The sequence below is a fragment of the Bacillus sp. GW823-FHT06B01 genome, from assembly GCF_058952315.1.
Window position 1 is genome coordinate 713406 of the sequence record NZ_JBXAHR010000001.1, and the last position, 49940, is coordinate 763345.

Annotated in this window: 44 protein-coding genes and 1 pseudogene (1 of these 45 only partly in view); 14 read left to right on the forward strand and 31 right to left on the reverse strand. The window is 32.2% G+C overall.

What is annotated here, in order from left to right:
• The 4 genes from AC1Q8N_RS03770 to AC1Q8N_RS03785 form a co-directional block, all read right to left on the reverse strand.
• Positions 1-688 carry the 5' portion of an alpha/beta fold hydrolase gene (locus tag AC1Q8N_RS03770; RefSeq protein WP_493521139.1) on the reverse strand. It extends 53 nt beyond the left edge of the window, so the window shows 688 of its 741 coding nt (coding positions 1-688); the start codon lies at positions 686-688; its stop codon lies beyond the left edge, outside the window.
• On the reverse strand, positions 681-1241 hold the full coding sequence (locus tag AC1Q8N_RS03775) for a nucleoside/nucleotide kinase family protein (protein ID WP_098642375.1): 561 nt from the start codon (positions 1239-1241) through the stop codon (positions 681-683). Before AC1Q8N_RS03775 ends, AC1Q8N_RS03770 begins: the two co-directional genes overlap by 8 nt.
• 51 nt (positions 1242-1292) lie before the next feature.
• On the reverse strand, positions 1293-1814 hold the full coding sequence (locus tag AC1Q8N_RS03780; RefSeq protein ID WP_098077144.1) for a GNAT family N-acetyltransferase: 522 nt from the start codon (positions 1812-1814) through the stop codon (positions 1293-1295).
• 118 nt (positions 1815-1932) lie between these two features.
• Positions 1933-2289, reverse strand: a complete 357-nt coding sequence (locus tag AC1Q8N_RS03785; protein ID WP_000535579.1) for a hypothetical protein — start codon at positions 2287-2289, stop codon at positions 1933-1935.
• A 798-nt stretch (positions 2290-3087) separates the two neighbouring features.
• Between AC1Q8N_RS03785 and AC1Q8N_RS03790 the strand changes: the two genes are divergently transcribed.
• The 3 genes from AC1Q8N_RS03790 to AC1Q8N_RS03800 all read left to right on the forward strand — a co-directional run bounded on the left by AC1Q8N_RS03790 (position 3088) and on the right by AC1Q8N_RS03800 (position 4644).
• On the forward strand, positions 3088-3456 hold the full coding sequence (locus tag AC1Q8N_RS03790; RefSeq protein ID WP_048546974.1) for an FtsB family cell division protein: 369 nt from the start codon (positions 3088-3090) through the stop codon (positions 3454-3456).
• Between the two features lie 198 nt (positions 3457-3654).
• Complete coding sequence (locus AC1Q8N_RS03795) at positions 3655-4146, forward strand: collagen-like triple helix repeat-containing protein (RefSeq protein WP_493521079.1); 492 nt, start codon at positions 3655-3657, stop codon at positions 4144-4146.
• 300 nt (positions 4147-4446) lie between these two features.
• Positions 4447-4644, forward strand: coding sequence for a hypothetical protein (locus tag AC1Q8N_RS03800; protein WP_098077132.1), 198 nt, complete (start codon positions 4447-4449; stop codon positions 4642-4644).
• A gap of 442 nt (positions 4645-5086) precedes the next feature.
• Here the strand turns inward: AC1Q8N_RS03800 and AC1Q8N_RS03805 are convergent, their stop codons facing one another.
• From AC1Q8N_RS03805 to AC1Q8N_RS03840, 8 genes are all read right to left on the reverse strand, one after another.
• A complete protein-coding gene (locus tag AC1Q8N_RS03805; protein ID WP_098642373.1) occupies positions 5087-7027 on the reverse strand; it encodes an AMP-binding protein in 1941 nt (646 codons plus the stop codon).
• Positions 7028-7075: 48 nt separating this feature from the next.
• On the reverse strand, positions 7076-8617 hold the full coding sequence (locus AC1Q8N_RS03810) for an acyl-CoA carboxylase subunit beta (RefSeq protein WP_075306983.1): 1542 nt from the start codon (positions 8615-8617) through the stop codon (positions 7076-7078).
• A gap of 2 nt (positions 8618-8619) precedes the next feature.
• Complete coding sequence (locus AC1Q8N_RS03815; RefSeq protein WP_098123816.1) at positions 8620-9408, reverse strand: enoyl-CoA hydratase; 789 nt, start codon at positions 9406-9408, stop codon at positions 8620-8622.
• A 4-nt stretch (positions 9409-9412) separates the two neighbouring features.
• Positions 9413-10324: a hydroxymethylglutaryl-CoA lyase gene (gene mvaB, locus AC1Q8N_RS03820; protein WP_048546963.1), complete on the reverse strand. Its 912-nt coding sequence runs from the start codon at positions 10322-10324 to the stop codon at positions 9413-9415.
• 21 nt (positions 10325-10345) lie between these two features.
• A complete protein-coding gene (locus tag AC1Q8N_RS03825; protein WP_001987345.1) occupies positions 10346-10561 on the reverse strand; it encodes an acetyl-CoA carboxylase biotin carboxyl carrier protein subunit in 216 nt (71 codons plus the stop codon).
• A gap of 26 nt (positions 10562-10587) precedes the next feature.
• Positions 10588-11925, reverse strand: coding sequence for an acetyl-CoA carboxylase biotin carboxylase subunit (locus AC1Q8N_RS03830; protein WP_098077126.1), 1338 nt, complete (start codon positions 11923-11925; stop codon positions 10588-10590).
• Positions 11926-11940: 15 nt separating this feature from the next.
• Positions 11941-13086, reverse strand: a complete 1146-nt coding sequence (locus AC1Q8N_RS03835; RefSeq protein WP_000397260.1) for an acyl-CoA dehydrogenase — start codon at positions 13084-13086, stop codon at positions 11941-11943.
• A gap of 216 nt (positions 13087-13302) precedes the next feature.
• On the reverse strand, positions 13303-14271 hold the full coding sequence (locus tag AC1Q8N_RS03840) for a YbgA family protein (protein ID WP_098077123.1): 969 nt from the start codon (positions 14269-14271) through the stop codon (positions 13303-13305).
• 465 nt (positions 14272-14736) lie between these two features.
• Between AC1Q8N_RS03840 and AC1Q8N_RS03845 the strand changes: the two genes are divergently transcribed.
• A complete protein-coding gene (locus AC1Q8N_RS03845) occupies positions 14737-15252 on the forward strand; it encodes a DUF3231 family protein (protein WP_087986148.1) in 516 nt (171 codons plus the stop codon).
• 172 nt (positions 15253-15424) lie between these two features.
• On the forward strand, positions 15425-15724 hold the full coding sequence (locus AC1Q8N_RS03850; protein WP_098077120.1) for a WGxxGxxG family protein: 300 nt from the start codon (positions 15425-15427) through the stop codon (positions 15722-15724).
• Between the two features lie 199 nt (positions 15725-15923).
• Here the strand turns inward: AC1Q8N_RS03850 and AC1Q8N_RS03855 are convergent, their stop codons facing one another.
• From AC1Q8N_RS03855 to AC1Q8N_RS03925, 15 genes and pseudogenes are all read right to left on the reverse strand, one after another.
• Entirely contained in the window at positions 15924-16577 is a 654-nt protein-coding gene (locus tag AC1Q8N_RS03855; protein WP_098077117.1) for a TetR/AcrR family transcriptional regulator, read from the reverse strand.
• A 24-nt stretch (positions 16578-16601) separates the two neighbouring features.
• Positions 16602-17621: an ABC transporter permease gene (locus AC1Q8N_RS03860; RefSeq protein ID WP_098077114.1), complete on the reverse strand. Its 1020-nt coding sequence runs from the start codon at positions 17619-17621 to the stop codon at positions 16602-16604.
• Entirely contained in the window at positions 17618-18343 is a 726-nt protein-coding gene (locus AC1Q8N_RS03865; RefSeq protein WP_098630524.1) for an ABC transporter ATP-binding protein, read from the reverse strand. The genes AC1Q8N_RS03860 and AC1Q8N_RS03865 overlap by 4 nt, the downstream gene beginning before the upstream one ends.
• Positions 18344-18520: 177 nt before the next feature.
• Positions 18521-18772 (reverse strand): hypothetical protein, encoded by a 252-nt coding sequence (locus AC1Q8N_RS03870; protein ID WP_000548621.1) that lies wholly within the window; start codon positions 18770-18772, stop codon positions 18521-18523.
• Positions 18773-18980: 208 nt separating this feature from the next.
• Positions 18981-19244: pseudogene (locus AC1Q8N_RS03875) on the reverse strand (metallophosphoesterase); the annotation flags it as partial.
• A gap of 115 nt (positions 19245-19359) precedes the next feature.
• The gene (locus AC1Q8N_RS03880; protein ID WP_098077108.1) at positions 19360-20796 is read right to left on the reverse strand and encodes an MBL fold metallo-hydrolase; all 1437 of its coding nucleotides are present in this window, start codon (positions 20794-20796) and stop codon (positions 19360-19362) included.
• Positions 20797-20862: 66 nt separating this feature from the next.
• Positions 20863-22062, reverse strand: coding sequence for an FAD/NAD(P)-binding oxidoreductase (locus AC1Q8N_RS03885; protein ID WP_098080749.1), 1200 nt, complete (start codon positions 22060-22062; stop codon positions 20863-20865).
• 554 nt (positions 22063-22616) lie between these two features.
• Entirely contained in the window at positions 22617-23261 is a 645-nt protein-coding gene (locus AC1Q8N_RS03890; RefSeq protein ID WP_098049438.1) for an HXXEE domain-containing protein, read from the reverse strand.
• Between the two features lie 8 nt (positions 23262-23269).
• Positions 23270-23857, reverse strand: a complete 588-nt coding sequence (locus tag AC1Q8N_RS03895; RefSeq protein ID WP_098067823.1) for a TetR/AcrR family transcriptional regulator — start codon at positions 23855-23857, stop codon at positions 23270-23272.
• A gap of 632 nt (positions 23858-24489) precedes the next feature.
• A complete protein-coding gene (locus tag AC1Q8N_RS03900) occupies positions 24490-26472 on the reverse strand; it encodes a serine hydrolase domain-containing protein (RefSeq protein WP_098077569.1) in 1983 nt (660 codons plus the stop codon).
• Positions 26473-26869: 397 nt separating this feature from the next.
• A complete protein-coding gene (locus AC1Q8N_RS03905; RefSeq protein ID WP_240514582.1) occupies positions 26870-27046 on the reverse strand; it encodes a DUF2164 family protein in 177 nt (58 codons plus the stop codon).
• A gap of 336 nt (positions 27047-27382) precedes the next feature.
• Positions 27383-28585, reverse strand: a complete 1203-nt coding sequence (locus AC1Q8N_RS03910) for an MFS transporter (protein WP_098077100.1) — start codon at positions 28583-28585, stop codon at positions 27383-27385.
• Positions 28586-28659: 74 nt separating this feature from the next.
• Positions 28660-29709, reverse strand: a complete 1050-nt coding sequence (locus tag AC1Q8N_RS03915) for a Gfo/Idh/MocA family protein (protein ID WP_060488893.1) — start codon at positions 29707-29709, stop codon at positions 28660-28662.
• 17 nt (positions 29710-29726) lie between these two features.
• Entirely contained in the window at positions 29727-30587 is an 861-nt protein-coding gene (locus AC1Q8N_RS03920) for an HAD-IIB family hydrolase (protein WP_098049434.1), read from the reverse strand.
• Entirely contained in the window at positions 30574-31899 is a 1326-nt protein-coding gene (locus AC1Q8N_RS03925; RefSeq protein WP_431098713.1) for a DegT/DnrJ/EryC1/StrS aminotransferase family protein, read from the reverse strand. Before AC1Q8N_RS03925 ends, AC1Q8N_RS03920 begins: the two co-directional genes overlap by 14 nt.
• A 98-nt stretch (positions 31900-31997) precedes the next feature.
• On the opposite strand from AC1Q8N_RS03925, the gene AC1Q8N_RS03930 reads away from it, so the two are divergent.
• The 3 genes from AC1Q8N_RS03930 (at position 31998) to AC1Q8N_RS03940 (ending at position 35919) form a co-directional block, all read left to right on the forward strand.
• Positions 31998-32987, forward strand: coding sequence for a LacI family DNA-binding transcriptional regulator (locus tag AC1Q8N_RS03930; RefSeq protein ID WP_098077094.1), 990 nt, complete (start codon positions 31998-32000; stop codon positions 32985-32987).
• A gap of 538 nt (positions 32988-33525) precedes the next feature.
• Positions 33526-34095 (forward strand): methyltransferase, encoded by a 570-nt coding sequence (locus AC1Q8N_RS03935; RefSeq protein WP_098077091.1) that lies wholly within the window; start codon positions 33526-33528, stop codon positions 34093-34095.
• A gap of 408 nt (positions 34096-34503) precedes the next feature.
• Positions 34504-35919, forward strand: coding sequence for a phosphatidylinositol-specific phospholipase C (locus AC1Q8N_RS03940; RefSeq protein WP_493521080.1), 1416 nt, complete (start codon positions 34504-34506; stop codon positions 35917-35919).
• Positions 35920-36094: 175 nt separating this feature from the next.
• On the opposite strand, the gene AC1Q8N_RS03945 is transcribed toward AC1Q8N_RS03940, so the two are convergent.
• Positions 36095-37471, reverse strand: a complete 1377-nt coding sequence (locus tag AC1Q8N_RS03945; RefSeq protein WP_493521081.1) for a lytic polysaccharide monooxygenase — start codon at positions 37469-37471, stop codon at positions 36095-36097.
• Positions 37472-38788: 1317 nt separating this feature from the next.
• Here AC1Q8N_RS03945 and AC1Q8N_RS03950 point away from each other — a divergent pair.
• From AC1Q8N_RS03950 to AC1Q8N_RS03965, 4 genes are all read left to right on the forward strand, one after another.
• A complete protein-coding gene (locus AC1Q8N_RS03950) occupies positions 38789-39832 on the forward strand; it encodes a Fic family protein (protein ID WP_098077083.1) in 1044 nt (347 codons plus the stop codon).
• 871 nt (positions 39833-40703) lie between these two features.
• A complete protein-coding gene (locus AC1Q8N_RS03955; RefSeq protein WP_431098709.1) occupies positions 40704-42212 on the forward strand; it encodes a spore germination protein in 1509 nt (502 codons plus the stop codon).
• Positions 42199-43302, forward strand: coding sequence for a GerAB/ArcD/ProY family transporter (locus AC1Q8N_RS03960; protein WP_098077077.1), 1104 nt, complete (start codon positions 42199-42201; stop codon positions 43300-43302). The genes AC1Q8N_RS03955 and AC1Q8N_RS03960 overlap by 14 nt, the downstream gene beginning before the upstream one ends.
• Positions 43299-44426: a Ger(x)C family spore germination protein gene (locus tag AC1Q8N_RS03965; RefSeq protein WP_098123808.1), complete on the forward strand. Its 1128-nt coding sequence runs from the start codon at positions 43299-43301 to the stop codon at positions 44424-44426. Before AC1Q8N_RS03960 ends, AC1Q8N_RS03965 begins: the two co-directional genes overlap by 4 nt.
• Positions 44427-44468: 42 nt before the next feature.
• Here the strand turns inward: AC1Q8N_RS03965 and AC1Q8N_RS03970 are convergent, their stop codons facing one another.
• Positions 44469-44735, reverse strand: a complete 267-nt coding sequence (locus tag AC1Q8N_RS03970; RefSeq protein ID WP_240519144.1) for a hypothetical protein — start codon at positions 44733-44735, stop codon at positions 44469-44471.
• A 1344-nt stretch (positions 44736-46079) separates the two neighbouring features.
• On the opposite strand from AC1Q8N_RS03970, the gene AC1Q8N_RS03975 reads away from it, so the two are divergent.
• The gene (locus AC1Q8N_RS03975) at positions 46080-46664 is read left to right on the forward strand and encodes a sigma-70 family RNA polymerase sigma factor (protein ID WP_000157852.1); all 585 of its coding nucleotides are present in this window, start codon (positions 46080-46082) and stop codon (positions 46662-46664) included.
• A complete protein-coding gene (locus AC1Q8N_RS03980; RefSeq protein ID WP_098077068.1) occupies positions 46648-47463 on the forward strand; it encodes a DUF4179 domain-containing protein in 816 nt (271 codons plus the stop codon). Before AC1Q8N_RS03975 ends, AC1Q8N_RS03980 begins: the two co-directional genes overlap by 17 nt.
• Before the next feature lie 758 nt (positions 47464-48221).
• Here the strand turns inward: AC1Q8N_RS03980 and AC1Q8N_RS03985 are convergent.
• Both AC1Q8N_RS03985 and AC1Q8N_RS03990 read right to left on the reverse strand, forming a co-directional pair.
• The gene (locus tag AC1Q8N_RS03985) at positions 48222-48770 is read right to left on the reverse strand and encodes a fascin domain-containing protein (protein ID WP_048546917.1); all 549 of its coding nucleotides are present in this window, start codon (positions 48768-48770) and stop codon (positions 48222-48224) included.
• A gap of 255 nt (positions 48771-49025) precedes the next feature.
• The coding region (locus AC1Q8N_RS03990; protein ID WP_493521082.1) for a putative mucin/carbohydrate-binding domain-containing protein at positions 49026-49940 on the reverse strand (915 nt) is incomplete at its 5' end.

A 49940-nucleotide genomic window follows, 5' to 3' on the forward strand; every position in this document is an offset into this window, starting at 1 on the left:
GCTCATCTTTTTGAATATAGTGACCGCTTTTTTCTGCAATTACAAATTTATGATTGTATGATAATCGTAATAATTCTTCTTGCAATTGTAACCATTTCATTTGTGCATCTGGCGAATAAAAAGCTTTTTTACCCGCAGCTAACACGACAAGTGGAATATCATTCATTGATTTACAATGTCTATCTACTTCACTTAAACTAAATGTAAACTCTTCATAAGAACTTTCATATACAAACTGTTTATAGTAAGCTTCTTGAAATTCTGGAGACATGATTGGCAGAAAATCTTCTTTATAATTTTCCGGTGTCGAATCAACCAAAACGATTCCCAGCAAATCTTTGGGATAAGAAGTCGCAAATAAACGTGCATTTATACCGCCAAAAGAATGTCCTACAAAAATATAAGGTGGTTTCAATTGTAGTTGCGCTAAGCAACTTCTTAAATCTTTTACCATTTCAGAACTAATACGTCGCTTGGAACTCTTCCCACTTTTTCCTAAGCCCGCTCGATCATATGTAAGTACCGTCCCATATTCCGTCAACTCTTCAGCGATATGATCCCATGTCTTTGAATAATCACCATAACCTGCCTCCATTATAATAACTGGCTGCAGCTTCTTTCCTTGGAACTTTTTCGTATACATTTTAAAATCGTCAACTTGTAAATATTCTTCTATACATTTAACCATTGACAATCAATTCTCTCAGGCCAAGTTCCTCTACAGCATGATTAATTATTTCACTTACAGATAAAGAGCCATCCAATATAATATCCGAATTCGGCTTAACAGTATGAATTGCCTCTAAATATGCTTTTCTCGCAAATGTCATGTAATGTTTCAAATCATTATGTATTTCATCTATTGTATCTTCTTTAAAATCTCGCAAAATTCTTCTAGCCATCGCAATATCTAAAGGTGTATCGATAAATATAGTTACATCAATAAACTCTCGCATTTCACTATTTAAGTATGCAAAAGGATAATCTAAAATAATATAATCTACATTAGCCTCTCGTATAAGATGCTGAATATCATGAATTAATGGCGTAAGTACCCATTCATCATAATTTGCTCCATCATCAATCCATTTACAAATATCAGCAGGACAATTATCAAAGTCATAGCTATCAAAATATAGTGCTTTTGAATTCATTAACTTGTGAGTTAAACTTTCTGTAACAGTAGTTTTACCTCCTCCTGAAACAGCTGCAACTGAAATTACTTTAGTATTTTTATTCATAACTTCCCACCATACCCCTTTTAATTGACATAACATAATTATAAAAAACTATTATTTTTTATCACTCCATTCATATTCTAACATACTCATTTCCCATAAATTCCAATATGTTTCTCCTACTTTTTTGGATTCTCTTAATAAACCTTCTTTTACAAATCCTATTTTTTCATAACATGAGATGGCCGACGTATTAAAATCATAAACACCAAGAGTTACTCTATGTAGTTTTAATTCTTTAAATGCAATTTGTAATACTGCTTTCATCATATGTTTCCCTATAGAACGCCCTCGCATTTTCGTATCACCAACTAACACTTTTCCAATTCTTGCAGATTTATTTATATTGTCAATTTGCCCAAGTGAAATATGACCAATTAATTTTCTAGTCTCTTCATCTATTACTTTAAATGCAAGCGTATTTTTGCTTTCAATATATTTTTCTAATTGTTGTTCATGTAAAGGGTATGTAAATACATTTCCCGACCATTGTATTAAAAATTCTTCGCAATCAATCCAATTTATTAATTGTTTGAAATCAGTTCTTGTAAATTGTTTCAGCTTAATCACTCTCATTCTCCTTTCCCACTACCTTTTATACACCTTCAAATTTATTTCTATATGAAAAATATATTCCCTTTTAAACAAAATAAAAAGCCATTCATAAGAATGGCTTAGCAACAATAAAGCATAATTACTCTTTATTTGCTACGTCAACACCGTTAAAATCAAACTCATCAGCAACAGTTGTAGCAGGTGGTAAAATCGCTTCAATTTTACAAAGAGATATAATTGCTGCAACTGAACCAGGAATAGCAGCCAGCTTAACAACATCGCAAGTTACAGAAGAAACAGTACCTATATAAGTACGTCCTTCAGTGTTAATTCGCACTGTTTTATTAATTAATTTTTTAAGTTCGTCTCTAATTCCTTGTACACAAGAGCTGTCACATTTCTCATGCTGTTCTTTTTTACACTCTTCAAAAACATCCCAACAATCATCATGTTTACACGTACATTTTTTTCTACAATTATTAAATCGAGAACCCAAAACCTCACCCCCTAATCCTTTCTATTAGTAAAGTATGTCCACAAGCTTAAAAGTGTAAGAGACAAACACATAGAAAGGAAAAAACAAACAATTGTATTAGACATTCTTTTCTTTATTAACTATAAAAACAGGCCTCTAACAATTTGAAGCTTGTTTAATGAGGGGAATTGGATTTAATTCTGCTGAATTTAAAGTTTAGACAACCTCTTATAAGTCAGCTCCTTTAAGAGTCCCCAGCTTTTCCTATTACTTCACATATACCATATACATAGGCTTTGTTTGCATTAATATAGTACCTTTGCTGTTGTGAAATATACATTCAGAAAAGCGTACTCCAAGATAAGATATTATTTAAAATCTTAACGTTTCCTTCAACAAGTGTTTGTTGATTAATATCATAACCAGTAGTTCTCTCAACTATCTCTTGAAAAATTGTCCCCTCTGTAATAAAATAATCACCTTGATACAATGTATACTCGCTTGTCCCATGGAATCATCATTATTCCCCTCCCTATTAAAATAGCGTTTTTGTTTCAAATAATGCTCTCATTAATTTGGACGCATTTACCAGTATATTTACCAAAAAATTCATGATATCGTTAACTAGTCGAGTACGTCATTACTTGACGATTACCCTTAGGAGCCCCGCAGACAATCGGGGTTCCTTTTATTTAAATAAGGATTTTGTTTAAACCTTACAAAACTCACTTATATTAAACTATCTTCTAAAATTCCCATTGAACATTTATAATACTTTTAAACAGTTTAAATTCTACAATCAGTAATGGAGGCATTTTAATGGGAAACATCCCAAAAATATCATCACAACAATCAAATCCTAATATACCCTCACAACAAGTGAACGCTAACACCAAACAAGGTAATAATAAAATAACAAGACGCCGTATTATAACTACTTTAGCTTTTATATTACCTATAATTTTTGTCCTTCAATATTCTCTTAATAACCAGCAAGAAATGATTAAAGAAAAACAAATCACGGTTAATACGGGGCAACAAAAATTATCTTCTTTAAAGAAGGATGGTCATACCCTTAAAAATGATGTTAAAGTTTTAACAGGTAGTGAAGAAGAAGTTTTAAAATTCGCAAGGAAACTGTATGGATTTTCCAAACCGAATGAAACTATATTTCAAATAACTGAATAAAATTACACTGCATTACCCAAAAAGGCGATTTGACGATAATCGCCTTTTTATATTTAATTTCTAAAATAAACATACTAATTTCTTTTTCTATCAAATAACTATTTTGTTTAATTTATTAAAATACAACCGCTTGTCCATTTCACTTTGCTCTATCATTACATTTACTATTAGTAATACGATTTTTAGAGGTGATAAATAATGGACAAGTTTTTATCTTTTGCTACACTTAATCCGGGTTCTATTGGACCTACACTTCCACCTGTTCAACCTTTTCAATTCCCTACTGGTCCCACCGGTTCTACAGGAGCTACGGGTTCAACCGGACCAACTGGATCAACTGGACCAACTGGACCAACTGGATTTAATCTTCCTGCTGGGCCTGCATCTATTACTTTGACTTCTAACGAAACCACGACATGTGTATCCACTCAAGGAAATAATACTTTATTTTTTTCGGGTCAAGTATTAGTAAACGGTAGTCCTACTCCAGGAGTAGTGGTCAGTTTTTCATTTAGTAATCCTTCTCTTGCTTTCATGGTTCCTCTTGCTGTCATTACAAATGCTTCAGGTAACTTTACCGCTGTATTTCTAGCCGCTAATGGGCCTGGAACAGTAACCGTTACTGCTTCACTTCTTGATTCTCCTGGAACAATGGCTAGCGTCACTATTACCATTGTGAATTGTCCGTAATGGTTTTATCTTTAAGTACTAAGCAATTTCTGATAAGATGAGCACTGATTTACAGTGCTCATCTTATCATTGGGATGTTCCTTTCAAATGAAATTTCGAAACACCCTACTAAAATAAAACCTTTATTAAGAACTAATGATCTTTATATTTCTTAAACTTGTCATCACAAGTGATTTTTATAATTAGTTAAATTCTCAATATAGTTTATGTATATAACTCCATTCAAAGATACATAATACCCACGTAACTATTTAAAAACACTTCGTTTTTATATCTAAGTTCAAAAAGGAGCTACATAACATGGATAAAAAAAATCTATTAAGTCAACAGCTTGATTATGTGTCATCGGATGCGCTGAATACCCCTAGTAAAGCCCAAGAGCAAATGCAAGAAACATCTCAGGAGGCACATGATTCAAACAAAAAGGACAGTACTCAAGCTTTACATGACGACGATTTACCAATTTCAGATGTATATAGAACAACGAACAAGCAGTAAATTTAAAAGGGAAAAACCTTAAGAACGAGTGAACTTAATTCTTTTCCCTTTTCCTATTTAATTAACACTTTTATATGAAACCCGTACACATTTTTGACACATCCACTATCACAATCTCCTGAAAATTCGTGATAATATTAATTTGTCGAATACGCCAAATTTCGACATTGAACGACAATGATATCTCCCTTATTGAATCCCTGTCCCCCAGGGATTTCTCCTTTTATTTCTTACTTTTTTCTTCACTAAATTTTCATTCTTAACAAAATTCAATCACTCCATTGAATAGACAGCCATAGTATCCTATTTTGATAAAAACTAAAAACAAACACATATACTTAACACTAATAGTAGATTTTTTAACTTCAAATTTACTTTTTCTCTCTTATCTTTTTGTAAACATTAAAAATGAGCTCTATTTACATAGAGCTCATTCGTAATTTTATAGTTTGCTAGACTGTAACCCCTGAATAAACGGAACTACTTCAGGATTTACAAGTGATGATAAATCCCCTAATTCTTTTCCTAAGTAAGCAGCTTTAATGACGCGTCGCATTACTTTAGAATTACGTGTTTTTGGTAAATCTTCTATAACGTGAATATCTTTTGGACACAATGCTTTTCCGATATGAGAGTTTACTAAACTCATTAATTCTTTCTTTAACTCTCCTGTGAATGTTACATTGTCCCTTAATACTACAAAACAATGACAAACTTCACCTTTTACATCATCAGGTACTCCAATCGCGGCAGCTTCTATGACATCATTATGCTTCACAAGAATAGATTCATATTCTGCAGGTCCAATACGTTTTCCAGCAATGTTTAACGTATCATCTGAGCGTCCTGTAATAATATATTGCTCACCATCATAAATCACCCAGTCACCATGAACCCATTTGTTTTCAAAACGTGACCAATACGTGTTCACATAACGCTCATCGTCTTCCCAAAAACTTTTCGTCATACCAACCCAAGGTTTCTCTAAACATAATTCTCCAACTTCATCACGAATTGGATTGCCTTGATCATCGAGCACAACCGCTGCCATTCCTGGTAAAGATGCGTTAAAACTAATCGGTGCAATCGGTTTAATAAGGACGTTTCCGAAAATCCCACCAGAAATTTCAGTTCCGCCTGAATAGTTACAAATTGGTACATTATTTTTTCCAACTGTTTCAAATAGCCACATCCAAGGATCTGGATTCCAAGGTTCACCTGTTGATGCGAATACTTCTAAACTCTTGAGCGAATGTTTATTTACATACCCATCACCCTTTGCCATTAACGCACGAATTAATGTTGGTGATATACCGAGATGTGTAATTTCATATTTATCAACGGTCTCCCATAAACGATCTGCTTCTGGGAAATCTGGAACACCTTCGTACATAACCATCGTTGCTCCATTAATGAGAGAGCCGAATAATAAAAACGGTCCCATCATCCAGCCCATATCAGTTACCCATAATACGCGGTCACCTTGTTTGATGTTCATTCCAAATCCTGCATCAAATGCAGATTTCAAAGGGAAACCAGCATGTGTATGTACTGTTCCTTTCGGTTTCCCAGTTGTACCTGATGTATAAATGAGCATTAACGGATCATCACTATTCATCTCTTCAGCATGTGTAAATGGTTTTTCTTTTTCTAGCGCACTCCATGAGAAATCATAATTATGTGGTGTAAAATCATTTCCTGCATGACGAACAATAACAACTTTTTCAACAGTTGGACAATGTTCGCAAGCTTTATCTACTTCGTCTTTTAATGAAACAACTTTACCCCGGCGTGAAAAACCATCTGCAGTAATGATCATTTTTGCCCCTGCCGCTTGTACACGAGTCATGACTGCATCAGACGCAAATCCTGAGAATATTGGTGAAATAATTGCTCCGATTTTCATAACAGCTAGCATTGCAACAACTGTTTCTGGAATCATCGGCATATAAATTGTTACACGGTCACCTTTTTCAATACCCGCATGTTTCAAACCGTTTGCAACGCGACTTACCCAGTTGTCAAGATCTTCATATGTAAATGATTTTGAAGTTCCATTCTCTCCCTCGTACTGTAGTGCTGGTTGCGTTCTTGTTTCATCATCTGCAAGCCAGCGTGATAAAACTGATTCTACAACGTTACATGTTCCGCCATTATACCACTGTGCAAACGGCGTACCATTTTCTAAATCTAGCACTTCTGTATAAGGCTTCATCCATTGATAGCCAACCGCTTTCTCAGCTTCTCCCCAAAACCAATCTGTTTCTTCAATAGATTTATTATAAAACGTTTCATAATCTTCATAGCCCAATGATTTCATCCAACCATATAAACGCGTTTTTTCTTTATATTCTTCTGTTGGAAACCAAACTGCTTGTTTCAATGTTTTCCCCTCCTTGACTTTTTGAGCAAGAAAGCCCTAAATAGGGCTTTAAACTGGATAAACAGGATGTTTACGATCTGTAAATACTTGATATTTACTCATATACATTTCGAATCGTCCTTTTAACTCTTCTCTTAAATTGTTTGGATGAACAATACCATCAATGACCATCTCTGATGCCAAATGGTAAATATCAATATCTTTCTTATACTCTTCGCGTTTTTCAGCAATGAAGCTATCACGCTCTTCTTCTGGTAAAGCTGCAATCTTATTTGCATATACAGCATTGACTGCCGCTTCTGGACCCATTACTGCAATAGAAGCTGTCGGTAATGCTAGGCAGCAATCTGGTTCAAAGGCTGGACCTGCCATTGCATATAAACCAGCACCGTATGCTTTACGAACAACGATAGAAATTTTCGGTACAGTTGCTTCACTCATTGCAGAAATCATCTTTGCACCATGACGAATAATACCAGCACGCTCTACTTTAGTACCAATCATAAATCCAGGTACATCTGCAAGGAATAACAATGGAATATGATATGCATCACATAAATTAATAAACTTCGCTGCTTTATCAGCTGAATCGTGGAATAATACGCCGCCTTTCATACGCGGTTGATTTGCAATAATACCAACTGGCTTACCATCAATACGTGCTAAGCCTGTAATTAGTTCTTGAGCAAATAATTTTTTCACTTCATAGAAAGAACCTTCATCAATAACTCTATTAATGAGATCTTTCATATTGAAAGGAGCATTTTGATTTTCTGGAATGATTTGTTCTAACGTTTTTTCGAATTGTTTCGGTTCTTGAGGTGTAACCAATGGAGTCTTCTCTAAGTAGTTGTTTGGAAAATATGAAATGTATTGTCTTGCTTGTGTAATCGCATCTTCTTCTGTTTTACATAAAACATCTCCGCATCCTGATACAGAGCAATGCATACGAGCTCCGCCCATCTCCTCTAAAGTTACCTTCTCGCCGATAACCATCTCCGCCATACGAGGAGAACCTAAGTACATAGATGCATTTCCTTCTACCATCATAACAATGTCACAAAAGGCTGGAATATATGCGCCACCAGCTGCCGAAGGTCCAAATAATAAGCATACTTGAGGAACTTTACCTGATAATTTCACTTGATTGTAGAAGATTCTTCCTGCACCGCGGCGCCCTGGGAACATTTCTACTTGATCTGTAATACGCGCTCCAGCAGAGTCAACTAAATAAAATAACGGAACACGTAATTTTTCTGCCGTTTCTTGAATACGTAAAATCTTTTCAACTGTACGTGCGCCCCATGATCCAGCCTTTACCGTTGAATCATTTGCCATTACGCATGCAGTACGACCATGTATTTTACCCGTTGCCGTTATAACACCATCAGCAGGTAATCCTGTTTGTTCACAATTTGCAAATAATGCATCTTCTACATATTCACCATTATCAAATAAAAGAGCTAAGCGATCTCGAACGAATAGTTTTCCTTTTGCTTTGTTTTGTTCATGATACTTTGGTGCGCCGCCTTGTTTAATCGCTTCAACTCGTTCTTCAAATGTATTCGATTGTTGTTTTTGGTCTAACATATTTACTCCCCCTTATACATTGGTGTGCGTTTTTCCTTGAATGCTTGTAATCCTTCTAATCTATCTTTCGTATGGATTACACCTTCATACGCTTGTTTTTCCATTTGTAATCCGGTATGTAAATCAACTTGAATACCGTTTGAAATTGCTTCTTTTGCTAATCGAACAGCAATAGGACCATTACTAGCAATTTTCTCTGCTATTTCAATTGCTTTCTCTTCAAGTAAATGAGCTGGTACAACAAATTCTACTAAACCATATCCTTTTGCTTCTTGCGCCGAAATACGTCTTCCTGTATAAATTAATTCCTTCGCTCTACCAACACCAATTAATCTTGGCAAACGCTGCGTACCACCTGCTCCTGGTATAATTGCAAGTGTAGTTTCAGTAAGACCAAGACTTGCAGATTCAGCCGCAATTCTAAAATCACAAGCTAAACTTAATTCCGTACCACCACCAAGTGCGATTCCATTTATAGCAGCGATAACTGGCTGTGGTAATTGTTCAACCATTTCCATAGTAGTGCGAATCATACTAACAGCATGGCGAACTTGTTCCTCATTCATACCAGCACGTTCTTTTAAATCAGCACCAGCACAAAACGCTTTTTCACCAGCACCTGTTAAAATAACTACACGAGTATTGGACTCTTCACTTATTTGAGTTAATATGTTTTGTAACTCTTCTAATAACGCTAAAGATAATGAGTTTGCTTGTCTTTCACGATATAACGAAATCTTTACAACGTGAGGTGTTACATAATTAACTGAAATGTTTTGTAGTTGTAGCATCTTCTCACCTACTTATCGTTTTATGTTGAAGCGCTCTATACACATGACTCGGTAATTGGATATTTAATTTACTTTGAATGAATTGACTCGCTTTCAATAACTTCTCTTCATCAATATTCGTTTGGACCCCTAACTTATGAAGCATATGAACTAAATCATCGGTTGCAACATTGCCTGATGCTCCTGGTGCATATGGACATCCACCAAGACCACCACAAGAACTATCAAATGTTGTAATACCATATTCTAATGACTTAACTACATTCGCCAGAGCCATTCCATACGTATTATGGAAGTGCATTGCAAACTGCGAAGCATCATATTTCTTTAATAAATGCTCTAATACTCGCTCTACTTGTAGTGGATTCGCTACACCAATCGTGTCACCAAGAGATACTTCATAAATGCCGTATGAAAATAGTTGATTACATAATTCGTCAACTGCTGTGGCACTTATATCCCCTTCATAAGGACATCCAAATACAGTAGAAACATAGCCTCTTACCTTTTTCCCTTCGAATAATGCCTGTTTTGTTATATCTTCAATTACAACTAATGCTTCTTTAATTGATTTATTAATATTACTTTTATTATGAGATTCACTTGCTGATAAAAAAACATTCACCTCATCTACATTTTGCAAAAAAGCTCGTTCCAAACCATTTTGATTTGGAACAAGCGCTGCATATGTAACATTTGGTTCCCTTTTTAGCTCAGAAAACACATCATTTGCATCTGCTAATGCAGGGACCCATTTAGGGTGAACGAATGAGGAAACTTCAACGTACGATAATCCCGCCTCTGTAAGTAGTTGAATCCATTTTACTTTATCTTTTGTGCCAACAATCTTTTTTTCATTTTGTAAGCCATCACGTGGCCCGACTTCTTTAATGACAGCAAAATTAGGTAGTTTCAATTCGCTTCCCCCTATATCTCCCTATTCAATTTCTAGTAATACATCTCCTTCATTTACAAAATCGCCTTCTTGCACATTAATTTTCATAACTGTGCCAGCTTCTTCTGAAATGATTGGAATTTCCATTTTCATAGATTCCAAAATGACGACATCTTGCTCTTCCTCTACTGTATCTCCTACTCCTACAACAATCTTCCATACATTTCCTGCCATCGATGCATATACTTTCGTCATCATTTTTTCCCCCTTAATATTGTTAAATCTTATTTTTTAACAAGTTGTTTCGTTACAAAACCTGTTGTATAAATACCACTTTTGAACACATCGTCTTCCAATACTTGAAGTAACATTGGCGTGTTCGTTTTAATACCTTCTACTTTTAATTCTTCTAAAGCATCATGTAATTTTGAAATTGCTTCTTCACGAGTTTCACCATGAGCAATGACTTTCGCAATCATTGGATCGTAGAAAGGTGTAATCGTGACTTGATTCTCCAAAAAGTGATCAATACGTACATTTGATGGAAGCGTTAAATTTGTAATTTTCCCAGGTGATGGGAAGAAAGTTTTCGGATCCTCTGCATAAATACGTGCCTCAATGGCATGACCACTACGTTTTACATCATCTTGTGTAAATGATAGTTTCTCACCGTATGCAATTAGAAGTTGTTGTTCTACAAGATCTAAACCAGTAATTTCTTCTGTAACCGGATGCTCTACTTGTAATCTCGTATTCATCTCTAAGAAATAGAAGTTCTTCTGATCATCTACTAGAAACTCAACTGTACCAGCATTTGTATACCCTAGAGCTTTAGCAGCTTGTACAGCAACTTCACCCATCGCTTTTCGTGTACCTTCATCTAAAAATGGTGAAGGTGCTTCTTCAATTACTTTCTGATTTCGGCGCTGTACTGAACATTCACGCTCCCATAAATACACTGTGTTACCATGTGTATCTGCTAAAAGCTGAATTTCAATATGATGTGCATCTGCAATATAGCGCTCTAAATACATTTCTCCGTTACCGAAGAAGTTTTGTGCTCTCGTTTTGTTGCTTTCAAATGCTTTGGTGAGCGTTTGCTCAGTTTCCATCAACTGCATTCCAATGCCTCCGCCGCCTGCGGATGCCTTCAACATTAATGGGTAACCAATTTGTTTAGCAATTTCAATTGCTTCTTCAGCAGTTTCAATATTTGTAGTAATGCCTGGAACTACTGGGACATCTGCAGCTTGCATCGCAATACGTGATTCGATTTTACTTCCCATCTTCGTTATAATTTCTTCTGAAGGACCGATAAATACGATTCCTTCTTCTTTACAGCGAACCGGAAAAGATGGATTCTCAGATAATAATCCATATCCCGGATGGATTGCTTCAACATTTGTCTTCTTAGCTATTTCAATAATTTTTTCAAGGTTTAAATAGCTTTCTTGGACACGCGGCCCACCTACTAAGTAAGCTTCATTTGCCATTTTTACATGTAAGGCATTTTCATCTGCCTCAGAATAAATAGCAACAGTGCGAATGCCAAGTTTTTGACAAGTTTTCATAATACGAACTGCGATTTCCCCGCGATTGGCAATTAATATTTTTTGAAACATAGTGATTCCTCCTTTTTATCTACATCCTAAATGTCTAGCAATTACGAGACGTTGAATTTCAGAAGTTCCTTCACCAATTTCTAATAGTTTTGCATCACGAATATGTCGTTCTACTTCATATTCACGCATATAGCCGTATCCACCGTGAATTTGTACCGCTTGATTTGCAATACGACTAGCAGCCTCAGATGCGAAAAGTTTTGCCATAGCCGCTTCTTTACCGAAAGGTTTATCGTTATCTTTTAACCAAGCTGCTTTATGTACTAAATTACGGGCTAGCTCTACTTCAGTCGCCATATCAGCTAATTTAAATTGAATCGCTTGGAAATTAGAAATTGACTTTCCAAATTGTTGACGTTCTTTCGCATATTGCAGTGCACGTTCAAATGCTGATTGTGCAATACCTACTGCTAATGCTGCAATTGAAATACGTCCTCCATCAAGTGTATATAAGAATTGTTTAAATCCTTTATTTACATCACCAAGAATATTTTCTTTCGGTACACGTACACCATCAAGTACGATTTCACATGTATTAGAAGCACGAACACCCATCTTATCGTAAGGACTTGAAATCGTTAATCCTTCACTTGTAGTCGGTACGATAAATGCCGAAATACGCTTTCTACCATTATCTTCAACACCGTTGATAGCGGTTACAATAATTGTATTTGCATACTCTGCATTTGTAATCCAACACTTTTCACCACTAATAACATACTCGTCTCCATCTAATACAGCTTTCGTTTGTGTACCACCTGCATCAGATCCAGCGTTCGGCTCAGTTAATCCGAAAGCACCTAAAGTTTTACCTGATGCCATTGGAATTAAATATTTCTGTTTTTGTTCTTCTGTACCGAAATAATAAATTGGAGAAGCACCTAATGAAATTGTTGCAGCGTAACTTAATCCTGTCCCACCACAAGCACGACCAATTTCTTCAACTGCTAACGCGTACGATACAGTATCGCCACCTGAACCTCCATACTCTTCAGGGAATGGGATTCCTAATAATCCTAGTTCGCCCATTTTTTGAAATGTTTCATATGGAAATTCCGCAGTTTTGTCATAATATACAGCTTTCGGTGCGATTTCCTTTTCAGCAAAGTCACGTACCATTTCTTTAATCATTTGTTTTTCGCGAGTTAGAGTAAATTCCATTCCGCTACACACCCCTTATCGAATATTGAGTTTCGACAGCGTGCGAGTTTCTACTACAAACATTACGAATTAAAAGACACGAATATTAGTTAGATAATTGCTATAATTCTGTCATAACTTAATTTTAAAACAGATTCTGTACTAATGCACAAAAAAATTCCTACATTGTTCTACAACAACATAGGAGTTTTCTTGTCGAATTATGTAGTTTATCGTTTAATAATCTCTACCTTTTCCCGAATCAGAAATTTCTACTAAAGCTTCAGGGTAAGGTTCAAAATATGTTTGTCTTAATAAATACTTTTCGTCAAATCGAATGGCCCATGATTTTAAAATTGCAAGTAAGCTACTAAGCGGGATTTTCTTTTCTATATACTTTTGTATCAAATCTAAAAAATGATCTTTTTCTTGTTTTTTCAGCTTAGTTTTAAAATATCCAAAAATATGCTCACATACATTTACATTCGATGTATAGCGGGGTGTGCGCATAAATAATTCATATAAAGTCTTCTCATAGTTTTCAAATACCACTTCAATCGTTTCATTTTTTTGATTTGCAATAATACGCCCTAATTCTTTTTGTTTCACTTGATTATATGCCATAAATAAATACTTATAGTCTGATTGAAATGATACGAGTTCTTTTATGTTTTTAGTATGTTTAATCATTTTATAATGCGCGATTGTAAACAGCCTTGTAAAGAAATGTTCTCTAATAATAAAATTCGACAATCTACCCTCTTCTTCAATTGGAAGATGCGAAAAATTTTTTATTACTGCTCCGCCAAATAAACCAGATCCCTTTCCTTTTGCTGGTGCTTTTTCAAAACTAGAATAAATTTTCACATCACGCGTACCACAACTCGGCGAACGATTCTTTAAAATAAAACCATCCACATCAGATATCGTTTGTAAAAAGACATTTGAAAATTGCTCCATTTTTTCAGTTACATCTTCTCGTGTCGACGGCTGTACAAGCCTATTCACACCATTTTCTTCTACAATTCGTATCGTTTCACGAGGAGTCCCTAATCCGATCTCGACTTCTGGACAAACAGGTATAAATGTAACAAATGGCTGCAAATTTCGTATTGTTACATCTGGTATCATCTCTGCATTATAACGACAGGCGTCAAATTCTAAACATTTACTTACAACTATTGTTGGTTTTGCAAATTGCCGCATTTCATTACCTCCATTGTATCAATCCATACAATCTAAATTGTACTGATATTAGTATCTTAAGCAAAGTCTGTTTATATTGATTATTTTTATAATAACTATAAATTTAATGCTATATCAACTGCAATTCAAATCTATTTCGTATATGTATTAACAAGTTCTTGTACAAACTTGTTAATACATTTTTGTCTAAACACAATCCATCTTTACTAGCATAGTTACAGATTCTTTCCTCTCCTCTTTACATTTAAATTAAAATAAGTCTTAATACGAATTTTAATCCCAAGTTATTTGGAATATATTCTTTATATTTGTACATTATAGACTGAGAAAGTATTACTTGTAGTTAGGGTGTTCCAAATGAATTTTAGAAACCTACTTTCTTTATTACGGAACATTTTCAGAAGCATTTTTTCTTTGGTAAAAAATATTTCAAAAAATCCATTCATTTTAAGGAGGCATATTAAAATGGGAGTATTAAGTGGTAATCCCCAAAATGAACCAATGCATTACGGAGAAGTCTTTGCCATTTGGAGCTATCTTGCAGGGGCACAAGGTGCAATTGCTGGTTACCAAGTTCTTGTCAATCATTCTGGAGACGAGGACTTAAAAAAGTTTTTAGAAAATCTTATAGAAAATGATATCCAATCAGAAGTTGAAGAACTAAAAAACTTGTTAAAATCAAACGGTGTGGCATTACCACCAGCACCTCCAGAGCGTCCAGTTGCATCTATTGAAACAATCCCTCCTGGTGCTCGTATTAATGACGCAGAAATTGCAGCTAAAGTTTCTATGGATCTTGCTGCTGGACTAGTAGCATGTAGCCAAGCGATGGGACAATCACTTCGAGAAGACGTAGGAATGATGTTTGGACAATTCCATATGAAAAAGGCACAAGCAGGTGCTACCTTACTACGGTTAAATAAGAAAAAAGGCTGGATTATTCCTCCTCCTTTACATGTTCTTCAATCTGATCAAGCATAACATGGAGTAAGCGGTTAACTTTTGTTAACCGCTTCGTTGTATTTACCTGTCCTTTTAATAATGGAGATTAAAGATAGTTCTAATAATTTTAACTTTATGATTTAGATACTGTGATACGAATAATGTACAAAAGCAATGGAGAAATTAATACATAGGAAAGGAGGGGAAATTTATGAGGAAAAAATTATCATCTATTTTAAGTGTTTTAGCACTATCTATTATGTTTTTAGGCACATCTGCCCAAGCTGAATACGATGGAAATCATATGAATAGAGTTAATAACACTGATATGTCAACTCGAGTTAATGATAATAACTTGAACAGAGTTAATAATGATGTGAGAACTCGAAATGTAAATACGACAAATGATATAAATAATAATCATGATAGAAATAATAATTGGGCTTGGCTGGGTTTATTAGGTCTAGCAGGATTATTAGGTCTTAGAAGAAGAGACAAAGAAGTACGTTAATCTAGAATGTTTTTCGTAAACAAGTACTTATCTATCAAAATTGTATAATGAATATAAATCGCCTTTTTAAAGGCGATTTATTATTTGCTTAAAAATAGTATATGTAATTCACACATCAACATATTTTTACTTATGATTAAACCTATTAAATTACATTTATTTAAATACCAAAAATCAAACCCCTAAAATGTTGTTATAGTTAGATTCGTGGCGTTAATCCATACAATATAAATTGAATCGTATTTTCAATTTCCACTTCATCATCCCATTTTTCTTCAGGCAATAATAAAAATCGTGTTAATAGTAAACCTAATACAGCTGATAAAGTAAGACGTAATACAGAAGATGGTGGTATCTCAATAATTTCTCCTTTTTCTTGAAACTTCACAATCAACTTTTTGAAATGTGAAAAAAGTTCCGTTTCTAATAATTGTTGTATTTCATTTTTTAGCTCTGGTTGAAATGGTACTTCTTGAATTAATATTTTAATCATAGGAAAGTGCTTTTGAGCAAATTCAAATCTATTATGAATGACAAATCGTAAAAGTCCCTCATATGATTCATACTTCGATTTAAATATTTCCTTTGCAAAGGCTTGTACGAAAAATGGTGCAGCAAACTTTGTTAATGTCGGCATGACGACTGCTAACAATAAATCTTTTTTCGTTTTATAGTAGCGGAAGATTGTTCCTTCCGCTACACCAGCACGCTTTGCAATTTCACTTGTAGAAGTTGATGCATATCCTTTTTCTCCAAACATATCAACAGCTGCCTCTAAAATACGCATTTGACGTTCATTTCGTTTATCCGTATTAGTTGCGGCAATTAATTCATCCAACCAATCCTTCTTCATCTATAATGCCCCTTTGTATCATCATTATATTTTCCGATGTTTCTTTAATGCAAATACATTCCCTATTGCAAATAATAGAGAAAAAAGTAGTAATACAGTTAGATTTAACGCAATCTCTGTAAATCCTTGATTTCGAATCATCACTTGTCTCATTGCGTCAGCTCCATATGTGAGCGGAAATAATTTCCCTAACATTTGTAGCCACTTATTCATAGATTCAATTGGAAACAACCCAGAAAAGAAAATTTGTGGCACAATGACAAGCGGTATAAATTGAATCATTTGAAATTCATTATTTGCGTATGCTGATAAAAATGTCCCTAAAGTTAGTGCTGTTAAAGAAAGCATACATGTAATAAGTAGCGTTAGCCATATGGAGCCAGCTACATACAAGTCTAAAATATAAACTGAAAAATTCACGATTATAATTGATTGTATAAATGCAAAGATTCCAAAACCAATAATATATCCTACAACTATTTCCCATCTTCTCACTGGAGTGGACAATAACCTCTCTAATGTACCACTTAAACGTTCTCTAACAAAGGAAACTCCAGATAATATAAATACAAAGAAAAATGTAAAGAAACCAATCAATACGGGGCCAAGCCCATCAAACATTGTAAAGTCTTTAGAGCCATGTAAGTAATTTACTTCAGGCTTCATAACTGATACATCATTCTTTTCTGAACTCTTTTGTAAAACTTGAAGTACAGCACGATTTTTTGATGAATCACTTCCTTCTAATAAAACATTCATTTTCCCATTCTCTAAATAAATTACTGCATCTACCTTTTGCTGTTCTAACTCTGAAATTGCTTTCTCTTTGCCGTATTCATAAATTGAGGCTTCTTGAGTTTTCATTGTTTTTACAATAGGAGCAGGCACATCAACTACAGCAATATGCGGTACATAGTCTTTTTGTGTAAACACTAGAGACAATAACCAAAGTAATAACATTGGTGCCCCAAACATCATCGCTAACGAACGTTTATCTCGAAAAAATTGGCGAATAATACGAATGATTACACCAGTAACTCTCATGATAGGGCCACCTCTTCCAACAAAAAGACATCTTCAATCCGTCCTGATGATACCCGTTTTTTCAATTCTTCAGGTGTTCCAGTCGCAACTAGCTTTCCTTCTCTAATCAACCCTAAATGCTCACAAAATTCAGCTTCATCCATAATGTGCGTCGTTACAATAATAGTTGTGCCTTTCTTTTTCAAATCATAAAATTTTTCCCAGATTGTTTTTCTAAGAAGTGGATCTATCCCCACTGTTGGCTCATCTAAAATTAATATTTCAGGTTCATGAAGGAGTGCTATCGCTAATGATAAACGCTTCTTCATCCCACCTGAAAAATGCTGCACTTGCTGTCTTATATGTTTTGATAATTGTACAAGGTCAAAAACCTCTTCGATTCTTTCTTTTTTATGTTTTCCTTTTAATCCATACATCGTTGCAATAAAATCTGCATTTTCATATGCTGATAGTTCTTCATATAATGCATCAGCCTGAGCCATATAACCAATTCTTTTCATTTCATTTAAATTAGGCATGTTCGTGTTGTATACAAGCACTTCACCTTTCGTTGCCTCATTAATACCTGCAATCAATTTAATAAGAGTCGTTTTCCCTGAACCTGAAGGCCCAACTAAACCAAATATCTCTGCTTTTTCAACTTGCAATGAAAGATTGTGTAAAACTTCTTTTTTCCAAAAACTTTTTGACACGGTTCGTAAAATAATGGCAGGTTGCTGCATGTATTCTTCTCCCTTTTCAAAATGAGTGAGTACTCACTTTCATTTTACTCTTGCGTAATTATATGTCAAACTTCATTGATTAGTATGTATTTTCAATCTTAAACAATGAAACAGAGTCGACATTAGAATTTCATTTCTTAAAGTCGACTCTGTTTCATTTAAATTATATATTTCATTTTACGTTTTTAAATTCATATATTTTCTAATTCTAGCAACATCTAAAGAATATTCGATAACTAATTGCTGTAACGGTAATATAACTGTGTCGGGATATAAATGGGCATATTGTAATGTTTCTGCATATTTTTCTAACCTTTTTTCTAAATACTTTATAATTTGATCAGGATGACTTACTAATAAACATTTACAATAATAATGTATTTGTTCCTCAATCGCCGTATACTCTTCAATTTCATATTCTTTATGCATGTGTACACCCCTTTAAGTTTTTTACTGAATTGCTTATCACACTTTTCACTCGACTAATTTTTAAGTTTTTTGATTATTTACACTATAACAAACTCTCCGGGTCAAATTTTGTTACTTTATGTAACGTAGAAAAATTTTAACAAAACTGTAATGTTAACTTGTATAAAATGCATATGGCCTATTTTTTCTGTACAAAAAATCGTACAGTTCAATTTAACTGTACGACTACAAGTTCTGGCCTATTAAAAATTCTTTGCGGAATGATACTATTGCCTAATCCTCTACTTACTACCATAGACGTATTTTGTTTTTCATATAAACTGGTTGTATATTTAGGTAAAACACCTTGATTTGGAACCACTAATTTGCTGATAAATGGTAACCTAAATTGTCCACCATGAGCGTGTCCTGATAAAACTATATCTATTTGCTCATCAGCATAATTCTGAATAAATTCAGGTCTATAGAATAAATCATCTATTTCTCCTATTTTAATACACTATCTAACTGTATTGCTCCTATATATAGATATACTCCTATGTAATCCGCAATTTTCCTTATCGGATAAATTAATAAAAATTATTTCCCTACACATTGCGATTACATGTTATATAAGGAAGCCCTTCTTTTTTCCATGCAAGAAATCCTCCCTTTAAATTCACTACTTCCTTTATACCTGCTCTTTGTAAAATACTAGCTGCTATAGCGGAACGCAATCCGGTTCGACATTGTAAAACTATTGGGCAATCTTTTGGTATACAATCTAGCTGCTTAAATAGATTTCCTAAAGGGATATGTATTGCATTATGAAGATGTCCTTCCTCCCACTCTTTTTTACTACGCACGTCGATTACCTTAACACTTCCACCTTTTATATGCGGATATAATTCGATTGATGTGTCTTCTTTGTAACTTTCTAATCTATTAAATCTTTGTATTACCTTTACAGGTACAAAAGCAATAATATTATCGAGCCCAATAGATTCAAAGTCTCTAATAACTTCCTCCACTCTAACCTTTTCCTCATCTAGAACGATTAAAGTTTCTGTTTTATAATCTAGTAACCATCCACACCAAGTTGTAAAGGAATTGTTATGCGGTATGTTAATTGATTTCTCGATGTGACCAGAAGCAAAACTCTCTACCTCCCTTATATCAACTATTTGCTGAACGCTTGTCATAACTTCTTGAAGTTTTTCTACTGTATCAATAGCAATAACTTCTCTCTTCTTACGAATTGGAGGACCAGACTTATTTAAATTCTTCATTAATGAAAAATACTTTGGAGGCTCTGGTTGTCCCCTCAATAAAGTCGATACAAAATCACTTTCTTCATTACACTGAAATGCCCAATTGAACATCTTTTCATAACCTAATGTAGAAGTTGGAATTGCTCCTAATGCTTTTCCACATGCGCTTCCTGCACCATGTGATGGCCATATTTGCAAATAATCAGGGAGTATTTTTATTTTTTGTATAGAATTAAATAATTGTTTCGCTCCTATTTTTGCAGTATTTTTCATACCTACAGCAGTTTCTAATAAATCCGGTCTTCCTATATCTCCTACAAATATAAAATCACCTGTGAATATTCCCATTGGCTTTTCATTCGTATAATTATTTTGACTTGTATCCGTTACTAAAAAAGAAATACTTTCAGGCGTATGCCCTGGGGTGTGAATTACATTAAATTTTATATGACCTATTTTAAACTCTGTGCCCTCTCTAACCAATTTGTATCGACCTTCGTTAAGATATTGATATTTCCAATCACAATCTCCTTCATCAGATACATATAACTTTGCATCATAAAGATTAGAAAGTTCTCTAGACCCAGAAAGAAAATCTGCATGAATGTGAGTTTCAGCCGCAGCAATTACTTCCATTCCCTCTTTCTTAGCAAATTCGATATATTGTTCTATATAGCGACCTGGATCAATTACAATTGCTACGCCTTCCTTCTGACAACCGACTAAATAGGAAGCATGTGCTAATTTTTCATCATAAAAATATTTTAAAAGCATAGCTATTCCCTCCAAATAGTTATTTCAACTTGCTTTTCAATTTTTATTACCACTTTCTCTCTCCTCTTATAGAATCCCTTTCAACATAAAGTTCCAATACATATAGGGCAACATATATCTTTTAAGTAAAAACATACTATACCGTTCTTTCGCTTGATTAAACGGAAACGTTTCTTGAGGTTCATGTTCATAGTTAAATTCAGCTAGTATTAGACTTTTATAACCTGTAACAATCGGACAGGATGTATATCCATCATATTTAGCCTGTAAGTCTCTTCCGTTAAGTACGTCCATAATATTTTGTTTTAAGATAGGTATTTGTTTTCGAATTGCCGCTCCAGTTTTAGAGGTGGGTAAATTGGTACAATCTCCAAGTCCGAAAATATTCTTATACTGTACATGCTGCAAAGTATAAGGGCTTATATCTACCCACCCCTGAGAATCACTTATCTCACTCTCTTTAATAAAACTAGGTGGCCCCATTGGTGGAACAACATGGATCATACTATATGGTACTGTTTCTCTTTTCAGTGTTTGCGTATCTTCAAAAATTGCTTCTTTCTTCTCAGCGATAATTTCTACTAAGTTTTTATAATAATTTGTTATAATTTGCTTTCTTTCAATTACTTGTTCTAATGTATTTGCATAAAGTGGAACCTGAAATATGTTAGCGTTCGCAGTATAAAACATTACTTCACTTTTGTTTCTTACACCGCTATTACAAAAATACTCTTCTGCTAAATACATAATCTTTTGTGGAGCACCACCGCATTTAATAGGCGTATTGGGGTGAGTAAAAACTGCATTTCCTCCTTTAAATTTTTCAATTTCTCTCCAAGTAGAATCAACATATTTATAAGAGTAATTGCTACAAACCCCATTAGTCCCAATAGACTCCTTCAAGCCTTTAATACCATCCCAATTTATTTGTATACCGGCTGCTACAATAAGAATTTCATACTCAAGCAGCAGTCCATCATCTAAAAGTAGCTTATTTTCTTCCGGAAACAACTTAACGACACTTTTAGGAATCCACGTTGCACCTTTTGGAATAAGCACTTCTTGATCACGCATCGTACTTTCCTTTGAAACAATTCCTCCCCCTACTAAACTCCATAGTGGTTGGAAATAATGTTTTTTTGATGGATCAATAATTGCTATATCTTCTTTCAATAGGGGTACATTTCGTAACAAATGTGCAGTAGAAGATATTCCTGCCGTCCCAGCACCAATTACAATAATTTTATAACTATCTCTGGTCTTCATTATCCTCTTCCCATCTAAATTTGATTTTTAAAACAACTAATTCGCAGCCGTATTTTCATTGTATTAACATTATTATAAGTTAAAAGCACCACATATTTATCTGAATCAAATGAAAATTTTGTTAATTTTACCATCGATATTACTTTATGCGTAAATCCCCTATGCTACTTCCATCTTTTATATTTTTCAATACTAGTCTTTACCCGATCTTACTTTTATTTCAGTTTCTCTCTACGCTCAAAGCTATCTTTAAAGACCCATGTGATTTCATATGTAAAAAAGCCCCTTTTTCATCTAAAGGAGGCTAAGGATTATTCTTATTAAGCTAACACTTTGAGGTATCCCTAAAACAAAAATTTTATATAACTACAACCATTATTTATGAGAATTCAGGTCATTTTTTTCGTTTTGAGGAACAATGAATTTCTTAGGTTGATGGGCATGAGACGCTACCCCAAAATACAAAAATCTCCTTCATACAAAAGAAAGGCGCCTACGCACCTTTCTTTTGTAACTCACTTGTATTCTCTTAAGCATCCAAAATTCCTTCTGAATCACTTTAATGCATCATTATACGGACCTAATTGCTTTTTAGAAAAGTAATGAATTGTCTCCTTACTTTTCAGTAACATATTTCCTTTAATAATTAAAAAATAGGTAGCTACTAGAAAATAGATTAGTCCTAATATCCAATCCAAATTTGTAGCTAGATTGTGTAAAAGAACATATCTCATATATGCATAACCAATCGGAACATGTAGTAATACAACCGCACCTAATCCTGGGTTGTATATTGTTTTAGCCTTTATATTCGCAAAAATACCATGCCATATGAATTGAAAAAATCCCATTAAAATAGGTGCCAACCCAAGCCATATAATATTTGGAAAGAAAACCGGAAGTAAATAAAAAACATACGCAATCAAAATATTTATTACCATAGCAGATTGCGTGTTTAATGGATAGCGATCTGGTATATCACTTTTAAATATAACTACATTAAACAGACCAGCGAAATAACCCGGCCAACGATACTCTTCAAATTGATGCACTAAAATGGCTACAAAACTTAATGCTAACAGTACTTTTATTTCACTCATTTCTTCAAAATTTGCGACTAAACAACCTACGACAACAATTGCCATAACTAATCCTACATCACACCAATGCTTTCTAAAAAAACTAATCATCTCAATCACCCACTATCTCAATTTTTATAAAAATAGCGTTCAAATAGGAAATCAATTTGTTTTTCTACAGGCAGTATTCTTATGTCTGCCCCTGATTCAAGAATTGGCATCATTAATGCTGGAAGAAAAATGGATCCGAATATTTGCACTGTCAACATCATTAAAATTTCCTGATCCGTTTCATTTGTTATTTCACTCAAAATATCCTTCACTTTACTAAAACCAATCCTCTTCAAAAAATCTCCATATTCGTATTGAGATGTAAATACCGTAGTTCCCATTGCAATAATTTTCCTAACTAACTCAGGGTATTGCTGAATTACAAGTACATAATCAAGTAAAAATATTTTTAATCTTTCTTTTGCTGGCACATTAATATCATCTAAAATAGAAAAAGCGCCTTGAAAGCTAATTAATAAGACTTTAATCGTCTCATTAATCAACTTTTCTTTTGAGCCGAAATGGTAATTTACAAGCGCAATATTTGTATCTGACAATGCCGCAATTTTTCTTATTGTTACGCTTTCGAAGCCTTTGTCTTTAATTAACTCCAATGTTGTATTTAAAATCTTTTCTTTCGTAGATATGTTTTCATTTCCCCTCAACTTATCTCCTCCTCTAAAATCCATCAATTAAACAATGTTTTAAACAATGTTTAATTTTATGGTATCACCTTCAATTTTTAATAACAACTTAATTCTTTCGACATTTCCAATGACCTATTTTTTTATCTTTGTTATTAAAGTTTATACATACATTTGAGAACGTCTTTGTTGTTTTCCAGCCCCTCAATAATGTGAGCAGTAGGTAATATTAATAAATAAACTGTTGTGTAAACAATCGTATCAACTAATATTATTTTCCTTCAAAAAGAAAAAAGATGAAGACAATTTTTTTATCCATCATATTAGTTGGTAACTAATGTATTACTGTGACCTGGTTTGACCTATCTTGGACTAAATCCCCTTAGTATAGATTTTTATTTTGTTATTAATAATTACGGTACATGAAATTATTGATAATAAAATAAAAAAAGCCCCCTGAAAGGAGCTACTTACATTACAAAACACTTAAGAAATCCTTCTAATAACAGCTCTACTTAAGATTTTGGGTATGGTGATCACTCATCCACCCTCTGTTTATTACGATAAACAATTGCTCTAAGACTATTCTCTTTCTGTGAATTATTTCAAGCTCTCTTGATTTTCTCTTTTTGTAAAATTTACCTCAAAACAAATTAACTAGATAACAAAACGTAAAATAACAATGCAGCTGCCTCTTGTCGTTTCATACTTTGTTTTGATAGATAATCTGCTGATCCATCTTCATTATATATAACCTCAGGACCTACTAAACGATGACCTACAATGTTTTTCACGGATTCTATTGCCCAATCATCAGTTTCTCCCTTTAATGTTGCATCTGCAGATGGCGCTCCTAACATTTTTAAATACTGCCAGGTAATCCATGCTGCTTCTTGTCTAGTAATTGCACGGTCTGGATGGAATTGTTCCCCTTCTTTTTCATATAAAATACCAATCTCATATAACTTTTGAATATGTGGTGCATACGGATGATTTTTCACATCAGAAAACACTGGTTCTTTTTTTGAAGGTGGCGTAAAGTAAGCAATTTGAGATAACCAATATGCAAATTCTGCTCGTGTAAGAGAAGATTCTGGAGTGAAATTCCCCTCCCTATTTGCTTGTAATACCTCGTATTGATGTAAAGGATTTATAAACTTAGCATACGGATGATTTTCATCTACGTCTTTAAATCTCTCGGGCTCACTTAACTTCACCGCTGAGCTGCCAGAGTTCCAATGTATCATTTCTTTCACAGTACCATCTTTGTGAAGTTTAAATGCCATATAATTTCCTTTTTCATCCTCAAATAGTAAAGGGTCTATTTGTTTTAGCTCCTGTTTACCATATACTTTATCACTTACATATAACTTTCCTTCACTTATGTTTACATGTGACATTAGGTTTTTTAATCTCAAATCTCGGTAAACACCTTCAAATTTCTTTAATTCTTCTTCATTAGGGTTTAAATATTCAGGCTTTGTTTTATCTGGGAAATAGTTATTCATAAAATCATCAAATACTTCAACAGGAAGTGCTGAACTATCTTTATTTGTAACAACAAAAACTCCAATTTTATGCTCTGGAATTAACCACATTAAAGATGAAAAGCCTGGTATATTTCCACCTTTACCAAAAACATATTGCCCATTATGGCTTTGTGGTGAAAAGAACTCAAATCCGTATGTCATATTAGGGTATTTGGGATGTAAAGCAAATTTTGTTTTTTGCATATCTTCTGCGGTTTCTTTTTGTAGTAATTGGTTATTTTTAAATTTACCATTATTCAATTGAGCAATCATGAAATTGGCTACATCACTTCCTGTAGAAAACATACTGCCTTGTGGCATGTCTGTTGGTCTTGTTTGATAAAATGGGATGGCATTGCCTTTAGCATCATAGCCTGTTGCAAGCTTTTCTTTAATAAAATTAGTCATAACAAAACTACTATTATGCATTTCTAGAGGGTAAAAAATATTTTTGGCCATATATTTGTAAAAAGGTGTATTTGTCAAATTTTGAACAATATACCCTTGAAGCATAGAAGCGAAATTATCATATGTATATGTATCTCCTGGCATTCTCACTACTGTGGGCATATTTTCTTCTACATAGTCTTTAAGCATTGTATAATCATTATCTTGATAATGGATATCCTCTGGTCTTGGATCTACGTAATCAAACCCTGTTGTATGGGTAAGTAAATGCTCCATTGTAACTGGTTCACCCATGTTATTTTGGTACTTTAATCCCCCCATATAATTTACTATATCTTTATTTAAATCAATTTTTCCTTGTTCAACTAACTGCATGACAGCACTAGCAGTAAAAACTTTTGATATTGACGCTAATCGAAAAACTGTTTTTTTGGGATCGATAGGAGTATTCTTTTCTTTATCGGAAAATCCGAATCCCTTTTGAAATAAAATTTGATTATCCTTTACAACGACAAGAGCTACACCAGCTGCATTTTCTTTTTTCATTTTCTCTGGAATTACTTTATTGGTGAATGCTTCTACATCTTTAGGATTTAATGTTATAGGTGCAACAGTTTCGGCTTTTGAATAATTGCTCCCCAGAAAAACTAACAAAAAACAAACACTTACAGCTACTAACCTTTGAAAATAAATTTTCATTCTTTTGTTCCTATTCCCCAAATTATTTCCCCCTTTAAAACTAGATTTATTGATTATTCATCTATAAGTTCACCAACCATATTCTACCATTATATAGGTATTTTTTCTAATTTTATTTCTATTCTGTCATTTATTAACCGTTCCGCTTTTGAATTAGTATATATATATCATTAGGTCTTAGTTGTAGAGTGTGCTATAGCATACAAAAAAGCGGGACCGCCTTTAATATAGACTTTTATCGGCAGGTTTTCATAACATCCTACTTAGAGAAAACACCCATCCTTTATTATCAATAAAATTGGATGGGTATTTTGTAACGCATTACTTATTTTATTCTTACTGGGTACTAAGAGATCTAAAATGATATCTTAGGTTTTCAATTGTCATTTAAAATCTATTAACTGTATATATCTTTCTCTATATTCTTTAACAACATTTCTAACCTATCCTTAGTAACTTGATTATAATGTGGATTTAATTCCTTTATTATGAATTCAAGTAACTCATAGCTTATGTATTCACCCAATTCCAGTGAATACTGTTCAGCTAAAAAAGACTTTAATTTTTTAGAGATATCAACCTAATCCTTTTTACTTATCTTTATCTCCATTCGATAACAAACCCCTCTTAGATTAATCTTAAATGCTAATTAAAATAACTTTTTAATACTTATGAAAATATGTTTTTACTACCTTATTGTATATACAACAAGGTAACCTTTTCATGTCATAACATTCAATCAACTGAGAACTGGTCACTGGTGCAAATCATTTTTATTGTTGAAGTATCTCTGTTTTATATATTACACATTACAATATTTAAAACAAACTCCAAATACAGAATTTTTAACTTTATCAATCTTTTTGGAAATCCCAAATATAATTATCTTTTTCACATTATAAAAATTTTTCTATAAATTTTTCATATTTTCTACTTTTTTGGCACTTTCATTACTGTAAGTGGAAATTTTTCTCATTTTTAAAATAATACAACCTAAACTAAATGCGAAAAGTGAAAATATCCCAAAAGTAACCTTTATAGTATTTAAGGACAGACTCCAGCTAATTAGAAAAGATACTAGTGCCCCCCCTAAACTGGCCGATGCAATAAATAAACTAGTCACTTCATCAATATTATTTTCCATAATACGGGAAGCTAAGATTAATGTTATTGGAAAAACACCCGCTATAACTAAACCAATAATGAAGATGATAAACAAATACATACCTGTACCTTGAACAAAGGGGAATAGAAATAATAGAATCACTAATGTAAAGCAACTAGATGTAATGTATGTCCAATAATTAAATTTATGAGCAAACTTACCTACAAGTATTCTTCCTATAACTATGGCTAGCCAAAAACAAGATATACTTACTGAACTGATTAATTCATTATTGGTAAGAATCATTATTGTAGATAAAAAATTTGCAAGATTGGTTTCTATGCCTGCATATAAGAATGCAAAAAGTGAAATAAATACTATAACTTTAATCTTTTCACTTTTAAATTTAAGAGTGAATGATGAAAGGGATGCTCCTCCCTTTTCATTTTTTTGAGGAGAAAAATTTAGAAATTTTGTACGTCCAAGCATGTACCAAACAAATAGTGTAAAAATAAAGAATAGTAACATCCCATAAAGAATAAAATACCATTCATAAAATTTTGTAATATAATTAACTAGTAACGGAAACCCTAGCGCCCCAACCCCAAACCATACTTCGAGAATACTAAATTTAGCAGCACTATTCCTTTCTGCTGAAATAATAAAGGAACCCACCGTAGTTTCTAACAAACCTGCTCCATAGCCTAATACAAAGCAAATAACGGCTAAATATGCCCATTCTTTAATATATATAAAACCTCCTAGGACGATGGACATTACTAAAACACCTAATGTTATTGTTTTAAAGTAATGATACTTTCTTACTAGTATGGGTGAACTTAGAACACCAAATAAAAAACCCGTAAATTGAAAAAATATTAAAACACCTAATTGATCAGGGGTTCTTCCATAATATTGTATTAATGAAGGAATTAAACTACCTATGCAAACATGTATTATTCCTACAATAAAATAAAACAAGCAACCATAATAAAATATTAACCGCACCTTTTCTCAACTCCAATCCAAAATAAAAACAGGGATTTAAGTAAAAGTTTTAAACCCCTGTTTTTACCATAAAACTAAATAGTTGCTACAGATCGTTCTTTATTACTACTGCTTTTATCAAAAAACATATCCAATATTACTTGTGAACGAAATCCATCTTCAAATGTTGCTACAGACTTATTTGGCCCACCTTCCGCAGCCTTAGCCCATTCTATAATTTCACTTCTAAAAGAATCAGACCATTCAAAAATCTCGTTTTCTGGATCGACTAGTAAAGGTAATGGTAACGGGATTTCATGTTTTTCCAATCCATCAAAGAGTATATATTTATTTGGCTCTTTAGAAGAATACTTATATTCTTTCTTCGTACCTATTACCTCTATACTAAAACCACAATCGTCAAGAAATGAACTTTTAGATGTTGTAATATTAACAAAAACCTTATTTTTCAATTGGCCATAAACCTCAGCATAGTCATCAACAAAAACTGGTTTACTTTCTTTTTCCTTAACATTTGTTTTAATTTTAGTTCGAACAGTATCCTCTCTAAAATCACTCTCAAATAAAAACCATAATAAATCTATTAGATGAATTCCTAAATCTCCCAAGGCCCCGCTAGTTCTATTACTTTGAAAATCATCTCGCCAAGTAAACGAAGTTCTCCTAAAAGCGCTATTCTTTTTAAAATGCAATCTTACCACTACTATTTCCCCTAATTCTTCATTTTGAATTAATTGTTTTAAAGCCTTAACATAAGATAGGTGGCGATAGTTAAACCCCATTGAAGCGACTAAATTAGTATTTTTTGCTATTGTCATCATGTATTTTGCTTCTTCACAAGAAATTGCCATTGGCTTTTCACATAACACATGTTTGTTTTTTAATAACGCTTGAACCGCTTGAGATCTATGACAAAAATTCGGTGAAGATATTATTACCCCATCAACTACTTCAAGTAACTCTTCATAGCTATTAAAAACCTTCCCACCAAAATTCCCTACCAACTTTTGGGCATTCTCATTATTAACATCATATACTCCAACTAATTTACAACTATCAACAGTTGATAATGCTCTAGAATGAGCTCTTGCAATACTTCCTGCACCTATAATTCCAATATTCATTATATGAACATCCCCTTTTAATTAATAATGTGCTTTAGAGTATTTAAAATTCCAATCGAGTATTCACCTTCAGCTAACATTGAGTGTGTGTGTTTGGCTTCTTCTGTTGCATTTTCTACTAAATAACCATGTCTTACAGCTTGTAGCATTCTTAAATCATTCCCACTATCTCCAAAAGCAATAGCATTTGTTTTATCTAGTTCGTACTTGTCTAAAATAAACTTCACTATCTCATCTTTACCTGTTCCAAGTGGAATAAAATCTACATCATAGCAATTTTCTGGATCACCAGCTAGTGGATTACATTTGTTAATATTAACTCCCACTTGGAATATTTCTCCGATTTCTTCTATCTTTTCTAAATTCTTTGCATCAATAAATTCATTTTGCTCTTCATAATAAAAATTAAATTTGTACTTAGAACTTCCTAATTGTGTCTGAGGTCTTAAAAAAATTTCATATTTTGATTCTAGCAATTTAAGAATTCTTTCAATCTTTGAAGAATCAAAACCACCCCCTATAATTCTCTCCTCCCAAATTTGATCATCTATAGTAGTCCCATTACTATCAAAGTACGTTATTTCTGTACCTAACCCACTCGCCACAAAATGAGGGAAATACTGAATACCACCCTTTTTCATTTTTTCAACAATTGATTCTAAACTACTTCCCGTTACCCAACCAATTACTAAATCCCCTTTACTTCCCTGTTCATACAAATACTTTTCTAACAATTTCATATTGCTTCTTTTAGAATCATCCATGTTATGAGGATAATAAGTTTCATCAAAATCACAGAACACTACATATTTAGGCTTTTTAACCTGTGGTAGTCTTTCAAAATTTAAAGACTTTAAAACTTCATTACTTATTGACATTGAATAATCCCTCCAAAACGAAATTTTGCTCTTCTAACATCATATTTGGGTGTAAAGGTAAATGTAATATTCCTTTATGAACTTGCTCTGTATTTAATATATTGTTTTGCAAATCATTTTCCTTTATCCACTTAGTATTTTGTTTATGAGATAATACCGGATAATAAATATCTGTTTCAATGTTATACATTTGGTACAATTTATTTTTCAACTCGTCTCTTCTTCCATTTTCAACTCTAATCGGAAAAAGGTGCCAGACATTATCTTCTGTCATCATAGGTAGCTTAATTAATTCTCTATCCTCTAATTCCTTTAAATCACGTATATATCGTTGAGCTAAATACGCTCTTTTTAAATTGTTATATGATAAGTACTTAATTCTTTCCAAACCAATAGCTGCTTGCACATTATCAATTTTAGAATTGAATCCAAAGTCTAATACCTTTTTATTTTTTTTATCAATCTCAAATCCATGATAACTATATTGATTGCAACGAATTGCAAGAGTTTCATTATTAGTAACTATTGCACCTGCCTTACCACATACACCAAAATTCTTATATGGATTAAAACTAAGGACAATTATATCTCCATATTCTCCAAGATTTGAAGAACCAATAGCTTGACATGCATCTTCAATAACTGTTAATTGATATAGATCCGCAATTTCACGAATTTTTTTCATTTCACATTGTTTACCATACAAATGTACAGGTAAAATGCATTTAGTTTTTTTGGTTATAGCTTCTTCTATTTTAGATGGATCAATACAATAACTCTGCTGATCTATATCTACAAATATAGGTTTTGCTCCGACTGCTAACACGGCATTTTCAGTAGCAGCAAAACTATTAGCTGGCATAATTACTTCATCCCCCGGCTGGATACCGATAGATAACAATGACACCATAAGAGCATCTGTACCACTACTTGTTGCAATTACAAACTTTTTATTCAAATAACTTCCGATTACTTCTTCTAGTTTTTTTGAAAATGGTCCACTTGTGAATTGACCTGTCGGTAAAATATCTTTTAAAACCCCTATAATTTTTTCAACCTCATCTTGAGAAATCAACCGATTAACTGGCATAAATTCTATTTTCTGTATATTTTTTCTGCTATAATTGAAAATATCTTTTTCTATATCAATATCTATTTTCAATTTGTTTTCTCTAAATAATTTCTCTTTCATCTTGTGATTCGGTAATATATTACTAATTTCAAATTCTTTTTCTTTTGTTTCCCCCTGTAGGCACTTTAATAAAGCTAAATTGTCTTTACTATGTCCAGAAATTGTAGTAAGAGTTTTCACGTTAAATCACCTCTAAGAAATTATTTTGAAAATCATGAGTAGACTATATTTTATGTTATCGATTACATGTCAACATATTTTTTACGGAGGGTTTCTCTATGGTAACAATTAATGAAATAGCTAAATTATGTAATGTATCAAATGCTACGGTTTCAAGGGTTCTAAATAATCATCCTTATGTAAATTCAGAAAAACGTGAGAAAATAATAAAAGTAATGCAAGAATTCAACTATACTCCTAGTTCTATTGCTAGGAATCTTAGGATAAATAAGACACAAACCATTGCTCTATCAATTCCAAATATAGATCATCCTTTTTTCGGAAAATTAGCTAGAGAAATTTCTAAAGAATTATTAAAACACAATTACAAATTGCTAATTTATCAGACTTTTTATGAGAAAAAAATAGAACTAGAATTACTTTCATTACTAAAGAATAAAGCTGTAGATGGTGTAATTCTCGCATCCCTAGAAAATAGTTGGGAAAATATAGAGCATTATTTAGCATATGGGCCCATATTACTTTGTAATGAGTATGAGGAAAATGCACCTATTCCAATAATTTGTTACGATGAATTTGAAGCTGGATACAAAGCTGTTAAACATTTAATAAGCAAAGGTCATAAAAAAATTGGCTTTTGTTTTGATTCTCTTAATAGTCAAGCACAATTAAAACGCCAACAAGGATATTTGCATGCCTTAAAAGAAAAACAATTACCATTCAATAAAAAATGGCTATTTGGAGATGCAATTACTATTAAAGATGGATTTAGAATTTTTGAGAAATTAGATAAATTAAAAGATAGACCTACTGCATTATTTACTGGAAATGATCAAGTTGCTGCTGGAGTCATTAAAGGAGCTACTATAAAAGGATATTCTATTCCAACTGACTTAGCTGTTTGTGGTTATGATAATCAATTAATTTGTACAGTTACAACTCCAACAATTAGTACCATTGATATTCCAATTGTTGAACTGAGTAAACGTACCGTTAACGAGATTCTACTATATATAAATACAGATGAATCTATTAAACGTAAAATTATTGAATATCCTACAAACTTAATTATCCGTGAATCGACATAATTAAAACAAAAGTTTCTGCTTAAACTTATCTAATAAATAAAAATAATCCATCAAATTGCTTTTCACGAAGCTAGATAGATAATGTTTTTAAGAAAGATAAGAACTTACATATTAGCTGTTACAATAGGTGGCATCACATAATTCACACCTATTACAAGCATTACATATCACTCATATACCGTTACCTTTTTTAGATATATATAATGCTATAAAATTGTGAAATTTTATAGCATTATGTAAGACATTTAATATCAAATATATTACATTCACTATGAAATTAGTTTGTTTATAGGATTTCTATAGATAAACAAGGTACTAAATTGACTCTTAAGAAGTCATTACTATTACATTTATCTAAAAATTGAAAAAACATGTGTAGATAGATATCATCTTAAATACATATATAATTAAATTTAATTCTCTGACATAATTCCACATAATTCTTAAACCAGTTTTTTGTGCATTATTAAATAAAATATTGCACAATGTCAGTTTTTAAAAGATTATATATCAAAACTTTAAGAGAGGAAGAAAAACTATGAAGATGAAAAGAAAAATCATGATGACAACAGCACTTGCAGCTACATTAGCTACAGGTGCACTACCAACTACATCAGTGTTTGCTGCAGAAAAAGAGGCTCCTATCCAACAAAAAGAGGCTCAAATGGGTATTCAACCATTAGCACAAAATAATTTAGAAACAGCTGTTAATGCTGCCTTAAATGGTCCAGAAATCAAAAAAATAAAAGTATTTGAGCATGAATTTAACGTAAAAGAAATAGAAGTAGTAAATCTAAGTGAAGGAAAAAAATATGTTAAGGGACAAATTTCTCATCATTTAAGTTTCCGTCCAGATGATCAATTTTATTATGAGTTTACTGTGCAAGATGGAAAAGTAGTAGATAAGCCTGTATTTAATATTGATAGAGGTGGTTGGACACCATTTGCTGCTCCACTTTTATCAATTCTTGCTGCGTATAATGGAATTCCAGTTAATCCAAATGATTTAAATACACTTGGTCAGCAGATTGGTAAAGTTATAGATGGAAGCTGGGAACATGCAGCCCAATCTATCGCAACTGTAGTTAGTCTAAGTTTTAATGAGTAAAATGTTTTAATTTTTATTAGCATTGTAGGGACCACTTTTCCTAAATAGCCTTGTTATAAGAAATTCCTGAAACAGCTATAAATAGATTTTTACCGCTCACTCACACTATCTTAATTTGTTAACCACCTTATCATTCATAATATGTCACAAAATAGAAGTCTTTTTAAGGCTTCTGTTTTGTTTGTATACAATACAGCAAAAAGCTTATTTTTACCTATCTATGCTTCAATTTTTTAAAAATCCGTTTGGCTATTAGATATAAATTATTACAATAAACTAATAATATCTTAAGTTAGCTCACTACCTCTTTTTAATTACAAAAATTCATTACATTAGGAATAAAAAAACAATAAATATAGTAAAAAACCATCTTATTATAGCTATTGTTTAAAAGTCAGGAGAGATATAATGAACAAAATAAAAATGAAAAATTTCTTTAAAATTAGTATCCTCACTTATTTTACACTAGCAATTTTAAGTGCACCATCTACTATTTTAGCTGATAGTCATCCAGGTTATTCTTATGAACCCAATATAGGATATCAGAATCCATCATGGATGTCAGAAGTAGCTGATTCAACAAAATTAAGTGAAATATCTATTCCAGGAACTCATGGTACAATGGCTTTACATGGAGCAAGTTTTCTTGATGAAAATTTGACAAGAAATCAAACTATGAGTCTACCCCAACAATTAAATTCTGGAATTCGATATGTAGATATGCGCGTTAAACGTGTAAAGGATTCTTTTGCAATGTACCATGGCATTGTAAATCAAAACGCAGTGTTTGAAGATGTATTAGAAGACGCAATTCAATTTTTAAAAGATTATCCGACAGAAACAATTTTAATGCGCTTAAAAGAAGAAACTACACCTGAAAGTGGATCTCCATCATTTGAGGAGATATTTTTAAAATATAAAAACGTTAATGCTTCATATTTTTGGGATCCTAATTCCGTACCAACTATAGACAAAAACAACCCTACTTTAGGAGATATCCGAGGTAAAATTGTAGTCTTACAAAACTTTACATCCTCTCAATTGTACGGTATTGATTACGATAGTTTGAATATACAAGATAAATTTGAAATTGGAAGCGGACCAAACGAAATATATGAAAAATGGAATGCGATAAAAATTCATCTACAAAGTGCAAATACTAACTTTAATAATGGAAAAATATATCTTAACCATTTTAGTGGTACGGGTGGTGCAGCTGCATTTTTAAATAATGTATATCCTTGGTTTGTTGCTAGCGGAAAAGAGAATAGAAATACTTATAGTAACCCTAAGTTAATTCAAACGAATTCCACTAATGCGTGGGGTGATTTTCCCCGCGATAGAAATGGGCAAGTATATTATGGTGGGATGAATACACTTGGGACCGAACTCTTACAACAAGGTGGAATTAAACATTCTGGTATTATCGCAGCTGATTTTCCTGGACCAGGTTTAATTGATAGTATCATTAAATTAAATGGTGTACATTCAAATGAAAAAGAGATATTAATTTCGCAAATTCCATCCGAATCTAGCCCTTTATCCGGACAAAAAAATCGATCCAGTCAAAACTTTAAAATTGATAGTTTACCTGTAGGTACCAAAGAATTAAAATGGGTTATTGAACCTTCAGAAAAAGATCATCCTTCTACTATCTCTTTCAATGTAATGATTGATGTTTCCCTAGGTATCGATTCTATTCGTTGGAAAAATATTTCACATGGATCTAGGACTGAAGCTTACACAAATACTAAATATTATATCGCAAGTCCCATTGGTGCCACTAATAAATTCACTGTGAAAATATACGCTATTACAAATTAGAAAATAAAAAATCCCAATGGAATACCATTGGGATTTTTTATTAATTTCATTTCGTAAACATTAGATGGGGATTAAATGTATTAGTACATCATTTAAACCATTAGAGAATTTATTTTTCGAACGCCCTTTATTTTCAAAGAAAAACCCAAAAATGTTAACTACATTTTCCTGATTATCATTTATTCAAAACTGCCTTCCAAAGCGATAGAGCAAAAATCCAATTTGTGTCACCATTGCCTTGATAATCTTGAACTGCTTCATACACTTTTCCCTCATGTACTACTCTATCACCTTTAGTATATGCTTTTCTCGCATCCCATTTTTCATATGTGGAATCCTCTGCCTTTGTTGTTACACTCAAAACATCACTTCTACTAGATTCATTTCCAGCTAAATCAACCGCCGTTACTACATATTTATACGATGTATTAGCCTTTAATTCTTTATCCATAAAGGATGTATTATCTGTTGTCCCAATTTTACTCATAACTCCAGCGCTTTCCCTATATACAATATAATGGTCTACACCTACATTATCTTCAGACGGACTCCACATCAAGTCAACAGTTGTTGCTGTTGTACTCATACTATGTACTCCTTTCGGTTGAGTCGGAGCCTCTATATCTGGGGTTTCATTTGTTGTCTTAACTTTTAGTTTTTCACTTTCTTTTGATATGTTTCCAGCAGAGTCTAATGCCTTTATTGTATAGGTATATTCCGTATTTGCTTTTAGCTTTTTATCAATAAATGTTGTACCTGGTACCGTATCAATTAATTCTCCATTGCGTAACACTTGATACTCTTTTACACCTATATTATCCGTAGAGGCCTTCCATGTTAGTGCAACACTATTGGCAACAACTTTAGACGCATTTAATCCAGTTGGTTGACTTGGAGCTACTGTATCGGGAGTTTCATTATTTACTAGATTTACATCAATTACATTATAAAACGCATTTGACGTATCTGCTACATCCCATACAGCTAAAATAACATGATAACCATTGCGATCAGTTGGTACATTAATTGTATGTGTTAAATTATTTGATGCGGCCGAACCGTCATGTTTCACAGTTCCAATTGGTTCTAAGTCAGCACGTGTTAATGGCTTATTAGGATCCCACCCCTTTTTTGTAATGTAATAATGCCATTTACTTGTAGAATGTGCAGCTGTATATTTCCATGTAAATGTATTTGCTCCACCCATAATCGTATTTTTAAACCAGCGATTTGATGTTTGTTGGTCAAGAATTCCTCCAAATAGTCCTCCTGCCGAAGCGATTTTCCCATCAATTGGTCCACCATCTGGGAATCCTTTAGGTGATTCTAGGCTTTGAGGCTCGTACATTATATTTCCACAACTTAAATTCAATGCTCCATAATTCTGACTACATAAAGCAGCACGACTGGTTGGCTTTTCAACAAATCCATGTGCATACGCACTTTGAGGAATCATTGTAATCGCCGTCACCCCTGCAGCTAAAACACAAGCACCAATTCCTTTTTTACTTTTTATTAATCTTTCAAATTTAGAAGTAAATTTCAAATTCATTCTTGTCCCCCCAATATATTATTGTTATCGCTAATATAATAGCAATATAAAGATAAACGAACAAATTACTAGTAAATATACTAATATCACTCATACATTGTTACATTTATTATTATTTTTAATCTCATATAAAAATAAAATAAATACAATAGCTCTATTTTGTAACATTATGTATTAATAGAGGAATGAAAACCTCACTTAATTTCACAAAAAATTCAAATATTAATTTAAGGAATTATACCTTATTTAGAAAAAATACACTTTTAAAGTAAAAAAGTCTGGAAGGAACTCATAATATCAGTTTCTTCCAGACTTCACATTTCTATTATATAACTTGCAAATAAGTGATTTCCAAAGCTAAATTCACACATATTTTCTAAACTTTAAAAAACACAATAAATAATTTACTTATATTCACATGGTGAATGTACACAAATCCTTTTAATCTTATATTTATTCCTATAAAATACCATAAGATATCCAACTTAACTTTATAGTACTGGTGAATAGTCATCTTCTACCCTGTAAATCCTTATTTTAAACAAATCATCTAGAGATTGATAATGTAAAAGAAAGGAATTGAAAATCCAATTTCCTCCATAACATTCTATCAATTTATTATATTATTTTTACCTAATAAGGTACAGGAACAAACAAAAAACTTCAGTGTGCTTGCGATTATTATAAATATAAACGTTTTTAGGGTGAAACGTTTAAAGGGTACTTTACTGAATTGTTATTAACTGCTCCTGTACCTAGTATTTAAATTAACTTATGTCAATATATTTTACAATACAAGTGTTAAACGTTACATATTTCTATATTTAATGATACATTTCATCAATATAGCCCCCTAATCTTTAGGCTAAATATAGAAATTTAGGCTCGTTAGGATTTAATTGTGGAATTCTCATCATTGCAAATGAATTGATTAGGCACATAACTGTCACAAATTAATCACTTTTCTATTTTTTTAACTACGAAAATTTTATTACCACTTCAATATTTACTCTTAAACTAAAACACATTTATACCTACAATTAATTTATTATCTTTCAAAAGAGTCGATAGTTTTATATTTTTTATTTTTTTATTGTACATTTGTACATTTGATGTTAGGATTATGCCTATTAAAATTGAATCCTAACGATTCTTCTTTATAATTTCTATATTTTAAATATCAAATAAAAATATAGATTCTGAAACACGATCAAAATCAGAATAAAAATGTCGTTATTTTACAATGATGTCGTGGAATACCTTTAGAATGGAAAGATACATGCAACAACGTGTTAAGGGGTTACAGGGGGAACAAAAATGAGAGACTTTTTTGATGATAAGTATAAAAATATTGAATTAAAAAGGAGGTTAATAAATTTAATAAGTGACATTAGCGAGTTCAAAGGAAAATTAGCTGCTTATCAGGAACAAAACCCTGACATATTTAATAATTTAGAAAAAACTATACCACTACATTACATAAAAAATTTCACAACTATTTATGAAGATGTAAAAGTTCCTAATAAAAGATTAAAAGAGCTTATTTTAGATGATATAGTACCTCAAAATATTTCAGAAGATGCTATTTTTTGTTATTATCAAACACTTTCTTTTGTACATAAAAACTCCTGTACTTTATTAATTAATCCAGCAACTATACAGGAATTACATTTTCAACTAATACATTACCTTACCTCTGACAGTGCCAAATGGCGTGAAAAACCTTTTATTATTCCAGGTATTCCTGAGCATGGAATGCACTTGAATAGTTACCGCATTCTTCCACATGAACTTATTCCGCAGTTTATGGAGCAATTATGTGATCAATACAACTCATTAAATACTAGTAAGGGACTACATTCGCTTTTATTAATAGCTCGTTTTATATTAAATTTTTATTGCATTGTCCCTTTCAATCAAGGTAATAACAGGCTAGCATTTATGTTAATGCAATTACTGTTAATTAAGAGTGGACATACATTTGTAAAATATGTATGTTTGGATAAATATATTAAGAAAAATGAATCTGATTATTACAATTCGATTTATAAATCTTCCGTGAATTGGTACTGCGAGGAACATAATAGTAGCTTTTGGTTAAAAACGTTTTTAACAATTATTTTAGAGGCTTACAAAGATCTTCATAACACAGTTCTAGATTCTATATGTAAACATACTAAAGTTGAGAGAATTCAGGATTTTATACTTAAACAAAAACACCCCTTTACTAAGGAGAGTATTCGTAGCACTTATCCAGACATTGCAGAGAGTACAATCAGTAAGGCTTTAAATTCCTTGCAATTATTTGGGCATATTAAGCTAGTTACAAAAGGAAGAAACGCAAAGTGGACTAAAGTTTGACCATACTTTTATAACTCTTACAGTTTAAAAATTCAATTATAACGTTATCAATTGTTTCCATGATTTTGGGATCAAATTCATGGAATTTCATTTTAATTTTAAGCTATTATTACTACTTTAGTTATTTCTAATTCCTACACAACAATTTATAGGAAAAGGTACGTTTCCTTCCACCTTTTCCTATAAAAATATTAGATATTAACACAGAAAGATTGTCGAAAAAAGTCGTATTTTAATATTTTTTCTTTATTTTCTGGTTGTAAACGTTTTAATTTCATGTTACCATCTTAATCAAATAATAGAGGCTAATAAAAATGAAAGTATTTCTTTCCCTTAGGAACATATAAACGTACGGTAACATCAAGTAAATAAGGCCAAAGAAATATTTGATACCTTCCAAAATAAACAATAGGAATTTTGCACTTTAATTTTTTCTTTCAATTTAGAAAAAAACATTTTGTCCCTAAACAAAAATTGTTAGCATGCAAAGTTCAAATACACTAGAACACCCAAATAAATGTAATGTCTTTTTAATCGATCATTAAAATATGAAAAAAGTATTCTTCCTACAAAATTCAGCTGATTAACTTAAAGACATCTAAATTACTATCTAAATTACTATCTTAATTTCCCTCTATTGTTGACAACATATTTACCAACTATGAAAAAGAGCCTTACAAGGGTTCTTTTTTGTTATAATCATTCAAATTTCAATTCTATCTTGATACTTAGATTTCCACACAAATTCCCTCTACTTTTTTACTCTCAATTATTAATTTCCATTCCAAATTTGTTTAAATTTATGAATAAAATTCCATCATATAAAAATAATAAATACAACTAATCGTTATATATTAAAGAGGTGTCAATTTTGTCCTTAAATGAAGAGACCTTAGAAACTAAAACAGATAAAAACATTGAAAAGATCCAAACAAGTAACTTAGAAGAGCTTAAAAATACATTAGAAAATATCTTTGATATTAGTGCAGATTTAATCGAACATCCTTTGCAATTAAAAACAAACACGAATATTTTACTATATTATTTTGAAGGGCTGACAGATGGTGTCGCTTTAAAAGGAAATGTTGTTACACCATTATTACAAAAAGTAAATGAGGACAGCCAAATATTTAATTCTAATATTATTGCTACTCATACCAAAATAGTTTATACATGGAATGAAATTAAAGAAGGATTACTTGAAGGTCAATGTGTTCTATTTATGGAAGGAGAAAAGCGGTCACTTCTAATAAATACAAAAGGCTGGGCAGAAAGAGCAATTCAAGAACCAATTTCAGAAGTTACTATTAAAGGCTCACATGATGGATTTATTGAGAATGCCACAAAAAATATAGGCTTAATTCGTCGATATCTTCCTTCTACAGAGTTAAAAATCAAAAAGCTGACGATTGGAGAACGAGCAACTTCATTAGTCTATTTAATTTACTTAGGTGATGTAGCAAACGCAGATGTTGTCCAAGAAATAGAAACTAGAATCTGTAAAATTAAAACGGATGCGGTATTGAGCATTGGAGAACTATCTAATTATACAAAAGATCAAAATTGGACTCCTTTTCCACAGGCTTATTTAAGCGAACGCCCAGATGCCATTTCAAATCATTTACTTGATGGGAAAGTAGCAGTGTTAATGGATAGATCCCCTGGTGCAATGATTGTTCCAATGAATTTAATTGGATTTTTTCAAACTCCAGATGATTATAATATTCATTGGCTCATTGCATCTTTTTTTCGCCTATTACGATTTGCAGGATTTATTATAGCTATTTTTTTACCGGCATTTTATATTGCTATAGTCTCTTTTCACTTTGAAATCATTCCTATAGATTTATACACTTCTATTGCAACGTCAAGAGTCAAAGTCCCTTTCTCTCCCTTATTGGAAGCTTTTATAATGGAAATCACACTAGAAATGCTACGTGAAGCTGGTATTCGCTTACCACAACCCATTGGACAAACTATAGGAATTGTTGGAGGGATTGTAATTGGACAGGCTGCTGTTCAAGCTGGTCTTGTGAGTAACGTTATGGTTATTATCGTATCGATTACAGCCATTGCATCATTTATTGTTTCTAATTATGATTTATCAAGTTCTATACGCCTTATTCGTTTTCCAATGATGTTATTGGCATACTTTTATGGGATTGTAGGTATTGTTAGTGGATTAATGCTCTTATTCGCTCATTTTGTTTCACTAACTTCCTATGGTTCACCATACGGATTGCCAATCGCGCCATTTCGGCTCAAAGAATTAAAAGATTCTTTTGTAAGATTTCCTATTTCTATGATTACCACCCGCTCGAGTACAGGACAGCCGAAACAAAAAAAGAAAAAAGAAGGTGGTTCGCATGGGGAATCTTAAATTTCAAAACCTAACTTTATTCGAATTTATTATTTTCATTCATTCACTGCAACTAGCATCAGGTATGTTAATTATGCCAAGTCCACTTGCTACTACAGCTGGCACAGATGGCTGGATTTCCATCATTCTTGGATGGATAGTTACTTCTATAATCGGCGTATTTATTATATTAATGTTACAAAAAAATCCTAACAAAAATTTCTCACAAATCTTAAAAAGATATTTTGGTAAATGGATAGGGACAATTCTTTTTCTTTTATATGCCTTTTATCTATTTTTTGCTGGCTTTAATACTTTATTAAAGGCAACTGATATTGTAAAAGTGTGGATATTCCCTTCCACTCCTGCTTATCAAATCACCATATTATTACTATTACCTTTTATTATTTTAGCCCTGAGTGGGTTAAGGGCTCTTACTAGTTATTCTATGCTTGTTTTCTTCTTCACTACTTGGATGCCACTATTTCTTCTTTTTTCACTACAGACTAACTACAACCCTTTACACCTACTACCTATTTTTAAAGATGGATTATACCCTATTGTAAAGGCAACAAAAGAAACCATTACTCCTTATGCTGGCTTAGAAATTGCATATTATATATACCCGTTCTTACAAAGAAAACAAAAAGCCATAAAAGGACTACTAATTGCGAATACTGGAACTATGTTTTTCTATCTATATGTGACTATTCTTTCTTATATATACTTTAGTCCGGAGGGGATAAAAGACGTAATCTGGCCAGTATTTCATCTGTTAAAAGGGGTTCGTTTTTCATTCATGGAACGATTAGAAATTATATATATCGCTTACTATTTAATTGTATTTTCCACTACGATATATCCGTATTTATTTTTCAGTTTTGAATCTGTGACCATTTCACTTCCAAAAAACACCCGCAATTGGGCGCTGCTTGCTTTTATGTTATTTATAGTTGGCATATTTATTTTCCTAAATCCCGATGTAGATCAATATTTGTTTATATATTCTCTTATGGATATCTTAAATGTCGTTTTCTTTATTCTATTACCAATCTTATTTTTCTCTTACAGTATTCTTTTTACTTGGATTATTAGGAGGAAGCAACTTTGATTCGAAAATGGATATGGATTGTAATTTGTTGTGTATATATAATTGGTTGTAGTCAGAGAATTCCTCTTGAGAAGGTTTCATTAATCCTGTTAATTGGCTTGGATAAAACCCCTAATGGAGACATAAAAGTTGGAACAAGCATACCACTCTTTCATCATAAACAGCAAAAAAGTACTATAGAACATTGGACACATGCATCAACTGTATATACTGGATTCAGTAAGATAGATACGAAATTAACTGGCTATATGACAGCTTCCAAAGCTGAAATCATTTTAATTGGGAAAAAATTAGCGCAAGAAGCAAATTGGTTGCAGGAGCTTGATTCGTCATACCGTGATCCTTACGCTACCATTAATACTAAAGTAGTACTTGTAGATGGACCTACAGAAGAAATTTTTAAAATTCATAAGCCTAGTAAACCATCACTTTCATCTTATATAAATGGTGTAATCGAATCCTCAATTCAAAATAACCAATCCGTCTCTTCTACAATTCAACAATTAATGAGAGAACAAAATGAAGAAGGAATGACGCAAGCTGTTCCAATTATCAAAAAAACAAAGAATGAAATCGACACAGTAGGAATTGCATTTTTAAATCGAAAAGGGAAATATTTAACTCATATCCCTAAAAAAGATGTTAAATTTTTCAATCTTATTAATAAGCCAAAAAGTAACGGCCGAATGATACTACACCTTGCGCTTCCTCCTAAAAAGTCCAACAAAAAAACAAACACCTCTATCTTCGTACAGAACGCGACAAGGAAAGTAGATGTTGATTTTCAAAACGGAAAGTTTATATTTAATTTCAATATATATGCTAATGTAGCTTTAATAGAAAAAACCAATGCGAATTTAATTAAGGGGCACTATGATAATAAAACAAATATAAATAATTTAAAAAGTGCTATTCAAAAAGAAATTAATAATAATTTACAAAATATGTTGAATCAAATACAGCAGAATAAAATTGATCCAATCGGATTATCCCTATATGCTAGAGCTTTTCAATATAAAGAATGGAAAAAAGTAAAAGGAGATTGGTTGCAAGCGTTAGCAAAGGCTAAAATAAATGTAAAGACACACGTCAAAATAAAAGATACTGGGACCATTAGAAATTAGTCTTAGATTTAATAGCATTTCTCAAAGGAATCACATATTGTTCTAGTGATTCCTTTTTATGAGAGAATAATGCCTTGCTTTAACGAAAATACAATATATGCAATAGGCAATGATAGCTAAACTCCAACTGACACCATAGTAATCATGTGTGTAGAAGTCATAACCTGCCTTAATACCTTTTTCTATTACAACTAACGTAAATCCTAATGCCACCCACTTGTTAATTTTCATCTTGATAAACGTTATAGCTATAATAATTAAAAATAAAATATTTGTAAGGCAGTTTATCATTAGCTCATATTTTTGAATTTATACTGCCATTATACAAGCAACGATATTAGTCGCAATGCCTAAGACAGCCACGGCTCCCCAAATCCTGTCCGAAATTCCCACTACTGATTCAGTCCCTTCCTTAATAAACATTCTTTTCCTTAATTCGTTCCTACACACTATTCAAGGTATGCTGTATTATCCTTGTCTGATGAATATCTATTTATCTTTTCATATAGAGCAAACAAAATTTTTACTCATAATTTTTTCTTTATCAGGCAAACTAGATTTAAGCCGTTTGAACTAGCGGCTTCACTCTTCTGGTAATGAGATAGTAATTTATAGTAATTGACTAACGCATTCAGTCCATTGGCACTGGCAGGCGACAAAATTGTTGTCTGCCAGTTTCATGTATACTTTTTCTAATTTCATTCCAAACCATACGTTCGCTTTACTGATTTTGAAAAGGACGGAATTAGATTTTGAATAAGTAAAAAAGATAAAGCTCAGTCCACTTTTGGTATAGGACATTTTCTTTTTACATATACTATTTTTGAGCCTTTTTACCAATACGTGTCCTATTGGTGTCTTAAATTCCTCCTAAAAAAGGGCGACAGATACGACTGCATGCCCTTTTTTATTTATATTGCTGTTCTCTATCCAATAAACCAAATGAAAACTAAAAATGCACTATTACATATTCTGCTCAGTCCAGATTATGTTAAAATTTCTTATGTTGTTTATTTCATAGTCGAATTATGGTTTCGTATCTAATTCAACAATATGTGAGCTGTATACCAAAAGAAAAGACACCCGAATGGTGTCTTTTCTTCTTTTAATCTAAAAAAACATTTTTCTTTTTCAGGAAGATTTAATTATCTCACTAACCCAAACCTCTAATTAAAAGACATTTTGATCACGGTGCTCAAGAGGGCTCATCTATATCAACATGTTAATATTTTAATTCCAAATCAATTTTCCAGCACTAAATTTGCTTTCTTAAAGATTTTCTGTCTTGTTCTTATTTTGGTCAAAATCCTCATATAGCTATACAAAAAATATATGCTATTATGATTTTAAGAAACTATGCGTTCCCTTAACCCTGTGACCCTGTATTTTTTACAGGGTCCTTTTTTATTTTATTTACTTTTATTTAGCTTACACGAGTTAATACACATGCCCATCAAGCTAAGATTATATAGGTTTAATTTCATATGAGATTTTCTCTTTTTTCTAAAGGTCCAGTGTAAATTCTTTAAAAATCTACGTATTCTATATACGTCTTAAGAGAAGATAAAAAAATATATTTTTTTATCAAAATTGGAACTTTATCTTGATTACTGTCCAATATATAGTGAAATCAATTTTAAGGAGGGTGCCTGTTTGGCTAGTAATGACAACATAAGCACATGGATAGACCGTCTGTTATCCGGTGACGAAGAAGCTTTTGAATATATATTTGATTTAACAAATCAGAGGATATATGACACCGTATTTGCCATAGTTAAAAATAGTCATGATACAAATGAAATTGTAAATGAGGTTTACTTTCAACTATGGAAATCCATCTCAAAATATGATCAATCTAGACCTTTTTTATTTTGGGTGAATGGCATTGTCTATAAACAAATTAGTCAATGGCGAAAACAAGTTTGGAAAAGGATGCGTTTATTTGAAAAACAGCATTCAATGCAGGAGTCAGTTGTAGAAATCCCAGAAAAACTATTACTTGAAAAGGAAACACAAAAGGAATTGCTAACATTGATTCAAGAATTGCCGTTCAAATTTAGAGTTGTGATAGTGTATCGTTTTTATCACGATTATACATATGAAGAAATTGCGGAATTATTACAAATCCCTATAGGTACGGTAAGGTCTAGAATTCATAGAGCGTTAGAAAAAATTCGGAATCAATCTAATATTGAAATTGATGAGGAGGAATATAAATCAAATGTCATTTTCAAATGAATTAAAAAAAGAAATGAAACAAGAAGTTCCTAAAGAAGTTAAAGAGCGTGCATATCACTCATTTACGCAAATTCACAAGAGGGAGAATAAAAAGAAATTGAAAAAGAAATTATTAATAACAGGTTTAGCGGCAGCTATCATTATACCAACTAGTACAATGGCACTAAATAACTCTTATTTTACGCAACCTCAATTAAAATTGAATGACATGATTACTGATCAAGTTAGAAAGTATGCAGCAGCGGGAAAATCTATACCTTTGGATCAAAAAATAACAGATCAAGGAATTACGCTTCATTTAAAAGAAATGTTAATCCAAGAGGATAAAATACTTGTTTACTACCGATTTGAACAACAAGATGGATTAATAATTCCGTATGAATTTAATACAAATGGATTGCATATCATATCCAGTGGTAAAGAAAAAGGTAAGCAAGTGGCAAGTCCAACGTATAAGAATGAAAAATTTAATACTGTAAGTGAATTGCGTTTTCTTAGTAACAATAATCTAGACAGCTATCAAAAGGATCGAATTGGTAATCCAAATGCACCGGATATTGGTATGTTTTACTTAACTGATGCAACAGGAAAAGCTTATGAAACTGCGCTGGCTTTTCATGATAAACCAGAAGGAGCAGTAGTTTTTGAAGAACTTCAAGGAGAAAAATTCCCTAATTCTTTAACTATAAACATAAATATTGATAGAGTTGGAAAAACAGAAGGAAATTGGAAAAACAAAATTTTAGTTGATGTAGAGCATAGATCCGTACAAAAGATTGTTACGGATAAAAATCAGTAGAAATCATAGGACAATTTCCGTACCTTATACTTTTCAAAAAGTATAAGATATGGAATTTTCGAAATCAATCGGTTTAGTATCCTACTATCAATATCTAAATATTTGTGAAGAATACCAGCATGAGGACTGTATTTAAGAATTAGTCCCCAAACAAAAAATAAGCTAAATTTACATAAATAACTGTAGAAAGAAAAATTTTGTTATGAGGGCATTTAATATATTAAGTTGATAGGTATGGAGTTAATACACACCCAATTTCAATTAAAATCGTTTAAATCTTAGTTAAAATTTGAAATGATAAATCTATTAGCTTTTTTGAAAATTGTAATCTAATACTAGATATCTCAATGTATACTTCACTAAACACCAGTTAACACTATAAGCATAGTGTTAACTATCTTAATTGAATATTAGTAATAGTAAGTATAAATATTATCAATTTACTATATATTACATTTATGTAAAAATAGATGTATGTTAAGCTTTTTCAAAATCTTTCCCCTAATAAAGATTTGAAGTAGCATTTCATGATTCTCCTTACGGTTAATATGCCTTGAAAAAGAACCCTATAGGGTTCTTTTTCTTCTTATTACATCCACAGCAGATACTTAATTAACATACAAAAAGGACTGACAATTACTTGCAGTCCTTTTTGTACCTAAATATACACTTATATTAAGTACTTAACTCTTTGTTTTATTTGACATGCATATGAATTACACATGTCATTATCATCTAGATACATAACACTTCCAAATTTAGAAGTAAACAATAACAAATCTTTCCCAGCTTCCAGCTACATAACTATTAGCAGTTAATTCTCTACCGCCATTTGCTGATATAAATCTACCATTACTTAGCGCTTGTAATACATATATCCTATTGTCTCCACCATTATATAAGATAAATTTTTCCCATGCCCCAATTGATGTACGATCTGCTACTACTCTACCATTTGGCTCAAACGAAACGTACTTTCCATTACTTTTCGCTTTTAAAGCAAACGTATATAATTCCCCAGTCGGAATTAATTCAAATTTCTCCCATTCATTAATTGCACTACGATTTGCTACTACATTTCCCGATGGTTCAGCAGACACATATTGTAAATTTGCAGCTTGTATAGCAACAGTCCAGCTTCCATTAAATAGATTCACACCTTTTAGTGAACTTGCATTTGATTGGACGGCTGCCAATGCATCATTCGATGGGGTTATCATCATTATCATTAGAACCATTGGTAACACCATTAAAACTAACTTTTTAAAGATCTTATTATCATTTGCATGAGCTATGAACCTCTTCATTTTCATTCCTCCCTTAATATATAGCACTCATATACATCATACCAAATATGTAAAATATTGTAATGATAGAGAATCTTTATCAACAAATACCTTATTATTCTGTTTCTTTTTTCTCAAATCTACAGCACCTAAACATCACTCAGTACTCATACATATTTTAAAAATTAATTTCACTTTATATTAAATAAATGCCAAATAGCCGTTCATAATGAACGACTATTAAGCATCTAACTAAAAATTTGAATGTTTTTCATGTTAATCTATTTTGTTTAATCCCGTTGAAGTAACTTGATAGATTCTTTTTTTGCCTATATATTCTTGTTTATTATTCTCAAGGTTAGTAAGTTTAGCCCGTGTCTTTTCATTTACTGCTTCCCCTTCTATATGGGTAAACTCGATATAATCTCCCACTTTGACCGGCACAGTTTGGCTTTCAGCAGTTTGCTGTCTATTTCCCACTATTTCTTTATTGTACACAACACTACCGGATGAATTCTGTACTTTGATACTCGCATACGTATTATTAAAATAAGAATGTGGTACGCCTGCTTCTAAATTCACCTGTATTTTCTCTGTTATCCTATTATAATTTACTTTTGCAATTTCTCTATCACTATATCCTTTTAACGACCAACTAAATTGATTTCCGTCTAAAACCGTTGTTTCTGGCATTTTTTCTACTTTCTTCAGACCTTCTTTTGTAACTTCGTACATTGCTTTTTTTCCAAAGCTTTCTTGTTTACTACTATCTACATTTGTTAAAGTAGCTCTATGCACACCTTCTTGATGTGTTAACTCAATATAATCTCCTACTTTAACTGGAACTTTTTTCGATTCGGCATTTTGTTGTTTGTTTCCATAAATGTCTTTATTATATACTACTTTGCCTGATGCATTTTGTACTTTAATACTCGCATATGTTTCATTAAAATAATGATGCGGTACGCCTGCTTTTAAGTCAATATGCATTTCTTCTGTCGACTTATTGAAATTGATTTTAGCAAACTCAAAATCACTAATCCCTTTCATTGACCATGCAAATTGATTTCCATCTAAAATTGTTACTTCTGGAATTTTTTCTACTTTTTTCAAGCCTTCTTTTGTAACTTCGTACATTGCTTTTTTTCCAAAGCTTTCTTGTTTACTACTATCTACATTTGTTAAAGTAGC

What these genes read in the sequence shown, in the direction of transcription:
- AC1Q8N_RS03775 (WP_098642375.1), bottom strand. Translation starts at nt 1,241, where the DNA reads ATGAATAAAAATACTAAAGTAATTTCAGTTGCAGCTGTTTCAGGAGGA.
- AC1Q8N_RS03780 (WP_098077144.1), bottom strand. Translation starts at nt 1,814, where the DNA reads ATGAGAGTGATTAAGCTGAAACAATTTACAAGAACTGATTTCAAACAA.
- AC1Q8N_RS03790 (WP_048546974.1), top strand. Translation starts at nt 3,088, where the DNA reads ATGGGAAACATCCCAAAAATATCATCACAACAATCAAATCCTAATATA.
- AC1Q8N_RS03795 (WP_493521079.1), top strand. Translation starts at nt 3,655, where the DNA reads ATGGACAAGTTTTTATCTTTTGCTACACTTAATCCGGGTTCTATTGGA.
- AC1Q8N_RS03800 (WP_098077132.1), top strand. Translation starts at nt 4,447, where the DNA reads ATGGATAAAAAAAATCTATTAAGTCAACAGCTTGATTATGTGTCATCG.
- AC1Q8N_RS03810 (WP_075306983.1), bottom strand. Translation starts at nt 8,617, where the DNA reads ATGTTAGACCAAAAACAACAATCGAATACATTTGAAGAACGAGTTGAA.
- AC1Q8N_RS03815 (WP_098123816.1), bottom strand. Translation starts at nt 9,408, where the DNA reads ATGCTACAACTACAAAACATTTCAGTTAATTATGTAACACCTCACGTT.
- AC1Q8N_RS03825 (WP_001987345.1), bottom strand. Translation starts at nt 10,561, where the DNA reads ATGATGACGAAAGTATATGCATCGATGGCAGGAAATGTATGGAAGATT.
- AC1Q8N_RS03830 (WP_098077126.1), bottom strand. Translation starts at nt 11,925, where the DNA reads ATGTTTCAAAAAATATTAATTGCCAATCGCGGGGAAATCGCAGTTCGT.
- AC1Q8N_RS03835 (WP_000397260.1), bottom strand. Translation starts at nt 13,086, where the DNA reads ATGGAATTTACTCTAACTCGCGAAAAACAAATGATTAAAGAAATGGTA.
- AC1Q8N_RS03840 (WP_098077123.1), bottom strand. Translation starts at nt 14,271, where the DNA reads ATGCGGCAATTTGCAAAACCAACAATAGTTGTAAGTAAATGTTTAGAA.
- AC1Q8N_RS03845 (WP_087986148.1), top strand. Translation starts at nt 14,737, where the DNA reads ATGGGAGTATTAAGTGGTAATCCCCAAAATGAACCAATGCATTACGGA.
- AC1Q8N_RS03850 (WP_098077120.1), top strand. Translation starts at nt 15,425, where the DNA reads ATGAGGAAAAAATTATCATCTATTTTAAGTGTTTTAGCACTATCTATT.
- AC1Q8N_RS03855 (WP_098077117.1), bottom strand. Translation starts at nt 16,577, where the DNA reads ATGAAGAAGGATTGGTTGGATGAATTAATTGCCGCAACTAATACGGAT.
- AC1Q8N_RS03860 (WP_098077114.1), bottom strand. Translation starts at nt 17,621, where the DNA reads ATGAGAGTTACTGGTGTAATCATTCGTATTATTCGCCAATTTTTTCGA.
- AC1Q8N_RS03865 (WP_098630524.1), bottom strand. Translation starts at nt 18,343, where the DNA reads ATGCAGCAACCTGCCATTATTTTACGAACCGTGTCAAAAAGTTTTTGG.
- AC1Q8N_RS03870 (WP_000548621.1), bottom strand. Translation starts at nt 18,772, where the DNA reads ATGCATAAAGAATATGAAATTGAAGAGTATACGGCGATTGAGGAACAA.
- AC1Q8N_RS03880 (WP_098077108.1), bottom strand. Translation starts at nt 20,796, where the DNA reads ATGCTTTTAAAATATTTTTATGATGAAAAATTAGCACATGCTTCCTAT.
- AC1Q8N_RS03885 (WP_098080749.1), bottom strand. Translation starts at nt 22,062, where the DNA reads ATGAAGACCAGAGATAGTTATAAAATTATTGTAATTGGTGCTGGGACG.
- AC1Q8N_RS03900 (WP_098077569.1), bottom strand. Translation starts at nt 26,472, where the DNA reads ATGAAAATTTATTTTCAAAGGTTAGTAGCTGTAAGTGTTTGTTTTTTG.
- AC1Q8N_RS03915 (WP_060488893.1), bottom strand. Translation starts at nt 29,709, where the DNA reads ATGAATATTGGAATTATAGGTGCAGGAAGTATTGCAAGAGCTCATTCT.
- AC1Q8N_RS03920 (WP_098049434.1), bottom strand. Translation starts at nt 30,587, where the DNA reads ATGTCAATAAGTAATGAAGTTTTAAAGTCTTTAAATTTTGAAAGACTA.
- AC1Q8N_RS03930 (WP_098077094.1), top strand. Translation starts at nt 31,998, where the DNA reads ATGGTAACAATTAATGAAATAGCTAAATTATGTAATGTATCAAATGCT.
- AC1Q8N_RS03935 (WP_098077091.1), top strand. Translation starts at nt 33,526, where the DNA reads ATGAAGATGAAAAGAAAAATCATGATGACAACAGCACTTGCAGCTACA.
- AC1Q8N_RS03940 (WP_493521080.1), top strand. Translation starts at nt 34,504, where the DNA reads ATGAACAAAATAAAAATGAAAAATTTCTTTAAAATTAGTATCCTCACT.
- AC1Q8N_RS03945 (WP_493521081.1), bottom strand. Translation starts at nt 37,471, where the DNA reads ATGAATTTGAAATTTACTTCTAAATTTGAAAGATTAATAAAAAGTAAA.
- AC1Q8N_RS03950 (WP_098077083.1), top strand. Translation starts at nt 38,789, where the DNA reads ATGAGAGACTTTTTTGATGATAAGTATAAAAATATTGAATTAAAAAGG.
- AC1Q8N_RS03960 (WP_098077077.1), top strand. Translation starts at nt 42,199, where the DNA reads ATGGGGAATCTTAAATTTCAAAACCTAACTTTATTCGAATTTATTATT.
- AC1Q8N_RS03980 (WP_098077068.1), top strand. Translation starts at nt 46,648, where the DNA reads ATGTCATTTTCAAATGAATTAAAAAAAGAAATGAAACAAGAAGTTCCT.
- AC1Q8N_RS03985 (WP_048546917.1), bottom strand. Translation starts at nt 48,770, where the DNA reads ATGAAGAGGTTCATAGCTCATGCAAATGATAATAAGATCTTTAAAAAG.